General features: G+C 51.8%; 50 protein-coding genes and 4 tRNA genes (2 of these 54 cut by a window edge). 13 read left to right on the forward strand and 41 right to left on the reverse strand.

The window, feature by feature from the left end:
* A protein-coding gene (locus ACSV5M_RS13770; RefSeq protein ID WP_439176815.1) for a hemolysin family protein crosses the window boundary here: on the reverse strand, window positions 1-592 show its 5' portion. It extends 728 nt beyond the left edge of the window; 592 of the gene's 1,320 nt are visible here — the first part of the coding sequence; it begins with the start codon at window positions 590-592; the stop codon falls past the left edge of the window.
* A gap of 328 nt (window positions 593-920) precedes the next feature.
* On the opposite strand from ACSV5M_RS13770, the gene ACSV5M_RS13775 reads away from it, so the two are divergent.
* The 3 genes from ACSV5M_RS13775 (at window position 921) to ACSV5M_RS13785 (ending at window position 3,948) form a co-directional block, all read left to right on the forward strand.
* On the forward strand, window positions 921-1,106 hold the full coding sequence (locus ACSV5M_RS13775) for a hypothetical protein (protein ID WP_439176816.1): 186 nt from the start codon (window positions 921-923) through the stop codon (window positions 1,104-1,106).
* 208 nt (window positions 1,107-1,314) lie between these two features.
* Entirely contained in the window at window positions 1,315-1,998 is a 684-nt protein-coding gene (locus tag ACSV5M_RS13780) for a transglutaminase-like cysteine peptidase (RefSeq protein WP_439176817.1), read from the forward strand.
* A gap of 30 nt (window positions 1,999-2,028) precedes the next feature.
* Window positions 2,029-3,948, forward strand: a complete 1,920-nt coding sequence (locus ACSV5M_RS13785; protein WP_439176818.1) for a bifunctional diguanylate cyclase/phosphodiesterase — start codon at window positions 2,029-2,031, stop codon at window positions 3,946-3,948.
* A 13-nt stretch (window positions 3,949-3,961) separates the two neighbouring features.
* Here the strand turns inward: ACSV5M_RS13785 and ACSV5M_RS13790 are convergent, their stop codons facing one another.
* The 13 genes from ACSV5M_RS13790 to ACSV5M_RS13850 form a co-directional block, all read right to left on the reverse strand.
* Window positions 3,962-4,291, reverse strand: coding sequence for a hypothetical protein (locus ACSV5M_RS13790; protein ID WP_439176819.1), 330 nt, complete (start codon window positions 4,289-4,291; stop codon window positions 3,962-3,964).
* 57 nt (window positions 4,292-4,348) lie between these two features.
* Window positions 4,349-8,764 carry a retention module-containing protein gene (locus tag ACSV5M_RS13795; protein WP_439176820.1) on the reverse strand — a complete coding sequence of 1,472 codons (4,416 nt, stop codon included), beginning with the start codon at window positions 8,762-8,764 and terminating at the stop codon, window positions 4,349-4,351.
* Between the two features lie 161 nt (window positions 8,765-8,925).
* Complete coding sequence (locus ACSV5M_RS13800; protein WP_439176821.1) at window positions 8,926-9,519, reverse strand: LuxR C-terminal-related transcriptional regulator; 594 nt, start codon at window positions 9,517-9,519, stop codon at window positions 8,926-8,928.
* Window positions 9,516-10,928, reverse strand: coding sequence for an HlyD family type I secretion periplasmic adaptor subunit (locus ACSV5M_RS13805; protein WP_439176822.1), 1,413 nt, complete (start codon window positions 10,926-10,928; stop codon window positions 9,516-9,518). Before ACSV5M_RS13805 ends, ACSV5M_RS13800 begins: the two co-directional genes overlap by 4 nt.
* The gene (locus ACSV5M_RS13810) at window positions 10,928-13,081 is read right to left on the reverse strand and encodes a type I secretion system permease/ATPase (RefSeq protein ID WP_439176823.1); all 2,154 of its coding nucleotides are present in this window, start codon (window positions 13,079-13,081) and stop codon (window positions 10,928-10,930) included. The genes ACSV5M_RS13805 and ACSV5M_RS13810 overlap by 1 nt, the downstream gene beginning before the upstream one ends.
* A gap of 28 nt (window positions 13,082-13,109) precedes the next feature.
* The gene (locus ACSV5M_RS13815; protein WP_439176824.1) at window positions 13,110-14,906 is read right to left on the reverse strand and encodes a TolC family outer membrane protein; all 1,797 of its coding nucleotides are present in this window, start codon (window positions 14,904-14,906) and stop codon (window positions 13,110-13,112) included.
* Window positions 14,907-15,271: 365 nt separating this feature from the next.
* Window positions 15,272-16,765 carry a hypothetical protein gene (locus ACSV5M_RS13820; protein WP_439176825.1) on the reverse strand — a complete coding sequence of 498 codons (1,494 nt, stop codon included), beginning with the start codon at window positions 16,763-16,765 and terminating at the stop codon, window positions 15,272-15,274.
* A gap of 85 nt (window positions 16,766-16,850) precedes the next feature.
* Window positions 16,851-17,642 (reverse strand): putative RNA methyltransferase, encoded by a 792-nt coding sequence (locus ACSV5M_RS13825; RefSeq protein WP_439176826.1) that lies wholly within the window; start codon window positions 17,640-17,642, stop codon window positions 16,851-16,853.
* A 115-nt stretch (window positions 17,643-17,757) separates the two neighbouring features.
* Window positions 17,758-18,558: a PhoH family protein gene (locus ACSV5M_RS13830; protein ID WP_439176827.1), complete on the reverse strand. Its 801-nt coding sequence runs from the start codon at window positions 18,556-18,558 to the stop codon at window positions 17,758-17,760.
* Window positions 18,559-18,969: 411 nt separating this feature from the next.
* Complete coding sequence (locus tag ACSV5M_RS13835; RefSeq protein ID WP_439176876.1) at window positions 18,970-20,364, reverse strand: DEAD/DEAH box helicase; 1,395 nt, start codon at window positions 20,362-20,364, stop codon at window positions 18,970-18,972.
* 109 nt (window positions 20,365-20,473) lie between these two features.
* Complete coding sequence (locus ACSV5M_RS13840) at window positions 20,474-21,784, reverse strand: sodium ion-translocating decarboxylase subunit beta (protein ID WP_439176828.1); 1,311 nt, start codon at window positions 21,782-21,784, stop codon at window positions 20,474-20,476.
* A 21-nt stretch (window positions 21,785-21,805) separates the two neighbouring features.
* Complete coding sequence (gene oadA / locus ACSV5M_RS13845) at window positions 21,806-23,590, reverse strand: sodium-extruding oxaloacetate decarboxylase subunit alpha (RefSeq protein ID WP_439176829.1); 1,785 nt, start codon at window positions 23,588-23,590, stop codon at window positions 21,806-21,808.
* 70 nt (window positions 23,591-23,660) lie between these two features.
* Window positions 23,661-23,909, reverse strand: coding sequence for an OadG family protein (locus ACSV5M_RS13850; protein WP_439176830.1), 249 nt, complete (start codon window positions 23,907-23,909; stop codon window positions 23,661-23,663).
* A 402-nt stretch (window positions 23,910-24,311) separates the two neighbouring features.
* On the opposite strand from ACSV5M_RS13850, the gene ACSV5M_RS13855 reads away from it, so the two are divergent.
* The gene (locus tag ACSV5M_RS13855; protein WP_439176831.1) at window positions 24,312-25,313 is read left to right on the forward strand and encodes a tRNA dihydrouridine synthase; all 1,002 of its coding nucleotides are present in this window, start codon (window positions 24,312-24,314) and stop codon (window positions 25,311-25,313) included.
* Between the two features lie 389 nt (window positions 25,314-25,702).
* On the opposite strand, the gene ACSV5M_RS13860 is transcribed toward ACSV5M_RS13855, so the two are convergent.
* From ACSV5M_RS13860 to ACSV5M_RS13870, 3 genes are all read right to left on the reverse strand, one after another.
* Window positions 25,703-25,779: transfer RNA gene (locus tag ACSV5M_RS13860), tRNA-Arg, on the reverse strand.
* Window positions 25,780-25,980: 201 nt separating this feature from the next.
* A tRNA-Ser gene (locus ACSV5M_RS13865) sits at window positions 25,981-26,068 on the reverse strand.
* Between the two features lie 86 nt (window positions 26,069-26,154).
* A complete protein-coding gene (locus tag ACSV5M_RS13870) occupies window positions 26,155-26,718 on the reverse strand; it encodes a nitroreductase family protein (protein ID WP_439176832.1) in 564 nt (187 codons plus the stop codon).
* 155 nt (window positions 26,719-26,873) lie between these two features.
* Between ACSV5M_RS13870 and ACSV5M_RS13875 the strand changes: the two genes are divergently transcribed.
* Window positions 26,874-28,127: a hypothetical protein gene (locus tag ACSV5M_RS13875; RefSeq protein WP_439176833.1), complete on the forward strand. Its 1,254-nt coding sequence runs from the start codon at window positions 26,874-26,876 to the stop codon at window positions 28,125-28,127.
* A gap of 191 nt (window positions 28,128-28,318) precedes the next feature.
* On the forward strand, window positions 28,319-29,680 hold the full coding sequence (locus tag ACSV5M_RS13880; RefSeq protein WP_439176834.1) for an adenylate/guanylate cyclase domain-containing protein: 1,362 nt from the start codon (window positions 28,319-28,321) through the stop codon (window positions 29,678-29,680).
* A gap of 9 nt (window positions 29,681-29,689) precedes the next feature.
* On the opposite strand, the gene queF is transcribed toward ACSV5M_RS13880, so the two are convergent.
* The 3 genes from queF to ACSV5M_RS13895 are packed head-to-tail and all read right to left on the reverse strand — an operon-like array spanning window position 29,690 to window position 32,246.
* Window positions 29,690-30,517: an NADPH-dependent 7-cyano-7-deazaguanine reductase QueF gene (gene queF / locus ACSV5M_RS13885; protein ID WP_439176835.1), complete on the reverse strand. Its 828-nt coding sequence runs from the start codon at window positions 30,515-30,517 to the stop codon at window positions 29,690-29,692.
* A gap of 20 nt (window positions 30,518-30,537) precedes the next feature.
* Window positions 30,538-31,311: an ABC transporter permease gene (locus tag ACSV5M_RS13890; RefSeq protein ID WP_439176836.1), complete on the reverse strand. Its 774-nt coding sequence runs from the start codon at window positions 31,309-31,311 to the stop codon at window positions 30,538-30,540.
* Window positions 31,312-31,313: 2 nt separating this feature from the next.
* Entirely contained in the window at window positions 31,314-32,246 is a 933-nt protein-coding gene (locus ACSV5M_RS13895) for an ABC transporter ATP-binding protein (protein ID WP_439176837.1), read from the reverse strand.
* A 60-nt stretch (window positions 32,247-32,306) separates the two neighbouring features.
* Here ACSV5M_RS13895 and ACSV5M_RS13900 point away from each other — a divergent pair, with 60 nt between their 5' ends.
* On the forward strand, window positions 32,307-32,714 hold the full coding sequence (locus tag ACSV5M_RS13900) for a PA2817 family protein (RefSeq protein WP_439176838.1): 408 nt from the start codon (window positions 32,307-32,309) through the stop codon (window positions 32,712-32,714).
* A gap of 137 nt (window positions 32,715-32,851) precedes the next feature.
* On the opposite strand, the gene ACSV5M_RS13905 is transcribed toward ACSV5M_RS13900, so the two are convergent.
* A tRNA-Gly gene (locus tag ACSV5M_RS13905) sits at window positions 32,852-32,927 on the reverse strand.
* Window positions 32,928-32,967: 40 nt separating this feature from the next.
* Window positions 32,968-33,043 (reverse strand) — tRNA-Glu (locus tag ACSV5M_RS13910).
* A 213-nt stretch (window positions 33,044-33,256) separates the two neighbouring features.
* On the opposite strand from ACSV5M_RS13910, the gene ACSV5M_RS13915 reads away from it, so the two are divergent.
* On the forward strand, window positions 33,257-34,060 hold the full coding sequence (locus ACSV5M_RS13915) for a hypothetical protein (protein ID WP_439176839.1): 804 nt from the start codon (window positions 33,257-33,259) through the stop codon (window positions 34,058-34,060).
* A 26-nt stretch (window positions 34,061-34,086) separates the two neighbouring features.
* On the opposite strand, the gene msrB is transcribed toward ACSV5M_RS13915, so the two are convergent.
* Window positions 34,087-34,497: a peptide-methionine (R)-S-oxide reductase MsrB gene (msrB, locus tag ACSV5M_RS13920; protein WP_439176840.1), complete on the reverse strand. Its 411-nt coding sequence runs from the start codon at window positions 34,495-34,497 to the stop codon at window positions 34,087-34,089.
* Between the two features lie 78 nt (window positions 34,498-34,575).
* On the opposite strand from msrB, the gene ACSV5M_RS13925 reads away from it, so the two are divergent.
* The gene (locus tag ACSV5M_RS13925) at window positions 34,576-35,790 is read left to right on the forward strand and encodes a pyridoxal phosphate-dependent aminotransferase (RefSeq protein ID WP_439176841.1); all 1,215 of its coding nucleotides are present in this window, start codon (window positions 34,576-34,578) and stop codon (window positions 35,788-35,790) included.
* An 84-nt stretch (window positions 35,791-35,874) separates the two neighbouring features.
* Complete coding sequence (locus ACSV5M_RS13930) at window positions 35,875-36,324, forward strand: hypothetical protein (RefSeq protein ID WP_439176842.1); 450 nt, start codon at window positions 35,875-35,877, stop codon at window positions 36,322-36,324.
* Window positions 36,325-36,354: 30 nt separating this feature from the next.
* Here the strand turns inward: ACSV5M_RS13930 and ACSV5M_RS13935 are convergent, their stop codons facing one another.
* From ACSV5M_RS13935 to ACSV5M_RS13945, 3 genes are read right to left on the reverse strand one after another with little or no spacing between them, the layout of a single operon-like run.
* Complete coding sequence (locus ACSV5M_RS13935; protein WP_439176843.1) at window positions 36,355-37,314, reverse strand: class I SAM-dependent methyltransferase; 960 nt, start codon at window positions 37,312-37,314, stop codon at window positions 36,355-36,357.
* 5 nt (window positions 37,315-37,319) lie between these two features.
* A complete protein-coding gene (locus ACSV5M_RS13940) occupies window positions 37,320-38,474 on the reverse strand; it encodes an ATP-NAD kinase family protein (RefSeq protein WP_439176844.1) in 1,155 nt (384 codons plus the stop codon).
* Window positions 38,475-38,501: 27 nt separating this feature from the next.
* Window positions 38,502-39,623: a 4-phosphoerythronate dehydrogenase gene (locus ACSV5M_RS13945; protein WP_439176845.1), complete on the reverse strand. Its 1,122-nt coding sequence runs from the start codon at window positions 39,621-39,623 to the stop codon at window positions 38,502-38,504.
* A gap of 255 nt (window positions 39,624-39,878) precedes the next feature.
* Here ACSV5M_RS13945 and ACSV5M_RS13950 point away from each other — a divergent pair, with 255 nt between their 5' ends.
* Complete coding sequence (locus ACSV5M_RS13950) at window positions 39,879-40,577, forward strand: hypothetical protein (RefSeq protein WP_439176846.1); 699 nt, start codon at window positions 39,879-39,881, stop codon at window positions 40,575-40,577.
* Window positions 40,578-40,778: 201 nt separating this feature from the next.
* Here ACSV5M_RS13950 and tusA read toward each other — a convergent pair whose 3' ends face one another.
* Entirely contained in the window at window positions 40,779-41,012 is a 234-nt protein-coding gene (gene tusA / locus ACSV5M_RS13955; protein WP_439176847.1) for a sulfurtransferase TusA, read from the reverse strand.
* A 192-nt stretch (window positions 41,013-41,204) separates the two neighbouring features.
* Here tusA and ACSV5M_RS13960 point away from each other — a divergent pair, with 192 nt between their 5' ends.
* Window positions 41,205-41,558: a hypothetical protein gene (locus ACSV5M_RS13960; protein WP_439176848.1), complete on the forward strand. Its 354-nt coding sequence runs from the start codon at window positions 41,205-41,207 to the stop codon at window positions 41,556-41,558.
* 52 nt (window positions 41,559-41,610) lie between these two features.
* On the opposite strand, the gene rlmM is transcribed toward ACSV5M_RS13960, so the two are convergent.
* The 3 genes from rlmM to ACSV5M_RS13975 are packed head-to-tail and all read right to left on the reverse strand — an operon-like array spanning window position 41,611 to window position 43,536.
* Complete coding sequence (gene rlmM / locus ACSV5M_RS13965; protein ID WP_439176849.1) at window positions 41,611-42,663, reverse strand: 23S rRNA (cytidine(2498)-2'-O)-methyltransferase RlmM; 1,053 nt, start codon at window positions 42,661-42,663, stop codon at window positions 41,611-41,613.
* Window positions 42,660-43,310 carry an alpha/beta family hydrolase gene (locus tag ACSV5M_RS13970; RefSeq protein ID WP_439176850.1) on the reverse strand — a complete coding sequence of 217 codons (651 nt, stop codon included), beginning with the start codon at window positions 43,308-43,310 and terminating at the stop codon, window positions 42,660-42,662. Before ACSV5M_RS13970 ends, rlmM begins: the two co-directional genes overlap by 4 nt.
* Window positions 43,303-43,536: a YheU family protein gene (locus ACSV5M_RS13975; protein WP_439176851.1), complete on the reverse strand. Its 234-nt coding sequence runs from the start codon at window positions 43,534-43,536 to the stop codon at window positions 43,303-43,305. Before ACSV5M_RS13975 ends, ACSV5M_RS13970 begins: the two co-directional genes overlap by 8 nt.
* Before the next feature lie 120 nt (window positions 43,537-43,656).
* Between ACSV5M_RS13975 and ACSV5M_RS13980 the strand changes: the two genes are divergently transcribed.
* Window positions 43,657-44,196, forward strand: coding sequence for a glycine cleavage system protein R (locus tag ACSV5M_RS13980; RefSeq protein WP_439176852.1), 540 nt, complete (start codon window positions 43,657-43,659; stop codon window positions 44,194-44,196).
* Window positions 44,197-44,439: 243 nt separating this feature from the next.
* Here the strand turns inward: ACSV5M_RS13980 and ACSV5M_RS13985 are convergent, their stop codons facing one another.
* From ACSV5M_RS13985 to ACSV5M_RS14035, 11 genes are all read right to left on the reverse strand, one after another.
* Entirely contained in the window at window positions 44,440-44,835 is a 396-nt protein-coding gene (locus ACSV5M_RS13985) for a DUF2721 domain-containing protein (RefSeq protein WP_439176853.1), read from the reverse strand.
* 63 nt (window positions 44,836-44,898) lie between these two features.
* On the reverse strand, window positions 44,899-50,439 hold the full coding sequence (locus tag ACSV5M_RS13990; protein WP_439176854.1) for a DUF6701 domain-containing protein: 5,541 nt from the start codon (window positions 50,437-50,439) through the stop codon (window positions 44,899-44,901).
* 43 nt (window positions 50,440-50,482) lie between these two features.
* The gene (locus ACSV5M_RS13995; protein ID WP_439176855.1) at window positions 50,483-50,947 is read right to left on the reverse strand and encodes a pilus assembly PilX N-terminal domain-containing protein; all 465 of its coding nucleotides are present in this window, start codon (window positions 50,945-50,947) and stop codon (window positions 50,483-50,485) included.
* Entirely contained in the window at window positions 50,937-51,716 is a 780-nt protein-coding gene (locus ACSV5M_RS14000) for a PulJ/GspJ family protein (protein WP_439176856.1), read from the reverse strand. The genes ACSV5M_RS13995 and ACSV5M_RS14000 overlap by 11 nt, the downstream gene beginning before the upstream one ends.
* On the reverse strand, window positions 51,716-52,186 hold the full coding sequence (locus ACSV5M_RS14005) for a type IV pilus modification PilV family protein (protein WP_439176857.1): 471 nt from the start codon (window positions 52,184-52,186) through the stop codon (window positions 51,716-51,718). The genes ACSV5M_RS14000 and ACSV5M_RS14005 overlap by 1 nt, the downstream gene beginning before the upstream one ends.
* Window positions 52,173-52,592, reverse strand: coding sequence for a prepilin-type N-terminal cleavage/methylation domain-containing protein (locus tag ACSV5M_RS14010; RefSeq protein ID WP_439176858.1), 420 nt, complete (start codon window positions 52,590-52,592; stop codon window positions 52,173-52,175). The genes ACSV5M_RS14005 and ACSV5M_RS14010 overlap by 14 nt, the downstream gene beginning before the upstream one ends.
* A 10-nt stretch (window positions 52,593-52,602) precedes the next feature.
* The gene (locus tag ACSV5M_RS14015) at window positions 52,603-52,998 is read right to left on the reverse strand and encodes a pilin (protein ID WP_439176859.1); all 396 of its coding nucleotides are present in this window, start codon (window positions 52,996-52,998) and stop codon (window positions 52,603-52,605) included.
* Window positions 52,999-53,197: 199 nt separating this feature from the next.
* Complete coding sequence (locus ACSV5M_RS14020) at window positions 53,198-53,737, reverse strand: pilus assembly FimT family protein (RefSeq protein WP_439176860.1); 540 nt, start codon at window positions 53,735-53,737, stop codon at window positions 53,198-53,200.
* A gap of 4 nt (window positions 53,738-53,741) precedes the next feature.
* On the reverse strand, window positions 53,742-54,965 hold the full coding sequence (locus ACSV5M_RS14025) for a type II secretion system F family protein (protein WP_439176861.1): 1,224 nt from the start codon (window positions 54,963-54,965) through the stop codon (window positions 53,742-53,744).
* Between the two features lie 68 nt (window positions 54,966-55,033).
* Window positions 55,034-56,749: a GspE/PulE family protein gene (locus tag ACSV5M_RS14030; protein WP_439176862.1), complete on the reverse strand. Its 1,716-nt coding sequence runs from the start codon at window positions 56,747-56,749 to the stop codon at window positions 55,034-55,036.
* 15 nt (window positions 56,750-56,764) lie between these two features.
* A protein-coding gene (locus ACSV5M_RS14035; RefSeq protein ID WP_439176863.1) for a hypothetical protein crosses the window boundary here: on the reverse strand, window positions 56,765-57,671 show its 3' portion. Its footprint extends 533 nt past the window's final position; the window shows 907 of its 1,440 coding nt (coding positions 534-1,440); the start codon falls outside the window, past its right edge; its stop codon occupies window positions 56,765-56,767.

Genomic DNA, 57,671 nt, shown 5'->3' on the forward strand with positions numbered 1-57,671 from the left:
TGTGTTCGCTTTGTTCAATCACGCCCGAGACAGAGCCTTCTTTGAGAATCGCATGGATATCTTCTTCGGTGACGGCAGCGTCGCCGGTATCCTTAAAACCGAGTATCCGCATCAACCAGTGAGTCGAGACCGACAAGAACATCACGAAGGGTCTGGTACCGGTAGCCAGAAATGCCATCGGGCGTGCAATCAGGCAAGCGATACGTTCCGCGCTGATCTGGCCGATACGCTTGGGCACCAGTTCACCCACGATGATGGAAAGGTAAGTAACCACCACCACTACCAGGATTGTCGATGTGATACTGCTGCTTTTAGCCTCCATGCCCAGCTCCTGCAGCCAGAGGGCAAAAGGCTCGGCCAGCAAGGCTTCCCCGAAGATACCGTTCATAAGACCGATAGAGGTAATGCCGATTTGCACAGTAGAGAGGAATTGGGTGGGGTCCTCGGCCAATTTCAGAGCCGCTTTGGCTGAGGCACTGCCTTTGGCACTCAACGCGGCGAGACGGGATTTGCGCGCAGTAACGATGGCAATTTCTGACATGGCAAACACGCCATTCAGCAGGATAAGACCAGCGAGAACCAGGAATTCCATAAAAATGTTGTATAGCCCAAGGAGTCGGCAATCCTATCAGCAAAACCACCCCTTTTGTCAAAAATGAGACCGCGGCTCGCAATATCGAACGGAAACCCGGCATAGCCCTTGCGGAGGACTTGCGTGCTAAATCCGCAGGCTTTAGACTCAGCCAAGGTTCCACGCCAAGTGCACCTCGCAACGACTGCAAGAGGCCCCCAGGCCATCCGGTTGACGGAACGACATTGAGTAGCTAAATACGCACCCACAAACCAGGGTTTGTGCAGGAAAACACCCTTGGAGGTGAATTTCAACGGTGCCAGATAAATACAATAAAAGGCGAATCATTGTGAATAACAAACCTATCGATCTTAAAAGTGTGCTTTTCACCCTCAGCCAGCTGCAATCCACGCTGGAAGTACTCTCCCAACGGGTTCAACCAGCTCCTCAGGGCGCTTACGACATAGGGACGTCATCCGTGTTATCTGCGGAAAATTCACGGGATTATTCACCGCAGGAAAAAAAACATTCCTGAGGGACTTCTGCTGATGTGATTCATTCACGTGACGACGGGATGTCGATATCAACTTCGCCTGCAAGAAACAGGCAAAGTCGATAGAGCTTGTCTATAATTCGGCGAAACTCGACGGCCCGAATTATGTTCACACTATGCGGATGATCCAGCTCCCCCTCCAGAATTTGTTACGGTCGGATGACAATCCGGCCGTTGATGGAGCGGATCATTGAAGTCCGTCGCTCTTCTTACTCCCCTGCGCGCTGTACTGATATTGTCGTTATTGATGATCAGCATCGCCGGCGCAAGCTTCGCGTTCAATGAAAAGTCCCTGGCTGAGCAAATGTTTAACCGTTACGGTGATGATGGTCGCTCGCTATTTAATGCCTGGCGCGCGCTCATTAACCAGGGAGTGAATCTGACCGAACAGGAAAAACTTAATCGGGTAAATGATTTTTTCAATCGGTCTATTGCATTTCGCACTGACCTGCAACAATGGCAACAGCAGGATTATTGGGCCACTCCCCTTGAAACACTCGGTGTAGGTGCAGCTGATTGCGAGGATTACACCATTGCCAAATACATCACGCTGTTAAAACTGGGCGTGCCCGGTGAAAAGTTACGCCTGATTTATGTGAAGGCGCAAATCGGGGGCCCTCACAGCACATTCTTTCAAGCGCATATGGTGCTGGGTTTTTACCCTACTCCGCATGCTGAGCCTCTGATACTTGATAATCTGATAACAACGATTGAACCGGCCGGCAAACGCCCGGACCTGCGTCCCGTATTCAGTTTCAATGACGTTGGCCTGTGGATTGGCCGCAACCGGGAATCGCGAGCCGATCCCGGCGCACGTTTGTCGCGCTGGCGCGATGTGTTAACGCGTATGCGCACTGAGGGATTCCACCCCTGATGTCTCGCACACATTTTTTTGGAGAGGTGTATGTCACTGATTAAACAACTATGGCTGGGAATTCTCGCCATTTTATTGCTGGCGCTGGGTGGCAGTTTTGTTATCAGTGCGCTGTCGGCCAAAACCTATCTGGAAACACAACTGCATTTAAAGAATATTGATAATGCCACTGTGTTGGCACTATCCATGACACAGATGGAAAAAGACCCGGTCACGCTGGAGCTGCTTATCGCTGCGCAATTCGATTCAGGACACTATCAACGTATCGCCCTGGTCGATCCCGACAATAACCTGATTATCGAACGCCGCTTTAATAACACGGTTGATGGTGGCCTTGACAGTGATATTACACCGGCAGTGCCTGAGTGGTTCACACAGTTGATTTCACTCAAGGCATCACCGGGCATCGCACAAGTACAAGATGGATGGCAACAATACGGCACGCTGATTGTTGAAAGTCATCCGGGGTTTGCCTGGCAGGCACTGTGGGATGGCACGCTGGATTTGCTGCAATGGTTTTTAGTCGCCGCCTTGATTAGCAGCCTGATCGGCACGGTCATCCTGAAATATATTTCTCGTCCGCTGGACCTGGTTGTACAGCAGGCAGAAGCCATTGGCGAGCGGCGCTTTATCACCTCAGCAGAACCACGCACTGCTGAATTCCGCCGCCTGGTACGCGCCATGAACAGCCTGTCTGCCAATGTAAAGATCCTGCTGGAAAAAGAAACACGTCAACTGCAAAGCCTGCAACGGGAATCACAACAAGATCCGCTGACCGGGCTGGCTAATCGGGCGCATTTTTTAAACCTGCTGGATAGTCAGCTAACTCGTGAAGATGCCGACAATTACGGTATTTTGGTCATCACGCGTGTAATTGGACTGGCTGCACTGAATCATCAAATAGGGCGTGCCCGCGTCGACCAATTGTTATGCGCGCTTGCCGAGTCTTTACAGGCATTCTCTCAACATTTTGCTCAAGGCTATGTGGGCCGCTTGAACGGCAGCGACTTTATTTTACTTATCCCCGGCCATCTCAATGCGGAAAAAATAGCGAATGATATTGCGCAGCAGTTAGCAGCCCTGATCAACCACTCGCAGCACACGGCTAACTTGCCGGTTGCTGCCTGCAACTACATAACTAATGAAAGCCGTGCAGCGTTGATGAATAAGCTGGACGGCGCCCTGGCCCAGGCTGAACTCAAAGGTAGTCACGCGGTGGTAACCCTGCAACAGGGAAGCATTTCCCGTCATCCCAATGTCAATGAATGGCGCGATGCGATTGTGCAAGCGCTGGCGGCCGGACAACTGGAGTTGGCAAGTTTTCCGGTCAGACAAGCCGATGGCTCTATTGTGCATTTCGAAGCACCTATGCGCCTCCAACTTGATGGCCAATTGCAGCCGGCAGGTTACTTTGCGCATTGGGCTAGCCGTTCAGGTTTGATGCCGCGTATTGACCTGGCCGTTATCGGTATTGCATTGCGTCAACTCAAACATATGCAATTACCCCTGGCTGTCAATGTTTCTGCGGAGTCACTTTGCGATGCCGATTTCCGCGTGCAGCTGATTGAACTGCTGCGCGATCAAGCTGAGCAGGCCAAGGATTTGTGGATCGATTTTGCAGAGACCTGTGCATTACGACACGCGGCTGAATTTCGCGCATTCAATGCATCTTTACGCGCGCTCGGTTGCAAAGTTGGTCTGGAACATGTCGGTGCTGAGTTCAGTCACATTCGTGAATTGCAGGATTTGGGGATTGATTACATCAAAATCGATAGCGCTATCGTACGCAATATTCACGAGAACAGCGGCAACCAACACTTTTTACGCAACCTGAACAAAATCGGCCATTCATTGGGTTGTATGATGATTGCTGAAGGAGTGGTACATGAACAGGAAAAAATTATGCTCTTTACGCTAGACGTAGATGCGGTTACCGGACCAGGTGTGTAGCCCGCATCAAAAATTAAAGCCCAAGGTCATCGCCGTCATCCAATACATCCACCGCTTTGGTTTGACTGCGCCAGTGCCGCCGTGAAAGCAATTTTTGTTGTGCTGCATCGGGTAGGTCGGTAAAGCGAATAACGTTACGCTCAATCAGTAATCCCACCAGGTCTTCCAACACCCTCGCCATATCCAGGTCAGATTTTTCCAACAAACGTTGATGATCTGATGCAGAGTATTGCATAAACTGATGTAGATCTTCTGCATCATCCGCAAGGAATTCATCAATGCCCTGCTCTTTCATCTTGCTGATGGCAATAATCTCTCCCGCCGGATTGCGTTTAACAAACATGGCTATCTCCGGTAAATGATGGTCGTTTTATAGCGAGCTAAGTTAATCAACACCTAATTAATCGACCAGCAAATTATTTGCATTTTGTAACTGTGCAATAATCTCAGCGTTAGTACCACTCAGGCTAACGCCCTCCAAAACAATAATCTGGTCAGTCACACCTGCATCATAGCCCGCATCCGCATAGCCGCCCGTGCTGCTGACGTGAATCCGGGTATTACTGCCATCATTTTCGAAATGTAAGTAATTCGTTAGCGGGTTGCTTTCCTCGCCTTGCAACAAATCCGCCAAGCTCAATACATCGCCCTGGGCGAAATTAACATCGCCGATTTTATCCACGGCAGGAGCACCGGGCGTACCTGCATCGCCGAGGCTCCAGGCAAACGTATCCGCACCTAATCCGCCCAATAAATAATCATTACCGGCGCCGCCGATGAGGGTGTCATTGCCATTCAGGGCATAGATAGCATCCGCGTCCCCAGAACCAGTTATCACATTATCGGTTGGTGTGCCCACTATGTTATTAAAGTCGTTGGATAATACTTCAAAATTCAAGATGCTTGTGGCACTGGCACTATCAGTGTTATCCGTTGCGGTTGCTATCACGGTCAGGCTGAAGTTGCCTGTATAATCCGTCGGCGGAATTACCTGAATATTATCTATTCCCCAACCTGTCACATCGACTGAATCCAAACCTGATGTAGCGGTAAAAACGTTAACTCCATCAGTCAGCACAACGCCATCCGGCACAGTGGAGATGGTCACATTCATCGTCTCTCCCGGCGCACCAACCGAAGCAGAAATATTCATTAAAAAATAGGTATATTGATTTGTTTCGGCAGGATAGTAACCTCCATCCCCATTAGGCACATAGGAATCAGTTGTAATACTTTCGGAGAGATAACTCACATCGGGATAGAGATAGAAATTTTCTGTGCTTAAGGCAACAGGGGCATTCCCGTCAACCGATAGGCCCAAATTCAGATTACCTGCTTCATTGCCATTGTAAGCAACAACTTCAAACGAATAATAACCAGATACCGCAACAGGGAATTCAAGTGCTGCACCAGACCAGTTCCCCTCGCGAACCTCGTCATTGATCGGCCCCCATTGATCAAAGCCGGCGTTATAAACTATGTTGCCACCGATTTTTACCAGCAGCGTATCGTCCCGACTGCCCGTTAATTGATAACTATGCCCCGCCTCCAAATAGACATAGCCGGTGTATTGATAAGCGTCATCAACGCCTACTGTAGGCAAGTAAACATCTGAAACGATATTTTCGGATGTAGGTACCGCAGCTTCCACTGCGACTTCAACCAATTCAGGATTGGTCGCAGTACTGGCATCAACATTCGCAACATTGTCATAAAATCTTTGCATGAGCCCAACACTGGCAGGCACAGGTAAAACGTTATCGCCACTTATTTGAATAGCGTTTGCAGATAATATTGGCGTATCCGCAACAGGTAATACATCTACAGTTATTGCACTCGTGACACTACCGCCATTTCCATCGGTCACCGTAACGATAAAACTATCACTACCATTGTAATTAGCGTTTGGCGTGTAGGTGAAGGTGCCGGTGTCGGGATCGATATTTACGGTGCCATTGGCCGCCGCAGTAGTGACGGTATAACTGAGGTTGTCGCTATCGATATCGGTCGCACTGATTTGACCCGTTACCGCAACATCTTCATCAGTGGTCAGCGCAAGATCTGATGCGACTGGCGCATCATTTTCAGAAACAACTGTTAATGATGCGGTATTGGGTATATTGACTGTGCCGTCTGAGACTCCAAAAGCAAAACTGACCTCACCATTCCAATCAGCGGCGGGTGTAAAGGTCCAGGTACCATCACCATTATCAATCAAACTGCCACTGCCGGTCGTGAGGGATAAATTAATCGCCGTTAATGCATCACCATCCAGATCACTTGCACCAGCCAACAAATCAGTTTGCGTAATAACGATGCTGCCGTCTTCGTTGATGTCTGCCAAGGTCACAGGTGTAACAACCGGCGCATCGTTTACTGACGTGACACCAATGGTGACGGTACTCGTCGTTGTACCGCCATTGCCATCACTAATGGTGACGATAAAGCTGTCGGACCCGTTGTAATGGGCATCAGGTGTATAAGTAAATTCACCGGTTGACGGGTTTAATATCAGCACGCCGTTTTGCGGTGAAGTGGTGACGGTGTAGCTCAATGTATCGCCATCAACATCCGTCGGACTGATTTGACCCGTTACGGCAACATCTTCATCAGTGGTCAGTGCAAGATCTGATGCGACCGGTGCATCATTTTCAGAAACAACCTTTAATGATGCGGTGTTGGGTATATTGACTGTGCCGTCTGAGACTTCGAAGGCAAAACTGACATCACCATTCCAATCAGCAATGGGTGTAAAGGTCCAGGTGCCGTCACCGTTATCAATCAAACTGCCGTTGCCGGTGGTTAGGGATAAATTAATCGCTGTTAATGCATCACCATCCAGATCACTTGCACCAGCCAACAAATCGGCTTGCGTAATAACGATGCTGCCGTCTTCGTTGATGTCTGCCAAGGTCACAGGCGCAACAACCGGCGCATCGTTTACCGGCATGACGCCGATGGTGACGGTACTGGTCGTTGTACCGCCATTGCCATCGCTGATGGTGACGATAAAACTGTCGGAACCGTTGTGATGGGAGTCAGGTGTATAAGTAAATTCACCGGTTGATGGATTCAATACCACGACACCGTTTTGCGGCGCTGTGGTGGTAGTAAAATTCAATGTATCGCCATCAACATCAGTCGCACTGATTTGACCCGTTACGGCAACATCTTCATCAGTTGTCAGTGCAAGATCTGACGCGACCGGTGCATCATTTTCAGAAACAACAGTTAATGATGCGGCGTTAGAAATATTGACTGTGCCGTCTGAGACTTCAAAGGCAAAACCCACATCACCATTCCAATCAGTGGCGGGTGTGAAAGTCCAGGTACCGTCACCGTTATCGATCAGCCTGCCACTACCGGTTGTCAGGGATAAATTAATTGCAGTCAGCGCATCACCATCCAGATCACTTGTACCAGCCAACAAATCAGTTTGCGTAATAACGATGCTGCCGTCTTCGTTGATGTCTGCCAAGGTCACAGGTGCAACAACCGGTGCATCGTTTACCGGCGTGACGCCGATGGTGACGGTACTGGTCGTTGTACCGCCATTGCCATCGCTGATGGTGACGATAAAGCTGTCGGAACCGTTGTGATGGGAATTAGGCGTATAAGTAAATTCACCAGTTGACGGGTTTAATACCAACACGCCGTTTTGCGGCGCTGTGGTGGTAGTAAAACTCAATGTGTCGTCATCGACATCCGTCGCACTGATTTGACCCGTCACCGCAACATCTTCATCAGTTGTCAGTGCAAGATCTGATGCGACCGGCGCATCGTTTACCGGTGCAACATTAACGGCGACCCTACTGGTAACACTGCCACCCTGGCCATCGGAAATCACCACGACAAAACTGTCAGCGCCATTAAAATTGGCAGCCGGGGTGTAAACAAAATCACCCGTTACCGGATCAAGAGTGACGCTGCCGTTAGCGGGTGCAGTGCCCAAGGTATACCCCAAGGTATCACCATCCACGTCAGTGGCCAGCACCTGCCCTGCAACGGCGGCATCTTCATCGGTGCTCAGGTTCACATCAGCCGTAACAGGAAGATCATTGACCGGCACCACTGTGACATTGATTGTACTGGTGGTGCTGTTGCCACGCGCATCGGTGACGGTAACAACAAAGTTATCGGCACCGTGGTAGTTGGCAGCAGGTAGGTAAACAAATTGACCGATGGTGGTATCCAGCACCACCGAGCCGTACGTGGGGTGGGTCGTGATCTGATACGTCAGCGCATCGCCATCAGCGTCCGTTGCCAGGATACGTCCGATGATAGCTGTATCTTCGTCGCCTTGAACATTAAGGTCAGCGGTTACCGGCGGATAATTGATACTGCGGGCTTCCTGTTGCGCCGGCGCTGTTGGCAACGGCAGCGTATCGGTAAATTCAAAGCGATGTAGTTCAGGCGTATCGATTGCCAAGCGGGCCAGTTGCACAAAGCTGATGCCACCCCCACCGGCACCGCCAGCCAAACCTGCCGCCGTATCTTCCATTTCCTCCAGAAGATCACCACCCTGCTCCAGGATTGCCAAAGCTTGCCGAACCGACTCATCTTCCACCGCCGCTTCATCGGCGCCAGCGGCCAGTTCATCCCACAAGTCACGCCCCATGGCCACTTCCTGATTCCCCGCGATAGCCACGGGAATACCATCACCAAAGTCCAGTTCTACACTGGCACCTTCAGCGGTCACTATCACTTCATCGGCATTTACCAGGCTACCGGCTTGAAGCGGGCGCAGACTACCGTCCGGAGATTTGGCCCAGACTTGTCCCTGGGTATAAGTGACTGTGGCGACGGCATTGCTCATAAGGTGCTCCGCAAACGGGTATGGGGTTGAGTGCCCAAGTCAGGGATGGGCATAATGGAGCGCACTTTATGTTGAAGTGAACGTCAGTGATATTGGACTGAAGGACAATATAAGGAACAGAAAAACATGGAGCCTGAGAAGGAGGCAGTAGAAGCCGGTATTTATGCCTGGCCCGCCAGCACCAGCACCAGGTGCAGTCGGTCGCGCACCCCCAGTTTTTCGAAAGCCGCACTCAAGTGCGCTTTCACCGTGCGTTCCGTAATGGATAAATCACGGGCAACCTCTTTGTTGGATTTACCCGCGGCCACGGCATCAGCCACAGCTCTTTCGCGCGGCGTCAGGTCTTGTAAACGCGGTTCGGACAGGGGTTCAGGCAAACGCTTCGCACTGCCGAGGACCAGCTGCCGCATCAAGTCAGCCCCCAGCCATAACCCCTTGTGTCGTACCACCTGGCTCACCTGTTCAAGTACGGCCGGCGTTGCCAGGTAATGCAGATAACCGCAGGCTCCTGCGGCCAACACCTTTTGTGCCTCAGCCAGATTCTCCTGCCGCGTCAGGGCAACGACCGGCGCTTCCAATGCCACACAGGTGTACAAATCCCGGTCATGATCCGGTTCCAGCAACAACCAGACAAGATCAGCAGAGGATACGCGGGGCAATTCGGCGCACGAGCAACACCATTGCGCATCAGGGAAGGCCTGTTGCCAGCGCGGCGAACGAACCGCTGCGGGGCTGATAAAGAAGTGGCGTGTCATCGTTCCGTCAGGGCGTTCTGTTGTGCACGCAGCACCGGCTTTAACAAGTAGGCAAGCACGGTCTTTTTGCCGGTGAGGATGTCAACCTGGGTTGTCATGCCCGGCATGATCGGCAAGGCCGGATCAAACCCTGCACGGTCCGTGCGCACGCGTACCAGATAAAAGGTGTTATCGCGTTCATCGGTTATCGTATCGGCGCTGATATGTTCCAATGTGCCCGTTAACCCCCCGTAGACCACAAAGTCGTAGGCGGTAAATTTCACGATGGCCGGCTGCCCCGGCCGTAAGAAAGCGATATCTTTGGGCGCTACCTTGGCCTCAATCAATAATTGATCATCCAGAGGGATAATCTCCAACACCTGATTACCCGGCTGTACCACGCCGCCCACGGTATTAACCAACAAGCGTTGTACTGTGCCTCTCACCGGTGAGCGTATCTCGGCATATTTGATGCGGTCAGCCAAGCCCCGACTGCCCTCCTCCAGACTGGCCAGTTTGCCCATAACCTCCGATAACTCGTTGCGCCACTTGTTGTTGATGGTCAATTCAACCTCGCGCAGCTTGCCTGCCGCTTCCGCCACTGCCGCTTCCGAGCGCGCCAGTTGGGCCAGCGCCTGCTTGCGCGCTCCATCGGCATTGGATACATCACCTTCGAGACGCAATATCTCAACTTCCGAGATGGCACCACTGGCAAGCAGGGGTCTGGTGACCTGCAATTCCTGCCGCGCCAGCTCATGAGCGCGGGTGGTCTGTGTCACCTTGGCCTGGATTTCCTTGTATTCCTCTTCCCGTTGCACCTGTTGATCCCGGGCGATACGGAGCTGCTCGGCTCGCTCCAGTAAACTCGTTTCAAACAGGCGCTGTTCGTAAGCTGCTACATCCGGAGCCTCGCTCATAACATCCGACGGCAAGACAAAAGCTGCCCCACTGGTAAGGGCCTTCAGGCGTTCCGCCTTGGCTTGCAGGGAAAGGTACTGGGCGCGGCTCTCGCGAAAACTGGAGATAAAACGCGTGGGGTCGATACGCAGCAACAAATCCCCCGCCTCGACCACCTGGCCTTCGTGTACCAGAATCTCGTCCACCACGCCGCCGTCAAATGACTGGATAACCTGGAGTTGGCGCGATGGAATAACCCGCCCCTCGCCCCGGGCAACTTCATCCACACTGGCGAATGCGGCCCATACCAGCAACAGCAACAACACCAGCGCCATGACATAGAGCAAAGCCCGCGCGCGCAAGGGTTCCTGTTGCAGCCGGGCCCAGTCGGCCTCGGTAACCCAATCTTTGGAGTCATTGAGCGGGGTGAGCCAACGGGCATAGAGGCGCTCGATAACACGACTGGCCGGACCACCGGCTTTTTCCAACCAGCGTCCCAGGCGTGCAAACCAGCCCTGTTCTTTCGTGGCCATCAGGAAGCCCTCCCGATACGCCCCTGGCGCAAGGCTTCAACGACCTGCTCTTTAGGGCCATCAGCCACAATCTTGCCGGCATCAATTACGATAATCCGATCCACCAGTTCCAGCAGCGACGTACGGTGGGTCACCACCACCAGGGTCTTACCATGGGCATAGTCACGCATGTGGTGCTTGAAGGCTTCTTCGCTGGAGTGGTCCATGGCACCGGTGGGTTCGTCGAACAACAAGATGGCCGGATCATTCAGCAGCGCCCGGGCGATGGCGACGCTTTGCCGTTGGCCTCCGGACAATAACTCTCCGCGCTCACCGACCGGCATCGCCAGACCGGCGGGATGGGTCTGCACAAATTCGGCCAACCCGCTCAGGCGCACAGCGTTCAATACCTGCTCATCATCCGCCTGGGGAGCGCCCATCGCGATGTTGTCACGCAACGAGCCGAAGAATAAGTTCACATCCTGGGAGACATACCCCATATTGCGGCGCAGCTCCGCCGGATCGAGTTGCCGGGCATCAATCCCATCAATCAGTACCGCACCTTGGGACGGCGAATACAAACCGGCGATTAATTTTTCCAGCGTGGTCTTACCGGAACCGTTGCGGCCCAGGATAGCCACATGCTCGCCGGGATTAATCCTGAACGACACACCGCGCAGCACTTCCCGCTCATCCTGCGGATAACGAAATCCCACGTCCCTGAATTCAATACCACCCTGCAAGCGCGGGCGGCTGATCCAGTGCCCGCCCTGCGGGCGTTCCACCGGTTTTTCCATAACCGTGTCGAGCGTTTTCAGCGCGGTAGCTGCCTGGTGGTATTGCATCAACAGGGCTGCCGTCTGACCAACCGGTGCCATCACCCGGGACGACAGCATATAAGCCGCAATCAGGGCGCCCTGGGTGAGCTGAGCATCAATGATGAGATAAACGCCGACGATGATTATGGCCACCGCTACCGCTTGTTGAATCCACAGGGTACCCGCCGTGACCGAGCCAGAGAGCATGCGCATCTTGACCGAACTGCGCGACAGCAGCAGGGTGGTTTTCTCCCATAGCGATTGCATCCGCCCTTCGGCGCCGAGGGTCTTCAGCGTCTCCAGGCCAACCAGGCTTTCCACCAGTACCGCATTACGCTGCGCGCTTGCCTGCATATTCTGCTCGGACAGTTGGTGGAGTTTGTGCTGTACCCCGGCGGTGTAGAGCAATACCAGTGCGATACCCACCAGCACCGGGATCACCAACGGCCAGGAAATGAGGCCCATGACCAAGGTAAAGAGCAGCACGAAGGGTAAGTCGATAAACCCCACCACAGTGGCCGATCCGATAAAGCTGCGCACCGCTTCAAAAGCCTGTAAACCGGAGGCGAAGGAACCGACCGATACCGGTCGCTCGCTCATCTTCATGCCCAGCACCCGCTCCATGATGCTCGCCGACAAGGTAATATCGGTGCGGCTGGCGGCCAGATCGATAAACCAGCCGCGCATCATGCGCAGCGCTGCGTCGGCACACATCACCAACACCATGCCCGCGGCCAGCATCCACAGGGTATCGGTAGCGTGGTTGGGTACGACGCGGTCGTACACGTTCATGACGAACAGCGGCATCGCCACGGCAAACAGGTTGATCAGGAAAGCGGCCAGTAACACATCACGGTATAGCCCGCGATGCCGACGAACAACGCTCCAGAACCAGTGGCCGTCGGTCTGCTTGTCGATGGGTGTCGTACGTGCATCGAGGCGCTCCTCGGGCCGGAGGTAGATGGCATGGCCACTGTAACGCGACATGAGCTCATCCAGCTCCAGCCATACGTTGGCTTCGCCCAGCTCAGGAAACACCACCTGGGCACGCTGATCCTTGAGTGCCAACAACAGACAGGTGTCCTGGTTATCCAGCAAGAGAATAACGGGAAAGAGTGCCGGGTTAAGGCGCGGGAGCTCCCGCGCAACCAGTCGGCTGGTCAAACCGGCCCGCTGAGCGGCACGGGATAAGAATGCCGGTGTTAATTGCCCGTCCGAGAGCGGCAAACCGGCCAGCAGGGTGTCGCGGCTGGTATCGATACCGTGGGCTCGCGCCACCAGCAGCAGGGCTTCCAGCAGTGCTCCGCCTGGCTGTGTGGCCTCAATCTGGATAGGCTGACTCACCAATGTGGTCATACTGACTCCGCCAAGGTCGCCACGATAATCAGGGCGCGCGGCTGACGGTGACTTCCACGCGCCGATTCTTCGCGCGTCCGGCTTCGGTCAGGTTGTCGGCGACCGGGCGTGCAGCGCCAAAGCCTTCTACCTGAATAGTGGCAGTCTCCAGGCCATTCAGCACCAGATAATTGCGCACGCTTTCTGCCCGTGCTTTGGAAAGCGGAATATTGATCATGTCACTGCCGGTGTTGTCCGTATGGCCTTCGATGCGAATCTCCATCACCTTGGGGGTTTGCTTGATGTGCTGCAGCAGCTGATCCAGCCGCTGAGCGGCGCCGGGGCTCAAGTCAGAACGGCCGGTGGCAAATAAGGCATCGTTACTGATGGGCGTCATTTCAGAGATCAGGTCAGCGCGGCTCATCGCTACCGGGGCGTCTGTCGGGCACGCGGAATCAGCATCCACCTGAACCGGATCGGCATCGACCTGATCAAGCATCGTCAAACCATCGCGCACGATACCGAGGGCCGGCAACAATTTGCCCATGGCCGCCAAGGTCCGGGCACGCGCCAGGGCATTGTCGCTCAGGGCGTTCACATAGGCGCGGCTAGCCTGGAAGTATTCGTTTTCGGCGTCGAGCAAATCGAGCAAGGTTCGCTGGCCAATATTGAATTGCTCGCTGTAGGCAATGCGCACCTTGTCACTGGAGCGACGGTGCTGATCCAGCGAAATCAGCTGTTCAGTGATCCGTCGGGAATCGTTGTAAGCGATCTGGGTGGTTTGGCGGAGGTTGATGCAGGCCTGGTCGCGCAGATCCTTGGCCTGGTTTACCTGTTCGAGCGACCGCCGCACCGCTGCACGATTGGCGCCACCGCTGTAGAGGTTATAGGTGATAGCCAGTTCAATAGCGCCCTCTTCCCCATAGCGATCCGGATCAAAACGATCATCAAAACCGTTGGTGTTGCGGCCAATGTTCTGGCGGGCCCGGAGTTCCGCCTTGGGGTAGTAGCCCGAACGTTCGACCTTGACAGCGGCCTGGGCCGCAGCGATGTTCTTGATGGCGGCGTGAAAACCCGGATTACCTTGATAGGCCAACGTCAAAGCTTCTTGCACACTGGGTGGCAACACGTGGTTTTCCAGTTGGGTAGGAGCCAGCGCCTGCGCCGGCAATTGGCCGACGATGCGCAGGTAACGGGCCGTGACATCGTGGAGGTTTGAGGCCTCTGTCAACAGATTGGATTCCGCCAGTGCGAGACGCCCGGCCACCTGCTCCAGGTCAACGCGGCGGCCGACGCCAGAGGTTACCCGCTCTTCAATCTGGGCCAACACCTCACGGTGCTTGGCATAGTTATCCCGCGCAAGGGTCACCAATTGGCGTTGACGTTGCACATCTTCATAGGCGCTGACGGCTTCGAGGGCAATATTCTCCACGCTGTCCAGCAGTTCGAAGTAGCGCACGAGACGCGCACTATCAAACCGATTCACCTGACTGCTGGTGCGAAAGCCATCAAACAACATCTGGCTCAGGGAAATGCCGGCCTGCCCGCTATCGTAGCTCCCCCGACCGTCGTAATCCCGGTTTGCCTTACCGGCGGAGGCCGTCAGGTCCACCGAGGGTAGATAACCGCCACGCGCCACGCTGACATCCTCGGCGGCGGCGCGGAACGCGTGCCAGTTCGCCTGCACTTCGGGATGGGTCTCAATCGCTTGCAAGGCTACTTGTCGAACCGTTGTCGCCTCTAGTGCCTGGGCTGCCGTCGCGCACCATAGCGTTACGCTGGCGACTACCGCCAAAATCTTGCGTACATAATGGCCGGGATAACGGCGGGTGTGCATGTCATTCATCCACTTGTTCCTGTTGTGCTGATATTGCTGGAAATGCCGAACTCCCGCCCGAAGCGCATCAGGCTTGGAGATTAAGGGCATAAGGGAAAATGGCGATCAGGTGTTGCTCGGGTCCAACCCGTCTCTGTCGTCCTGGAGGAATTGCTTAACAAACAATCATGTCGCTTAAAATCACATCAAATTGGCGCATGATGATACATGATATTCCACGCAGTTAACAATATTAGTTATTTCTGCCATATCAGATATAACCAGTTCAATTGAAAAAGCTACCTTCACTTGATTTACGGCAGGGAATTGAATAAGGAAATTGACGCCAAAGCAATTACACAATATTACTTTGGCGCCAATCGATAAGGCGGGAATCAGATTTTTCGCAGAACCACTCTATATGGCTGCTCAAAGTCACTGACAGGTAGATTGTCCGGTTTACAGCGTTCGCGAATCCGCCAGGCATTGACGGACAACTCAATCTCACCCGATGCCAAACGGCTGAAACTCACCGTCATAAAGTGTTCCCGCGTACGGGCCTTGGGATAGGCCGACATCAGGAAACCGGGTTTGCTTTTCACCTGGAAGGATTTGTCATAGCGGACTTTGGCCGGCACCCACTCTGGAATGCGGATCACGCGGGGGTCCGGGAAGAAATCCGGGCTGGATTTTGCTTCGGCAGTGGCGATGCCATTCAAACCGGTCAGGTTGGACATGGGCGATGAAACGACCTCGATCAAACGACCGCCATTGTTCCCCAAGGTCACACTGGCGATACGACCGAAATGTACATCTCCCGACAACACCACAATGTCGTTACCGGTGTGAGCGAGGGCCTGCAGCAGTTCGCGGTATTGACGGGAAAAGCTCAGCAGGTTGCGCTCGCATTTATCTTCTTCATCGATCAGCAACTGTGGAATCACCAGTACACCGGGTGACCTTAGGGAACGTGCCCAGGCAACCAACTGCGCAAAACCTTCCTGGGTGATGAACTGGTGCTTGCTACGGTGGGAGCGCAAGTCAGCAAAGCAGAAAGATAAGTCGTTGCCGATGGAAAAGGTGTCTACCAGTGGCGAGCGCTGGATGTTTTTCACCCCATCGCTGGCAGAAGCCGTCCAGGTGCTCCTGACTCGCGCCAGCTTTAACGCCAGTAACGCGGGAATCAGGCCGTCATAGAAGGGATAGTCATTCCAGTATTCGTGATCATCCGGCAGCATCCAGGTGCCACCACAACCGAAGATACTACCCAACGCCTGCCAGTGCAGCGCGTAATCATCAGCAATTCGCTGGCGGATTTCGGTATTTAGTAACGACAGGGAATCGAAGCCGATATCCAGGTATACCTGATCGCCGGCCAATACCGTGATATCCGGCCGCGCCTCATCTGGCCCCCGTTCGTAGAGCGCGCGATAGGCTGCCGCTGCCTGTCCGCCATCGCGATGATTGTAGAAACAGCTACCCAAACCGACGGTAAAGGGCTTACACCCTTGGGCGGGAATAGAGGTGGGTAGCGTATCGAAACAGCCAGAGCGTAAGGCTTGCCAGGCTTCCTCAATCACACAGGGAACTGCTTCAATACGCCGGGAAAAAACCACCCGGTAGCGGGTTGCGGGCTCAAGGTTGTCAAAGCGGCAAAGCACGTAGAAACGTTGATTAACCTTGCGGAAGGGGCGCTGCCAATCTTCTTTTACAATCGAATGGACGCGCACCGAGCCGTCCGGCAAAAGGAGTTCAACCTGCGCCCGCAGGGGCATTTTTAATGTAGGAAATAATGTGCCCACCCAGACCTCTGCGCTGGTGGCAGTGACCCGATGGATCACCAACATCCATTGGCCGGTCTTGGTGTTGTAATCTGCTATGGCTGTCATAAAGCCTCCCTGTTATTCCCTGATACCTAACAATGGCTAGACTGCCCCGTTTTTGCGGTGAGCGCAAGTAGGGTGTGGGCAGAATTCAAACCCGGCGATACAGGCTAATCCTGAACTCCGCTTGATCCTGCCAACCGGTCGCCGCCATTTCCGCAAGCGACTCTGTTAAACGCCAGGCAAAGGGCGTCATCTGCAACAAGGCTTCCGTAAGAGAACCGGCTGGAGTGATCAGCTCGAACCTGAGTTGCTGGGTCTCCTGCAAAATAAATCCCTCAGGTGCCTGAGGCTCGGGGTGCGGACGAATATCCTGATACAGCTGTTGCCGCAGGCGCAGCAAATGATTTGGCCCCGGTGTCACGATGATCAGCCGTCCATCTTTTTTCAACAGGCGAGCCAACTCACTGTCCTTGCTGGGTGCATAAATTCGAGTAATGACGTCCATGCTGTGATCAGCAATAGGCAAGGCATAGCTGGAAGCGACCGCGTAGAACTCGCGCCGCCCTTTCGCTGCCAGGCGCACACCGTCTTTAGCAATGTCGATACCGTAGACTTGCGCAGATGCATCCAGTGCTGAGGCCAAATGCCGGGTGAAATAACCTTCGCCACAACCGATATCCAGTAGATGTTGCGTAGACGCGGGAAGGTGATGCTTCAAGGCGCCGACCAAGGGCGAAAAAAAATTGGCGTTAAGAAACTGCCGCCGGGCCTGGAGTTGTAACTTTGCATCACCCGGTTGACGAGAATTTTTATGGTGTACCGGTAAAAGATGAAAATAGCCTTCCCGTGCACGATCAAACTGATGACGACGACTACACGCCAGGCCGTGGGAATTTTCAATCAGGGGCTCGCGACATAGCGGACAAATAAAACACAACATGGGCAATGAAAATCGAGGTAATGAAAAAAACGCAGCATGCCCATTGGTGCAAGGGAATACAAGAGAGGTATAAAAAAACGCGCTGCGATAAGCGCAGCGCGTAGGAGGCGTTTACTCAGTCCATCAATTCGTAGCGATCAATAATGTCGCGCACCAGACCGCTGCGCACAATATCGTCCCGCTCAAACTCGTGGACATAGACATTAGGTAAATTACCCAGGCGCCGTACCGCATCCGCCAGACCGTTAGGACCCCGGATGTCGCTCTGCTGCACGTCACCGTTGATGACGACTTTACAGTCTTCTCCGATGCGCGTCAGGAACATCTTCATTTGCGCCAGACTGGTATTTTGCGCTTCATCCAGGATGACGAAGGTTTTGCTGTTGAAGGTTTTACCGCGCATAAATGCCAGCGGCGCTGCGACGATACGGCCATGGCGTAAACAATAATCCACCGTGCCGGCACCGAGGCGCTCGTTGAGGATATCGCGGAAAGCATCGATATAAACCGAAAACTTCTGATCCAGATCACCCGGCAGAAAGCCGAGGTTTTCCCCCGATTCCACCGCGGGTCGCGTCAGGATAATCCGCTCAATTCGCCCTGACTCCAATGCTTCTGCCGCCAATGCGCCCGCGCAATAACTTTTACCGGTACCGGCAGGGCCGATGCCAAAGGTCAGAGCGTGGTTTTGAATGGCGGTGATATATTGTTGTTGAGCGTGATTTTTAGCGCGGAGCGGTTGGGGAGAGCGAGGGGGAGAGTAAGCGGTTTCGACTTGCTGGGAGCGGGATTTAATTTCGACAATGTTGTCGTCGTCTCGCTGCTTTCGTGATGACTTGTGTTTCGAGCTTCGGTAGCTATTGTCTTCGGTGAACATATGGTGGTTATTGCGTCTAGCGTGAGATCTTTTCGCCATGGGTTAAAATCCCCTTCAGGTTCAAAGTTAACATTCGGCGGATTCACTCAGAAGCTTCGCTTGAACAATATCTTTAAAAGCTTCTGGTACAAACGCCCTGCTGCTCTGTTTTACGCAAACTGCTACACAAACTACACAGATTCCAGCGGCCTCGCCCACACCCCTTTTTACGTGATGAGTAATCTATCGCCACCGATTCGCATGGGCAACTTGTACCGTTTCACCATGACAAACCTGTGACACCTGTCAAACAAATCTTTCAGATTTGTTGTTTGTCGGTGGCATTCTTTTTAGCCACCTTGTCTTGATACTATGCCCAAATTTATAAGTGGTCAATGTGCAATACAAAAATATTTTTAATGACGGACAGCAAAAGATTGAGCGTTCAATCACAACCCTGAAACAAGGGAACTAGTCTTCGTCACCCAGGTCCGGAAGATTCGTTTGCTTGCGCCGCAAGGGTGCAAAGCCATCGCCGAGGTTTTTTGCCGGGGGTGTTGCCCCATCAGATTGTATTGCGGGAGCACTGGGCGCGCGACGTTTACCAATGTTTTTCTTATCCCGCTCGCGCACTTTAACTTTGTTGACAGCCGAGGTTTTTGTCTCTGTCGGCTTCTTCTTTTTCGTTCCCGATGCCTTGCCGGAGGCCTTCACTTTTTTTGGCCCAGTGTAACTGGCCACCAAACCGGGAACGCTGATTCGTTCAAAACTGGTTTTTAAATAACGTTCGATACTGCTCATAAGATTCCATTCATTCGCCGCAATCAGCGAGACGGCCCGACCGCTTTTTTCGGCTCGACCGGTACGACCGATACGGTGCGTATAATCGTCACCACTTTGCGCCATATCCACATTGATAACCAGATCTACACCCTCGACATCCAGGCCTCTTGCGGCAACATCGGTGGCCACCAGAATACGGGTGTGCCCCTGACGAAAGATATCCAGCGAACGCTTGCGCTGGTCTTGTGTCATATCCCCGTGCAACGCACTGATGCTGTATTTGTTATAACGCAGCAGTCCATCCAACTGCGCCGCTTTTACCTTGGTATTGGTAAACACAATCGCTTTGTCGTAGGTTGAGCGCGCCAATAAGGCGAGCAACACTTTTTCTTTGTGCTTGTCATCATCGGCCAGGATAATTTGTTGCTGGATGCGGTTGTCGGGCTCTTCTATCGCAATTTCTTCGGCGGGTTGTTCCTGCATGATCTGTTTGATCAGATGACGCAAACCGCGTTGCTCAAGCGTGGCAGAAAACAGCAACGTCTGGCGTTGCGCGCAACAGATCTCCGCAATCGCTAATACATCTTCACTCAACCCCATATCCAGCATGCGATCAGCTTCGTCCAGGATCAACATTTCCAGGCCCGAAAAATCGGTCGATTTATGCCGAATGTGCTCTACCAGACGGCCCGGTGTGGCTACCACAATCTCAGGGTTTTTACGCAACAGAGCTTTCTGGTATTTCAATTCATCACCACCGGTGACCATTGCCACCTTAATACTGGTAAAGCGACACAACTGCTGGGTGGTTTTTACGATTTGTCGAGCCAGTTCACGCGTTGGACTGAGAATCAGGACGCGGGTACTGACAGGATTCAACGGCGGCGCGGTTAATATTTTCTGCAATGCCGGCAAGAGAAACGCAATGGTTTTACCGCTGCCCGTCTTGGCACTGACCAGTAGATTTTTATTACTCACTATTTCCGGAATGGCTTTTTCCTGCACCGGCGTGGCTTGCACTAACGCCAGACTCTCCAGTGCCTTGAGCAGTTGAGGATGGTTAATTGATGTAGCGAAGGGCATATTTTCCACAGGTAAATCCTCAGCAGCGTGCAGTATTCAAATTAAAGCGGAGAAACAAAAAAGCTCTTCCCGCGGCACGGAAAGAGCTTTCGCGGCATCATCCTGGCGATCAGCCCATGGCAGAGACCATGGAAATCATAACACCGGCGGCCACGGCTGACCCGATGACACCGGCCACATTGGGACCCATGGCATGCATCAGCAAATAATTGTGCGGGTCAGTTTCCAGGCCAACCTTATTAGAGACCCGTGCCGCCATGGGCACAGCCGAGACACCGGCGGAACCAATTAACGGGTTGATCTTGTTTTTTGACAACAGGTTCATAAATTTAGCCACCAACACGCCCATGGCCGTGCCGATAGCAAAGGCCAACATACCCAATACGAGAATGCCCAGGGTTTTGGGGTCGAGGAATTTATCAGCTGCCAACTTTGAACCCACTGCCAGACCGAGGAAAATCGTGGTGATGTTGATCAGCGCATTTTGCGCCGTTTCACTCAGGCGCGTTACCACTCCACATTCGCGCAGCAAATTACCAAAACAGAACATCCCCAGGAGAGCCGCCGCGCTCGGCAGGAACAGCGCCACCAGAACCAGTAGCACGAGCGGAAATAGAATCTTTTCGCGCTTGGAAACCTCGCGCAATTGCTGCATCTTGATCTGGCGGTCGGCCTTGGTGGTCAAGGCGCGCATAATCGGCGGTTGGATCAACGGCACCAACGCCATATAAGAGTAGGCAGCGACGGCAATCGCGCCCAACAAATCCGGTGCCAGGATACTGGCGACGTAAATCGCAGTCGGCCCATCTGCACCGCCGATGATACCAATGGCCGCCGCGTCAGCGATGGAAAAATCCATCAAGCCCATACTGGATAAACCTACCGCGCCCAGCACCGTCGCAAAGATCCCGAACTGTGCCGCCGCCCCCAGGAACAAGGTCTTGGGATTTGCCAGCAGCGGACCGAAATCAGTCATGGCACCTACGCCCATAAAGATAATCAGCGGCGCTACGCCGCTGGCAATGGCGACTTTGTAGAAGACATATAACATGCCGTCACTGAAACCATAATCAGTCGCTATCCGGTGAACCTGCACCTGCACCGCTGTCGAGGCGTTCTTATACAGCTCCGCCAACTCTGTTGCCGTCGCGTCATGTGCAACGCCGAGGGCTTGAGCGAACGCGTGGTATACATCGGTATGGCCAAAGGCAAGTGCACTTTCAAACGCAGTCAGGGATAAGCCGGCACCGGGGATATTAGAGAGGATACAGCCAAAGCCTATGGGTACCAGCAATAACGGCTCAAAGCCTTTACGAATAGCAAAAAATAACAACAGGAACCCCACCAGTAACATAATGAACTGGCCGGATTGCAAATGATGAATGCCCGAGTCTTGCCAAAGGCGGATAAAGTTTTCCATAGTCGTCTTCCGTCTCCGCAATCAGGCGATGGTAAGTAACACATCGCCCACCGCGACGCTGTCACCCACCTGGATATCGACTGCCACAACGGTCCCGGCCTTGAAGGTGCTGATTTCCGTTTCCATCTTCATTGCTTCAAGTACACACAGGGTGTCACCAACCTGAACTTTTTGACCGGGTTTGACCAGCACCTTACAGATGATGCCCCCCAGCGGTGCCACGATGGATTCACCACCGCTCACGGTAACATCGCCGTGACTTTCGGGCGCCGCCGCGCCGTTCAGCGGCACCAGACCGGTGATATCCCCACCCGCGGACACCGTCACGGTATAGCTTCGACCTTCTACTGAAACGGTGTAAATTTCCTCACCTTGTTCCGTAGTTACCACCGCGGCGCTGTCCTGTCCGGGCACTGGCTCGAAAGCAGCAGGATTATGACGGTTCTGGAGGAATTTCAGGCCCACCTGGGGAAAGAGTGCGTAAGTCAGCACGTCGTCAACCAATGCATCGCCTTGGGCGAGGCTGATATCTTTTTCCGCAGCCAACTCCTTGAGGGTACGGGTCAGTTTATCCATCTCAGGTTCCAGCAGGTCTGCCGGACGACAAGTAATTGGCGCCGCACCGTTCAGCACGCGCTGCTGCAATTCCGTATTTACTGGCGCTGGCGTTGCACCGTACTCACCTTTAAGCACCCCTTCTGTCTCTTTACTGATGTTCTTGTAGCGTTCGCCGCACAAGACATTCAAGACCGCCTGGGTACCTACAATTTGCGAGGTCGGTGTCACCAGCGGAATAAAACCCAGGTCTTCCCGAACGCGCGGGATCTCTGCCAGGACTTCATCAAAACGGTCCTGGGCATTCTGTTCGCGCAGTTGGCTTTCCATATTGGTCAACATGCCACCCGGCACCTGGGCCACCAGAATGCGCGAATCCACACCGCGCAAGGCACCTTCGAATTTCGCGTATTTCTTGCGGACTTCGCGAAAATAGGCCGCGATATCCTCGAGCTTCTGGATATCCAGTCCGGTATCACGCTCGGTTTCCTGCAAGATAGCTACCACTGATTCGGTCGGGCTGTGACCGTAGGTCATGGACATGGATGAGATAGAGGTATCAACATTATCGACGCCAGCCTCGACACATTTAACAATGGTTGATGTGGACAGGCCGGTGGTGGCATGGCAATGGAGGTGAATGGGAATCTGGCAGGTTTCTTTTAACCGCTTGACCAGTTCAAAACCAGTATAGGGCTTCAGCAGACCGGCCATATCTTTAATACAAATGGAATCCGCCCCCATGTCTTCGATGCGCTTGCCCTGCTCTACCCATAAATCGACATTATGGACCGGGCTCAGTGTGTAAGAGATGGTCCCCTGAGCATGTTTGCCATGTTTTTTGACCGCTTTCAACGCAGTTTCGATGTTGCGCATATCGTTCATCGCATCGAATACACGAAAGACATCCACACCATTGTGTGCTGCGCGCTCGACAAACTTGTCCACCACATCGTCGGCGTAGTGGCGATAACCAAGGATATTCTGACCGCGCAGCAACATCTGCATCGGCGTGCGCGGCATCACTTTTTTCAGCTCGCGAATGCGATGCCAGGGATCTTCGCCCAAATAGCGAATGCAGGCATCGAAGGTTGCACCACCCCAGGTTTCCAATGACCAATAGCCCATCTCGTCCAGCTTGGCGGCAATAGGCAACATATCGTCCAACCGCATACGCGTAGCAAACAGAGATTGATGTGCATCGCGCAAGACAACTTCAGTGATACCCAAGGGCTTTTTAACATCGCTCATGGTGCTTACCTTTCTATTCGTTTTCTTATTTGTTTATGCGCACGGTGGCGCTAGTGCATAAGGATGATTGTTAACGGCGGTTCGCCCGGTGCTGATCCAGGGCAGATTTAATAACTGCCAACAATCGCGCATCAACTCCGTCCTGGTCGGATTCGACCATCCTGACCTGTGCCGCCTGAACATCGGGCTCGGCGAAATAACGCTGGACCACGCGCGACATCAACGTCGTGAAAACAACCAGGATAGCGAGAAATATCACCACAGTACCCATGCCATAAAGCATGAGATCAACACCCTGCTGCATCAATGAATCCTGCATCTGACTGCCCCTTGTTTCTGTATCTGCAATACAAAGTTGCAGAGATTGAGACCCGACATGGCGGGAATTTATCTGAATTATTCATGAATCCTGCCGCGATTGCGTTAATAACAATCACTCCCGGCAGGCGAGCGGGGCGACAATGTAGCTTGATTACCCCACCTCCGCAACCAAACCCCGTGCGTTTCATCGGTTTTTGTTCCCTCGCAATCATAAGAGCACAACCCGTTTTTTGTTATTCTTCAATGATTTACGCAAACTTTCAGCTCAGACCCCGGCTTTCCCGCTGCGCCCGGCGATTATTTATCAGCCAACTACCTGTACACCCACCCAATCCAGCGTAGAATGCGCACACTTCGCTCCGGCGATTTAGATATAGACGCAACGAGATTCATCTACCCCATGAGAATTATGCTGGCCCCGATGGAGGGCGTCGTCGACCACCACGTAAGAGACCTGCTCACACGCATCGGTGGTCTGGATGGCTGTGTCACAGAATTTGTCCGCGTGACCGAGCAGGTACTGCCGTATAAGGTATTTTTCCGTTTTGCGCCAGAGATCGAGCATCACTGCTTAACCCCGAGCGGCATTCCGGTAAAGCTGCAACTATTGGGTGGCAAGCCGGAGCCAATGGCGATCAACGCCATAGAGGCTGTACGCGCCGGCGCCAAATCGATTGACCTCAACTTCGGCTGCCCGGCCAAAACCGTTAACAAGAGCGATGGTGGCGCCTGCCTCTTGCGCCAGCCGGATCGGGTATATCGCATCGTCAAAGCGGTACGCGATGCGGTTCCAGCGGAGATTCCCGTCTCCGCGAAAATCCGCCTGGGCTACGATGATCGCAACAGCTATCTGGATAATGCACTCGCTGTTGCCGATGCAGGCGCCAATGAGCTGACCGTCCATGCCCGCTCCAAAGCAGATGGCTATAAGCCGCCGGCCTATTGGGAATATATCGCCGACATACGCCAACACCTGGCTATACCGGTAGTTGCAAATGGAGAGATCTGGAATCTGGCGGATTACCATCGCTGTCGCGAACAATCCGGCTGCGACGATGTGATGCTGGGGCGTGGGCTGCTCGCGTGCCCGGACCTGGCCCGGCGCATCATGGCAGACTTACAGGGCGAAGAGTATCGCCCTCTTTCCTGGGGCGACATATGCAGTTTGCTGTACGATTATTACCAACAAACCAGACCCCGCTACCTGGAAAAAAACTGCGGTAACCGGATCAAGCAATGGCTCATGTACCTGCGTCTGCAATACCCTCAAGCGGAAGCATTTTTTGAGCGCATAAAACGGGAGCGGGAGCCTGCTGCCATCGAACAAGCCTTTGCTGAAGTGTTGCCCAAAAATCATCAAGCGAAACAGCAGCATCTGGCGATGGATACCGAAGCGCTTTGAAATCTTCCGGCAGCTAACAATAGATCGTGCAACTAGAACCAAAAACCGTCCGCGCGTTTCCCTTCTATATTTAAAAATCCCGTCATCTTACCCCTGCTGATGACCCGATGATTCAATACCATCAACTGCAATAAAGGAAACATTCGCATACTCCACATCAACTACTCAACGAAGGGATGTCAGCACAATGTAACAGGCATAAAAAAAGCCCACCCCTGACGGGATGAGCTTTTATTATCGTTATCGCGCTGAATAAGCAAATTGTAATGATTTAACGCGGTATTGTCTGCCAGAAAGTAGAAGATTTTTTCTACTTTATTTTTTACCCCGATTTTTTACCCCAAAAATAAAAAAAGGCCTAGCTGTGTCAGCTAAGCCTTTGTTTTGTATGGCGCACTCGGGAGGATTCGAACCTCCGACCGCTCGGTTCGTAGCCGAGTACTCTATCCAGCTGAGCTACGAGTGCGTTGTTTGGAGGCGCGTATATTAGTGATCCGATTTAGGGGAGTCAAGCTTTTCATCATTAAAGAGAGGAAAACTTTTCTTATCTTTTTCAATCACTTCCACAACCTGCGACTTATTGAACAAGATGGGCAAACATTAATCACTTCACGCCCTGCTCCGTTCGCATAAATGAAAAAGCCCGGACTAGCCGGGCTTTTTAATATGGCGGTGAGGGAGGGAGTCGAACCCTCGATACCTTGCGATATACACACTTTCCAGGCGTGCTCCTTCGGCCACTCGGACACCTCACCGTAAACACTTTACGTGCTCGTTACCGCCCCATCCGGGGTTTCTCGAAGGGGCGCTAATGTACACAAGTGATTTATTAAACGCAATCTTATTGCGCGGGCCAGTTGGCAAAAAATTCGCTGGTCGGACGCGGATGCGCTTTACCTAAAGGACTGGTCGGTGTGCCCATATAAAGGTAGCCGATGATATGTTCGTTCTCCCGCAAACCCAGCCCACGCTTAACCTCGGGATGGTATGCCATGGCACCGGTTTTCCATATGGCACCAAGACCCAGTGCATAGGCGGCGGTAATCATGTTCTGTGCCGCTGCGCCTGCCGAGATGAGCTGTTCAATCTCCGGCACCTTGGGATTGATGTGGCAGGAAGCAATTACCACGATAATCATCGGCGCCCGATGCGGCATTTTGCGATAGGAATCCTGCACCTCTGGCAGAAGGCCCGGATCATCGCACAGGGCGGCCGCACAAAAAAGCTCGCCCAATGCAGTTAACCCCTCTGCTTCCACGACCAAAAAACGCCATGGACGCATCTGACCATGATCAGCAGCGCGCAACGCGGCTTTACATATCGCTTCGCGCTGCTCTGCATTCGGTGCAGGTGCGGTCAGCTTACTGACAGAAACACGCTGATGAAGTGCGTCCAACGCATTCATATTGACCCCCTCAACTGAAAAAACGCCGATTGTAGCAGCACATCTGGAAGTATCCAGCGACTCGCATATAAGAGAAGGCTGTACCATACTCAATGACACGAACGAAAGGCTTATATTCATGCCAAGGCGTCGGTCAAAGACTATCGAGAATACCCATGCAGGTATCTAATTACATTCTTATAGCGGCTCTGGAGGTCTACCTTCTGCTTACGCTGTTATGCGTATTTCTTTTGTTTTATGTCCGCAACCAAAGGAAGCTGGTCAACCGCCAACAGCAAAAGCTGCGCGAGTTATTAAACAGCCAGCCCAAACCAGCACCGCCCCCCCTTCAACAACCGATAACAGACAGCCACACTTACCGCGAATACATTTCCCGGCAGCTGGACATCACGCGAAACCAGTATCAGCAGATCGCCGGGGACAATCAGATTACGCTGGAGCAATCACCGGAGGCGCCAGCGATGCAAAAAGTCCTGGCCCTGCGGCATCATTTTCTGATGGCAGAGGAGTCGGCAGTTACCTTTGACGGTAACAAACCGTTGGTACGCTGGGATTATCTGGAACAACAATTATCCAGCCTATTAACCCGCCAGACAGATACGCAAGGGCTGGAAACAGAATTGGCAAATAGCAAGAAACGGATCGAGAACCTGGAAAAATTCAAACAGTTGTTTTTTGACCTTGAACGGCAATGGCAAGAAGCCCAGGAAAAAGCACAGGGCTATCATCAACAGCTATCCGACATGGTCGAGAGCGTTGAAGATAAAGCATATTTCAACGATTTACTCGATCGCTACCACAACACCTATAACGATGTACATCAAAGCATGATGACCGGCCGCCAGGCACTCGAAAAAAATCCTGCCGTGCTTTACACAAATGCTCATACTCACCGACCGGATTCCAGCATCGCCAATGAAATTATAAAATTGCGCAATGTCGCCGTTGATCAACACCGGATTATCAACCAATTGCAACGCAAATTAGAGGACGCCAAAACAGCAGAAGAAAAAGAAGTGGCGATCCAGGATCTGCAACAACAGTTACAGCGGCAAATTCGCTTTGTGCAGGAAGCCGAAACCTGCGTGAAGCTGATAGAAGACGAACTGAAAAATTCCCAGGAAAAATTACATCACCATGAACAGCTACTGGAAAAAACGCAATTCGCAGAAGAAGAAAATCAACGTATGAGAGAGCTGTTACACAATTTTGCTTTTGAGAGTAAAACCTTGATGACCAGCATTATTGAACTGGAACAAGAGAACGACAAATTGAAACGTGCCTTGTCGGAAAATGCCAGTGCGCAGGCGGTAGAAGCACTGAAAAGCCTCCAGGCTGATCATTTGATCCTGCAAACCCAATACGCAGAGCTGGAAGAGAAATACCTACAATTAAGACTAAAAGGCTAGAGACCAGGTTGAATGCTATGCCACGAACAGGATTTAGCGCTCTCCGGCAATAGACTTTTGTCGTAAAAAAACGTTTAATACCAAGCCTTTACATAAATTTGTTGAGGAACAATCTTTGCATTAGGGACGGCTATTTATCGGCGGCATAAACTTAAGGTTTTTTATAACAAATGAACAGCAAGACTCCTCCTATGAATGCCCACACCGAGTCACCCTTACAGCAATATTATTTCCGTGCGCTTATTTGTTTTGCAGCAGCGGGCACCCTGGCATCTCATACCAATTGGGAAAATATCAATCTTCTATATGTGGTTGTTATTGTTCTTTTGCTGATTTACCCCTATGCCACCTACCACTTCACCCATAAACGCCCTCCGGAATTCACCGTCAGCTTGCTGCGCTGGCTATCCTATGTCGATGCCGGCCTGATTGGCCTGGTGTTGAGCTTGATTAACTTCAGTATTTTGCCCTGCGTCCTGTTCCTGACCATTATCCAGTTCAATGCCCTACTCAACGGGGGGATTCGGCGCTGGATGGAAGACAACGCTGCCTTCGCGGCCGGTGTTCTGGTCAGCCTGTTGTTACACAAGCCGCAACTGATACTCAGTACCAGTGTTCAAATCAGCGCGGCTAGCCTGATCGGCATTGTCTGTTATTTTCTCGTTCATGCTGTGTATATGCACCAACGGTTTCGCAAGCTGGTCATGAGTCAGAAACAACTGGAAAACGAACAAAAGTGGCACAAGATTCGCGCCTACAAACTCTCCCGTTATCTACCGCCCACCGTCTGGAAGGCCATCAATCAAGGCCGCGATGAAACACTCCAGGCCGAACGAAAAAAAATCAGTGTATTTTTTTCAGACATCAAGGATTTCAGTCAACTTTCAGAAGAGATGGAAGCTGAAGCACTTACCGACCTGCTCAACCATTATCTGACTGAAATGTCCAAGATAGTGACCCACTACGGCGGCACCATCGATAAGTTTATGGGCGATGCCATCATGGTGTTGTATGGCGATAGCAATAGCCAGGGGATTAAAGCGGATTGCCTGCGCTGCGTGTCCATGGCAATCGCGATGAAGAAGAAAATGAAGTCATTGCAACTGGAATGGTTTAACCAGGGCATAAAAAAACCGTTGCAGATTCGTATGGGCATCAATACCGGTTTCTGCACGGTAGGCACCTTCGGTACCTCCAGCCACCTCGACTACACGGTGCTGGGTACCCAGGTGAATCTGGCCAGCCGTCTTGAATCCGCAGCCGATCCGGATGAAATCCTGATCTCCCATGAAACCTGGTCGTTAGTGAAAGACTCAATCATGTGTCGTGACAAAGGTGAGATTCAGGTAAAAGGGTTTGCCCTGCCAGTCAAGGTGTACCAGGTTGTGGATTTCCGTAAGGAGCTGGGCAAAAACCAAAGCTATTTTGAGGAGCGCGCAGAAGGATTCTCCATGTACCTGGACCTCGACAAAATCCGCAATTACGACAAAGAAAAAGTGATCGACTCCCTCGAAAAAGCCGCAGATCGCCTGCGCGACAAAGTCATTGTCTAACAGCTGGACCTACTGCCGAACCAGGCGTACCGACGCCGGCAGCTCGGTTGGCTCAGTGGTACGGAACGGATTGATATCCAAGCCGCCCCGCCGCGTATAGCGTGCGTATACGCTCAAGCGTTGCGGCTGGCAACGCGCCACGATATCCACAAACATCCGCTCGACACAGTGCTCATGAAAGTCCTGATGCTCGCGAAATGAAACGATATAGCGCAGCAAACCTTCGTGATCAATCTGTGCGCCAGTATAACGAACCTGCACACTCGCCCAATCCGGTTGACCCGTGACCGGACAATTACTCTTTAATAAATGGCTGACCAGTGTCTCGCTGACATGAGTCTCCGTATGAACATGCAATAAATCCGGTGAAGGGTGATAGGTGTCGATGGTTACCGGCAGGTCATCAAGGCAAAGGCCATCCAATGAACTTACATCGCACACGACGCCTTCCGAAAGCGGCTTGAGAGACACCCTAACGGTATCTCCTACCGCTGCAGATAAATCTTTTTCCAGCAGAGCACAGACTTCTTTAACACCCGGGAAACGCGTCTGATTAAAGGAGTTTAAATACAACTTAAACGACTTGGATTCCACGATCGCATGGCTGGTACAGGGAATCCCAAACTCAGCAATAGCAACTATCGGTTTGCCACGCTCATCCAACCAGGAAAGCTCATAACCCGTCCACAAATCCAATCCATAAAACGGTAGCGTGTCATTACTGAGTAACAAGGACTCACGTGAAGCCGCGCGTGGAATAGGAAATAACAATTCGGGGGTATAAACAGAAACATACTGCGTCTGTTGGCCCAAGGGACTGTTGGAAACATGACTCATAGCAGCAAATCCAAAATTGATTACGCGCGCAAGCGCTTACCTACACGCAGCAAATGCAAACCAACCATAAACAAAATAGCCAGACAGATGAGCAAGCCAGCAAATGCAGCAACCACGTTGATATCCGAAACACCTAACATGCCATAACGAAATGCATTAACCATGTACAGGATCGGATTCAACTGCGATACGCCCTGCCAGAACTCAGGCAACAAATGAATGGAATAAAATACTCCACCCAGATAGGTTAAAGGCGTGAGCACAAAGGTGGGTATGATGGAAATATCATCAAAACTGTTGGCGTAAACAGCATTAATAAAGCCGGCCAATGAAAACAGCATGGACGTCAATACAACAATAGCAATTGTAACCGTCCAGCTATGCACATGAAGATCAGTAAATGCCAGGGACAACAATGTCACCAACACCCCGACTGCCAAGCCACGAGCCACACCACCCATACAATAGCCAAGTAAAATAATATAATTAGGCGTGGGCGACACCAAAATTTCTTCGACACTGCGCTGAAATTTAGCACTAAAAAATGATGACACCACATTGGAATAGGAATTGGTCAGCACAGACATCATGATCAAACCCGGCGCAACAAATTGGATATAGCTGAAACCATCCATCTCACCGATACGGCTGCCGATCAATTTACCAAAGATCACAAAATACAGCGCCATGGTAATAGCCGGTGGCAATAAGGTTTGTACCCAGATACGGGTAAAGCGTTTAATTTCCTTACGTAAAATAGTGCGGAAGGCGATCCACTGTTGACTAAGCTCCATGTTTAGTTTCCCCCCGCTTTTTTGTTATTGCTCACCATGGACACAAATAACTCCTCCAGGCGATTTGCCTTGTTACGCATACTGATAATGCTGATACCCAGCTGCGAAAGCTGGTCGAACAGTTGATTCAACGACTGCCCTTTTTCAATTTCAACTTCGAACGAGTGCTCATCCAGACGGCGCACCTGATAACCCTGCACAGCAGGTGCCTGTTCGATAACGGCCTGAGTATCAAAGATAAAAACTTCTTTATTTAATTGCTGTAGCAGATTGCGCACGCTGGTATTTTGGACAATCGTGCCATGATCAATGATTGCCACATTACGGCAAAGGCTTTCTGCCTCTTCCAGATAATGTGTCGTTAGAATAATGGTGGTTCCTGCCGCATTGATCTCCCGCAAAAAATCCCACATGGAACGGCGCAATTCGATATCAACGCCGGCAGTGGGCTCATCAAGGATCAGCAACCGGGGCTCGTGCACCAGCGCGCGGGCAATCATCAGCCGCCGCTTCATGCCGCCAGATAACATGCGCGCCGGGGTTTGTCGCTTATCCCACAAGCTTAACTGCCGTAAGTACTTTTCAGTTTGCGCTTTTGCCTGGCTGCGCGGCAAACCGTAGTAACCGGCCTGCTGGAGAACAATGTCCTCCACCTTTTCAAACATACTGAAGTTAAATTCCTGGGGAACCACACCCAGGAACTTCTTGGCTGCCGAAAAATCAGCATCGATATCTTTACCAAAAATTTCCACTTGCCCGGACGTCTTACGCACCAGCGAACTGATGATGCCAATGGTTGTGGATTTACCGGCGCCATTCGGGCCCAGCATGGCAAAAAAATCACCGGGCGCCACATCCAGCGAGATGCCTTTTAGCGCCTCAAATTTGTTGTCATAGGTCTTGCGAAGATTTCTAATCGAAAGCGCAGCTGTCATAATAGCCTCATCACATTACTACCCTCGTACCTTGTGCTGAATCAACCCGTCAGGCCCGCCATGTCAGATACAACATCACCCGAACAAGATTACCAACTATACCACCTGCAACTCTTGCAGGCGTTTATTGAACAGATTGAACAACAACCACCTTTTAACGCCGACGATTGCAGCGAAGATGATCAGCAATTCCTGTCGGATATAAAGTTACTACATCAAAACACTGACCAGGAATTTCTCCATACCGGCCAGTTGTTACTGTGCCGCGTGGTAACGGCTTACCCACACCTGATGCCACTACTCTACCGCGACTTACTCTGGTTTTTTGGCGGCGACTGCCTGCATTTTATGCCGGATGAAGAAATAGCCCGTTACCAGCAGCTTGATGAATTGCGCCACGAGGCCATGCGCACAGGAAAAGATTTTTCTTACCGCGACGAACGCGCAAATTGCTTCGGCCTGCATTGAACGGAGCCTTTGCAATTGCAGGGGTGGAAATTCTAGCAGAGTTTTGCATCCCCACATTCACCGCTATCCGATAGCAAATCGAGAGGCAACGAAGCGACCAAAAAACGAAGTAAGGGAGAATATAAAAGAGGAGAAACTGGAGCGGGAAACGAGACTCGAACTCGCGACCCCGACCTTGGCAAGGTCGTGCTCTACCAACTGAGCTATTCCCGCTTAATCGATTGCTCTGCCTGAGCTGAAACTTTCCTGAAATTGGCGTCCCCTAGGGGAGTCGAACCCCTGTTACCGCCGTGAAAGGGCGATGTCCTAGGCCACTAGACGAAGGGGACCCAGAAACCTTCTGTCATCGACGACGTCAGAAGTGGGGCGCATTCTAAGTAGGGAAGGATGCACTGTCAACACTTTTACTTCTTTTTTTATAACTGTGGAAACAAGCACTTAGCGAGCCAAGACGCAACTTTTCGACATAAGGGAGAGTCGTGCTTTGGTGCTATACTTTGAGATGTACGTCATATTTTAAAGCTTGATAAGCAGCCGGCCCTATGTCCATTTATATCGTTTCATCCATTATCCTACTCCTGGTGCTTCTGGCTGCCTATGCACTTATCTCGCAAGCTATTGAAAGGAGGCGGGTTCATCGCCAGCGCCTGCTGACTGCACTGAAAGTGCGGCAGCGCAATTTCCGTCACATGCTTACCGGTTTCCCACCTCACTTTCTCAGTGGCGACCTTATGACCGTCGTCTACCGCGCATTGATTGATACCTGTGAGCAGCTGCACAAATTAGAGCCCAGTGACGCTACCCATGCAGCGGATTTGCAGTTACTCAGCGATCAACTTAACGCGATCAAACAATCTACTAACACGCAGCGAGTGCGGTTGGAGAATCCCGAACAAATCAAGGAAGTCCGCCAGCATTTACAGGAACTGTACCGCTTCGTCGCCCAACAAGAGGCGCTGAAAGCACTGACCAAGGTTCAGGCCGCAGCGTTTATGGATCAGATCAAACGCCTGGCGCTGCAAAGTTCGGTTGATGGCCACGTCGCACAAGCCAAAAAGGCACAGCAGTTGGGTAAGCCTCGCCTGGCGATCCACTATTACGGCCTTGCGCGCAAGCTCTTACTTCCCGAAAACGCAAACCACGCCTACGATAAACAGATTGCGCAACTCTCCGGTTTGATTACCAAACTCGAGCAACATGCTACACACCCGGCAACGGCCGAGGCCGACGGAGAAGGAACAGAATCCGCGGCAGAAGACACGAACAAAACCTCGACATCGCTGAATAAAGAATGGGATAAATTCGGAGACGAGGACGAGTGGAAGAAAAAACAACTGTACGACTAATGATTGCGCGACCTTGCATAACAAGGTCACTCTTTTTTATTTGCATCGCCTTGCAAGAGAATTGACGCCGAGTTGATGCAATAACGCAGTCCTGTTGGCGCAGGGCCATCGGGGAAAACGTGCCCCAAATGACAACCACAGCGCCGGCACAACACTTCAGTCCGACGCATGCCGTGGCTTGCATCAAACTCTTCCTGAATCTTCCCGTCCTCGATGGGCGCATAGAAACTGGGCCAACCACATCCTGCATCAAACTTTGTACCCGACTCAAATAAGGGCTCTCCACAACAACGGCAGCGGTACACACCGTCAGTGAAGACATTCCAGTATTCCCCGGTAAACGGCGGCTCCGTTCCCTTGAGTCGACAAACGCGATATTGCTCTGGTGTTAAGTGCTCACGCCAGTGAGCGTCGTCATAATTTTCTTTACTGGACATAACGATTTCCTTGACACAGTAGCCTGCGAACCATGATGATTTAACGCTTATTTCTGCATAAAAGGCATATTACTGCAAATGAGCAATATTAAGAAATCCGATAAGCTTAACGGTGTTTGCTATGACATCCGTGGCCCGGTTCTGGAACACGCTTACCGCCTTGAAGAAGAAGGCCATCGCATCCTCAAACTGAATATCGGCAACCCTGCCCCCTTCGGCTTTGCCGCGCCCGATGAAATTATCCAGGACGTTATCTATAACCTGCCCAACGCAGAAGGTTATACCGCCTCGCGCGGCCTCTTTGCCGCGCGCAAAGCCATTATGCAAGAGTGCCAGCGGCTGCAAATCCCCGGCGTGGAAATAGAAGATATTTTCCTGGGTAATGGTGCCAGCGAGCTTATCGTGATGGCAATGCAGGCATTATTAAATAATAGTGACGAAATTCTGGTGCCCGCACCTGATTATCCACTCTGGACAGCGGCAGTAAACCTTGCCGGCGGAAAGGCCCGCCATTACCTGTGCGACGAAGAGTCCGGCTGGTTCCCGGATATTGCCGATATTGAAAGCAAGATCTCTGACAAGACACGCGGGATCGTGGTCATTAACCCCAACAACCCAACCGGCTCCGTTTACAACAAAGATGTGCTGGAACACATTGTTGAGCTGGCGCGCCGCCATAACCTCATTATTTTTGCGGACGAAATCTACAGCAAAATTTTGTATGACGACGCGGAGTTTCACCCCATGGGACGCTTGGCCCAGGATGTACTTTGCGTCAGCTTTAACGGTTTGTCGAAAGCCTATCGCCTGGCCGGCTTTCGTTCAGGCTGGATGGTCATCAGCGGCGCAAAACACCGGGCAAAAAGTTACATCGAAGGACTGGAGATGCTGGCATCCATGCGCCTGTGCGCCAATGTGCCCGCCATGTTCGCCGTCCAAACCGCGCTGGGAGGTTATCAAAGCATCAATGAGCTAATCGTGCCCGGGGGCCGCCTGCGTGACCAACGCGATGCAGCGATGACCGCGATTGAAAAAATCCCGGGACTTTCGTGCGTCAAGCCACGTGGTGCCATGTATTTGTTTCCCAAACTTGATCTTGATATGTACAAGATCAAGGATGATGAACAGATGGTGCTCGATTTCCTGATCCAGGAAAAAATTCTGTTGGTACAAGGCACCGCATTTAACTGGCCCACCAACGATCATTTCCGCATTGTGTTTTTGCCGCGCGAAGATGATCTCACCAAGGCAATTCACCGTTTTGGTGAATTCCTGCAACGTTATTCGCAATAGTTCGGTTATCGGCTAAATTCCAACGGGCGCTCCTGCTGGAATTTGCCTGTTGCCAACTCCACTAGCCCTTTTCAAGGAACATCCATGGCAGATATTCACATCGCTGATTTCTATAAAGATGTTGCGCGAATATTTGCCCAGCTCTACCTCAGCTTCCCGCGCAAGATAACGCTTTTTGTAGAAGATATTTCAGGCCCGGATTCGCCCGACGAATTCGGTTTGCATTGTGCGCGTTTCCAATCCTGTTTCAGCACCATGATTTGGCTGGCAGAGAATGGGTATATTCACTATGAAAGCACGATTCGTCAGGAAGCTCTGGATCAGGTAACGCTCACCCACAAGGGGTTTACCGTACTTTATTCGCGCATGGCGATGGAAGAGCTCTCCGGCATAGCCACAGATGCAGATAAAGAGTTACAACCTCCATCGATACAAGATACCTATACCAGTTGTATCTACCTGGTGCGACAGGCGTTGAAGAGTGGTTCATCCCATGCACTTGAACAGGTAGTTCAGGCTTTGCTGCACAAATAGCTGTTTCGCAACACTCTCGCTTTCTCCTGCTCACGCATCCATAGCCGGCAAACGAAACACTAACAATTTCAACTGCTGCTCCGGATTGATATCAGGAAAGTCAGCAGAGGGAACAAGGCGCTCTTTGAATACACACGCTGGGCATTCGCTGCGAAAGACATCCAGCAGAAAGTCGGCCGGTAATTCCGGCGCGTTCAAACACGCCAACACCAGCCCACCCTGCGGCATCAATTCCGGCAGCCGACGCACCAGGCGCGCGTAATCTTTTTGCACTACAAAACTGCCCGGCTGATAAGAAGGTGGGTCAAAAATAACGATGTCATAAGGGCCGCGTTTCTTGATCCGCCCCCAGGACTTCAGAATATTTTCTGCTAAAAATTCACTGGATTTCTTATTGAGCTGGTTGAGCATGTGATTATCACGCCCAATTTGCAGTGCCCGGCTGCTCATATCAACGTTGACGACCTTCTCTGCACCGGCAGCAATCGCCACCACAGAAAATGCACAGGTATACGCAAATAAATTTAGCACCCGCTTGCATGCTGCCTGCTGCTCCAGCCACTGCCGCCCCGGCTCCATATCCAAAAAGAAGCCCGTATTTTGTTGTTGCCCGGGATGCAATACAAATTGCAAACCAGCGCGGCGCGCATACACTTTTTCAGGCAACTCACCCCAAATAACGTCGGAAGGAGCGCCGGAAACATACCGATGCTGAACCAGCACAGCCTGAATATGAGGCGCAAATAAGGGCTCTGCTTCGCGCAGAAAATCATCCAGCCACTGCGCTGGCGGCTCGTGATAACACGTCAGCAACAGTAATGGCTGAAAGAAATCGATGCATAAAAACTCCAGACCTGCGACGGTTTTTCCGCGGCCATGGAACAAGCGGAAGCTATCAACCAGTGCGGGGCTTTCTCCATATTGGGCATTAGATACGGATGGCAGAAACTGTTGTTGTAAGGCGTGAAGACGATCCAGGACAGGTTGCATAACACTCACAGGGCAGATGCTGAATCTGCAGCTTGATCAGGAAAACCGACCGGATACATAATCCGCTCGCGGTAACCGGTAATAACCGGTAGATAACCGGCAAAGGCTTTATCCAATGCCGGATCATGGCTGTCAACCAACAAAGGCCGCCCTTGCAAGGCAAGGATTTTTTCGCGGGTGGCGATCACCTGGATATTTTCCTTGCCGACTCGTTGCAGGATATCCGGCGTCAGCTGTTGGTTACCGCGCCCGATGATATGCCCTTGCCCACCGATGGCGGTGATGATAATCCGCACATGACCGGCATGCAGGTTTATCGCTTCACGAATTTCCTGCGCTGTCACATCGGTGGCGATCAATTGTTGATTGCACAACAAGTCCACACCCAGAAGGCTTCCTTGCAGATTTAATTGTTGCAGCAAGACATGCGTCGTTGACCCAGGCCCGATGATATACAAGGTATCATCCACTAACTGCTCAATCACCTCGCTGGCGACATCAATCTGGGCCAACTCATCGACCTGAGCACCGCTATGTTTAACCTGTTGCAAAAATTGCGGCGCTTCCGGCACCAGCAGCGTGCCGTAAAAACGCGCACGCACCTGACCCGCACGAAAGGCGTCTTCATCAATATCTTTCACATCCTGTTCGGCAATGGGTACCAGTTTGCCTTCCAGCAGCAACTGCACAATCTGGCCCGCACTTTCCGGCGTAATGGCGTAAACCCCGGAATGCATCTTTACCCCCGAGGGGACACCTAATACCGCCTGGCGCGTGCCTACCGCATCGGCAATATTGCGTGCGGTTCCGTCGCCGCCAGCAAATAAAATCAGATCGACGCCCTGCTCCATCAACACACGCGCGGCCTCACAGGTATCAAACGCTGTTGTGACGGGAGCTGTGGGAGTGCCGACACAGGTATAGGTGAAATCCAACGCCGCTGCGCAGGTTTCCCCCATGTCGCCGGCATAGCAAAAGAGGTGTAAGTGCTCGCGCCAGGGCAATAAAACCTGCAAGGCGCGGCTCATTCTTTCCATCGCACGCGGTTCTGCGCCACGCTGCAATGCCTCAGCGACGGTATCCGCGCCGTCACTGCCTTTGAGGCCTACCGTGCCGCCAAGGCCCGCGTAAGGATTGACAATGATACCCAATCGAAACATAGGAAAATTTTTACACAAGGAATGAGGTTATCGACATTGAAAGCCGAGCGTGCTTAACCAGGTTTCAGCATTTGAACCCTCAACACGATAATTGTGGAACTCGCGGCGCATCGGGTAATGCTTACGCAGCAAATCAAAGCCTGTGGCGAAATTGGCCGAACCGGCCAGGGATTGAGCGGATAATTCGCGCAACCGATGATCGTCCGCCGCGATGTCATAAACGCGCGGAATAAGCGCTTTAACAGCGCTCCAGGCATCCGGCGCTGTGGCCGTCAATGCATTATCGGCAAGGGGCTGCACCAGGTCAGAGACTGTTTTCCGGGGCTCCATCGCCAGATGGCGACACAGCGCCTGATAAATCATCTCCGTGCCTTTTAGCTTCCCGTCATAGCTGTAACCTGCAATATGCGGCGTTCCCAGGGCGACACGGGCCAACAGCGGCTGGGAAATTTCCGGCTCCGGTTCCCAGACATCCAGCACAACTTGTAAATCCCTGTCGGTGTGCAGGTGTTTTAACAGCGCCTGGTTATCGATGACCGGACCACGGCCACAGTTCAATAGCACCGCTCCGGGCTTGAGCTGTTCCAATTCACGCGCACCAATCAGATGAAAGCTGGGATGTGGGCCGCCAGTGGTCAGTGGCGTATGCATACTGATGATGTCGCACGCTAACACCGCTTCAAGACTCGCCAAATCTGCATTTTGCTCCGCTGTCAAAAAGGGGTCATAGCAGTAGCATTCAACACCTTGGGCGCGCAGACGACGATGCAGCAGCCCGCCTACATTCCCACAGCCGATAATCCCTACCTTGCGCGACAACCAATTGATATCCAGGTGGCAGAGCGCCGCGTAAACATATTCAACCACCGAATTGGCATTGCAACCGGGAGCGCTGGCGTAATGGATACCTTGCGCGACGAGGTAATCCGCATCCAGATGATCCACGCCAATCGTGCAGGTGCCGACAAAATTAACGGCACTGCCCGCCAGTAAACCGGCATTTACCTGAGTCACTGAGCGCACCAGCAGGGCATCGGCGTCGGCCACATCTTCCAGGCGCATTTGCCGGCCCGGCAGGCGCAGGATATCCCCGAGATCCTGAAAAAATGCTTCAACCAAAGGGATGTTCTCGTCTGCAACTATCTTCATCTGGAATCTCTAACTATCAAGGAGAGCAATCAAACGCAACGAGCGAATTTGTCGGCTTAGCCGCCGGGATACTGGAACCCAATGCCAGGCTGCAGCTCTAACGGAGGCGAGTTAGTCTCAATAACGATTTTTTATATCACGAACTGTTGTGCTTTGGTTCGTTAGCATATACTTTATGTAGTGATGGGTCAGCAAAACCATCATTTCCCGGGAGTCAGCGTTTCGTGCCTCTCGCCTCAGCCAGGGGGTGTTATTATGAAGACCTCAGACACAGGCCACAACATGAATAATGTCGTGGATATCTTCACCGGTAAATCCTTCTCTGCACTCCACGAAGAGCGTTTTATTCGTCTGGCTCCCGAGCTTGACGGGCTCGAAATGCTCTACTCAAACGACACCAGCTCCGACAAACTCTTCAGTCTCAAAATCCTCTGCTGGGGATTGCGGGCCAATGGAGAAGTCGTTGGATTGGTGCCATGGCTAAATGACATAGTTCCCTGCCCCGATATTTGTGATCCCTTGAACGGACACTGGGAGGGTTATTATGACCAGGGTATCGATGAGGTCTTTTTCGAGGCTCCGATCCACAAGATAGTTGAGCTGGAAACAGCGGCCGAATATTACGAACTGCAGTGCGAAAATGACGATGATATTGTGCAGGAGCTGCCCGATACCATCGGCACCCACGCCGTACTGGCCAGTCCGGGCAATAATCGGTTGTCATTGGTTGAAGTTGTCAGCTGGCGCTTGCTGAATGATGGCAGTATCTACGGCATGCTGACTGACCAGGCCAAGGTGATCAGCACACCGGTATTACCGGGTGATGATTGTCTGTATCCGGCCCAGGCAAGTGATAATTTCCGTTATTTTTTCCAGCATCAGATCGCCAACAAGATCAAAGCGGAAGACCCGGAAGCACTGGCCGCCATATCCATGCTGGTTGATGGCGTCTGATTAAAGACTGACCAAAAACCATCCACAGCCGCATCGTCATATGACGGATGCGGCTGGATTGATTTTCCGCCGCAATAATCCAAATCCTTTTTAAAACAACATTTCCCAACGCATGGACTACATGCGTAACGTCACAATTTTTAGCGCTACTTGTAAAAAAATGTACAACCAGATTCTGTTGATTAAATAACCACACCTTCGCTAGCGCTTACAAATGTAAAACACATAGTGCTTGTCCCGCTGTTCCTGTTCCAGCAATTCATGGCCCAGAAAATGGCAAAACTTCGGTATATCCCGCGTAGTTGAAGGGTCTGTGGCAATTACTTCTATGACATCCCCCACCGCCGCATCACGCATGGTTTTATGTAACAGCATGACCGGCTCCGGGCACAGCAAGCCGGACGCATCCAAAAATTTATCGATTTCTCGTTTCATAGTCTCACTTCGTCTATGAACAGGCGGGCAAATCACTTGCCGATTGCTACACTTGATTTAGGATAATTGCACGACATGAGGTTGAGCCAATGCGGATTCGTTGCGTCAGGCATAGCCAACAAATAAACAACCGCCGGGGAACCCTGTTCGATGTCTCGGAACACACACCTTATGTATCACCAACCACCCGACATGTTCAGCCGCCAGGTACTGGAACTTACTTTTCGGTTATTACGCAATAATAACCCGCAGCTTGCTTTTGCGTTGAAAAAAACTATTGATACGGTTCATTTTGCACCACCGGAAGCTACCATAGGAAGCCACACGGGGGAAATGCATTTAAATACCGAGGTGGTCAATCTATTAGGTGCGGAAACTGTTGGTAAAATTGTGGCCGCACTGACGGATATCGGTAAGCATGCCGTCGCTAAAAAAGATTTACCGCCTCAGCATATCAAAATTCTGCGCGGACTGATTGAAGACTGGGCAGTACTTGCCGAGTGGATCTTGCAACACGCCACGTCAGAAAAAAGCGCCTTTCATTGATGGTTTGACAATGTACTCAAACCATCTACGTTCAATCATCCCTCGTTAAACATCAATAAATCCGCAGGTGCCCCGTCACCTCTTCGCGATCATGGTACAACTGCTTAAATTGAATCTCCAACTTTAATCCGAGCGCCCGCAGGTCATCAGTGATGCGGCGTTCGCACTTTTTGACTTCAACATAGCGCTGCTTCATCGGTAACTTGAGATTGAAGATCGCCTCGCGACAATAACCTTTAGAAGCCCACTTGCAAATCAAACTGGTAACCCGCGCAGGCTTATCCACAATATCGCACACCAGCCAGTCCACCGCTTTTTTGGGCTCATACACAAAGCCATCAAGCCGCTGATGTTTCACCTGGCCAGAATCCATCAGCGCTTGATCCATAGGACCGTTGTCCACGGCATCAACAAACATACCGCGCTGCACCAGTTGCCAGGTCCAGCCACCGGGCGCTGCACCCAGGTCCACCGCGCGCATACTGTGCGCGAGACGTTGATCCCATTCAGCAGCAGGGATGAAGTGATGCCAGGCTTCTTCCAGTTTTAATGTGGCACGACTGGGGGCCGATTTCGGCAAGCGCAAACGGGGAATACCCATCGACCAGGCCGAACTGTTATTGAGCGGACTTACACCGAGATAGGCTTCTGTTCCGCTGATAAATACCAGATGCAAACGCCACGGGCTTTTCTCGTCCAGTAATTTTTTGGTTTGCAACGCTTTGGTAAACGGCGCAAGAAACTTTTTGCTCAAGGTCGACAGTTCTTTTCCTTCATTGGTGTCCACCGTTTCAATGATCAGTTCGCGCACTGATGGTAAATCACTCGCCGCTGCCAACAACGGCGTTACACGATCCGTTACCGGTAAGTGCGTCAGCGCCGGGCCACTCACAAACCACTGTCGAATAAAAATCAACTGCCGAAAACGAATTGTTTCGATCAACTGCCGAGCCGCTGTGGGTTCATGGGTAATAAACAATACATAGGCGCTACCGTCTTTGGTTTTACTGTAACCATAAATACCCGACTCGCCGGCAATATCTGTTATTTCGGCAGCGCATTCTTTCTCGAAACCGGGCCGGCAATGTAAAAATAAATGATTCACACAAGACTCTTTTTGGTGAGGGAATGAATAAAATCGAGGGTTAGATCGCTGGCCTGTTCCCAATGTTGCGCCTGGGTATAACCAGATTTAACGCGGGGTTTAAAATCGTGGTCGCCGTCAGGCAGCCATTGTATCTGTATACCAGCCGGTAGCGCATAGCCACTGACTTCCTGGGCGTTGCCCAAGGGATCACGGGTGCCCTGAACTATCAGGGTCGGCGTGGTCAGTCTTTGCAAATGTTCAGTGCGCAAATTCTCCGGTTTGCCGGGCGGATGGAAAGGGTATCCCAGGCACACCAGCCCATCCACCTCCAATTCGTCGGCAACCATGCTTGCCATACGTCCACCCAGCGACTTACCGCCAATCAACAAGGGTCGGTCAGAGGCTAACGTGTGGCACTGTTCCGCCAAAACCTGCCGCCAGGTGTCCAGCAAGATGTCGGTTCTGTTGGGCGGGGATTTTTTACCGCTTTTACGCCGTTCAGCCATGTAAGGAAACTCAAAGCGCACCACTTCACAGCCTCTCTGGCACAGCAGTGTGCTTATCGTTTCCATAAAATCGCTATCCATTGGCGCACCGGCACCGTGGGCCAGGAACAGCGTCGCCAGCGGTGTTTGGGTGGGCATATTCCTGATGATGTTATGCATCGTCGGACAGCGATTGTGCGTCGCGACGCGTTAATAAACTGACGGTCTCGCTGGCGCTATCAAAGACAATCACCACATCGCCTTTTTTTATCTGGCGCTGCACCTGCTCAACTTTGGTTGCCAGCGGCACTTCATCCCATCCGTAGTCGGTTCCCTCGCGGGTAATAAACTCTTCTATCAAACCTTGCAATGCATCGGCTGACAGGGATTGGGGTGGAATAATCACGGGTTTTCTCCTGGACGCCGGTTTGGGGTCGCCATGTTAATTCTGTGTTTGCCGCCATGGTTTTTCAGATGCATTCGGCGGGGTTATACTCAGGGCATCATTAACAATAAGGATTAACCTGTGAATACCCCAGCAACTACCTACCTTGTATTGACCGTCATCAGTGATGACAAACCCGGCGTGGTCGAGCTGTTAGCCCACACGATCAGCCAGCATCACGGCAACTGGTTGGAAAGCCGCATGGCGCATCTGGCTGGCAAGTTTGCCGGTATCCTGCAAGTGGCAGTTGCCGCTGAGCATCAGGAAAGCCTGCGCGATGCCTTGCAGGGGCTATCCGGTAAAGGGTTAAAGATCATCGTCGAAAATGCTGTGGCGGCGGAAAAAACGGCGTGCCGCGAGTTTCACTTCAGCGTGGTCGGTAATGATCGTCCGGGTATTGTCTATGAGATTGCCCAGGCCTTTGCGGGGCGCAATATTAACATGGATGAACTGGAAACTTCTTATTCCAGTATGCCTTGGTCGGGTGAGCCGTTATTTGAGGCTACGGGGATTATTGAGGTGCCGGAGAGTGTGGATATGGATGCGCTTCATGATCAGTTGGATTTGATTGCGGATGAGCTGGCGGTGGATATTCGCCTGGAGGCGCCGCCGGTTCATTGATGGTTGATTTAGTTTGAGGGTACTGAACACGTTTTCCATAAGAGAACTTGGTTTCGAAAACGCGGTAACAAGCTGGCAGGAAAGCCAACTTGCACAGCGAAGCTGCCCGTAGGGTGAGCCACAAGGATGTGGCGAATGAATCGTCCATGCAGCTCCCTCACGTCGTCCTTGACGTGAGGGTTTCGAAACCAAGTTCTCTTATGGAAAACTCATAATCTGCCAATCGGCAGCATAAGACCTGCTTTAATGCTTCTCGTCAAATTTTTCTAACTCAATGTTGATCGCGTTAGTTGAAATATTTACTTCATAGAACGAAAACAACAAAGACACCACCAACAAAATCAGGCTTACCGCAAAAAGGAACTGGCCGAGCAAATAAAATTGAAGCAACAGGGCGAACATGGAGAGTGTGCAGAACACAAATGACATAACACCGCTCGCTTGCATCAGCCGAATAATCTGCAAACGTTTACGTAAGCCAACAATTTGCCGGCGTACAATTTCCTTGGAGGGCGAGCCTTCTGATGCGCTTAACTGGCGAATAACGTTCGTCAGGGTGACGAAGCGATTGGTGTAAGCCAACAACAATAAAGAAATGGCGGGAAACAGGAGGCTGGGCGTGGTGATGGTCATCTCCATAGTGTTACCTCGACTAATGAATGACGAAAATTACATTAATCCATACTACGCCAGCCAACCGTATTAACGGAAGTCTTCTCGCCAGTAAATAATTCGATCATGACCGCGGTAGTTGGAGAAGCGTATCTCAACACGCGGCAAGAAGGGATCTGTGTAATTGGTGTCCTGGTTCCAGTCGTATTGAAGATGGGGCAAGCCGGACAGGTCAATCAGAATGGGATAGGTAACTTGCGCACCCGGTGCGCCGTATTGAATGCCAGCACGTCCATTCTGGAACGCGATGGCTGTGGTGGTAAGGCCGTCGCCGACCACATTAGCAGGATCGGGATCAGCAAAATTAAACACAGACGTTGCGCCGTTGCGCGTTACGTTGATGGTATCGCTTGCTGCATTAATGCTGCTGGAGGAATCGATAAAATTCACGCTTGTTAGCGGCAGTTGCGTGCAGTTATCCGCATTATTTAATACAAAATTATTGCCATTCCAGAATTCGGTTTGCCAGAACATGGGCAAGGGTGAATTTTCTGATCCAAATGCATCTCTGATATGCATACGACCATAAACAAATGCCAGTGAATCACCAAGTTGGAGGGCATCGCAATTATTTTCGCTCTCACAGTCTCCCAAGGTAGCGGCGTTCATATTCAGACCGGTCAATTGTCGGTTATCAAGCGTATCCTCAAAACTGAGCCCCAATTGCACGTTCATATAGGGCCCGTCTGGTGCGCCGGTTGGCTGGCGAATTAATGTAAACATCGTTGTCGGATTGTTGGTATCAAAATCCATGACGCCATTGGTCCAGGTACTGGTTGAAGTCATCACGCGTTCGCTGAGGTTAGTTTGATTGCCGTGTTCGGCGTGGTACACACTCTCTGCTGTGCCTGAATAAATCTCCGAGTGATAATTAGTGGTTACGCTACCACCCACCGCGCGCGCTTCTACTCGATAGATTAAGTTGATTTCTTGGTTCATGTAGCTAAAAGAATCACAACTATTTTTAGCTTCAGCAAATCCGAGATTAAAGTGGTCGGGATAAAAGCGCCCAACAGGCCCACTGGGCATCAGCTCTACCAAATCGCCCGCCCCTAAATAATCATCATCAGCAAGTTCCGCTTGCAAGCGAATCGTGCCCACTTCGTTCCAGGAGACAGTGGTATTTCGCATGGTACCTGCCGGTGTAATAGAATTAAAACTGCCTGCGCCTATCAGGTCACTGGTCACACCGCCCGTTGGATAAATCAAATCAGCAATATTCAAAGTCACATCGTTACGTTCAGATGAGGCTTCATTGCCAAAATTCGGTGTGCGTGCGCCGACAGAATTACGTGCCTCTACCTCGACGGTAAAATTCTCACCCGCCGCAACAAATCCATTGCCGGTGCTTGCGGTACCAGGGTTATTAACACCTTGGCCGTCCCTTACCGCACTGACAGCGAGCGTGTGAGGTTTCACTACAAAGGTATTACTGCTACCGGCCAGGATAAAGGGTGGATCATTACCCTCGGCTGCTATTGGCAATCTCGCATGCAGGCGAATCATACCGACATCGCTGTAGTTCAAAGGAATTGACGCTGTGCCGGTGTTATCAAAATTAAGTGAGACGCTGGAATAATTCGTAACGTTGCCGGATGGAGAAGCTAATGAATTGGCTGCAATCACGTTGCCACCTACGGAAAAGGTTTGGCCAGCAACACAAGTCGATGGGTTAACACATTCAAAACCCATCTGCACCGTCCGGGTTCCAGCAACGCGCGCTTCGCAAGCGCCGGTATCTGTGTTGGTTTGCACCGCACGAATAATCGGTGCCCCATTCGCCGTGCCGGCAACCTGATTTTGCAGAGGAATTAAACTGCCGTTTCCATAAAAACGTAACCCTACATCACTGAAGACAATATTGGGATCAGCCGTTGCAATTTCTGTGGATGTCCCATCACTCACGTTGATATTTAGTGTCGCAGGTGTCAGTTGCTGCAAGTATTTAATAAATGACGTTTCTGTACCACTAAAGACATAACTATTTCCTCCCACCCACACACCCGTAGCGGGGACTGTTGCCAGCACTGCTGTTGTGCCGGCGATTGGCGTGATCGGACTATTATTCGCATCATATGCTGTTATTGTAATTGGCTCCGCCTCGCAAGTGACCCCCGTGCCACTATGAGAGATACCGTAATAACTCACCGTCGGCGCCGCAGGGCAATAATATAAACCGGCCCCCACTGCCGGTGTCGGTCCGCGCGGAATTGCAACAAACGTGCTACTCCCGGGCACACGCCAACGCAAGCGGATTTCCGCATCAATCAAGCGTTCATAGAACTCCATTCGAATTGGATAGACTTGCCCTGCAACCAGATATACATTGCCGCTGGTGTGATCCGTTGCGCTATGGTCATTCCACTGATCTATTAATAATTGTTCATTGACCCACAGACGCACGCCATCATCAGAACGAGTCTGGAATTGATAATTCCCGGTTGTGGTTACCCGCAAGCGCCCTCCCCAGCGAATGGAAAACTGATCCGCATTTACGCCGGTAACACCCGGCGCTGACTGATTCCAGATGAAATCAATCGGACCATCCACGCGCGTGCCAGCGGGCGTTCCGGTCATGTTTATATTGTTAAAGTATTCGCCCGGGATGCCACCACTGGGTTCAACACCGGAACAGATTTGCGTTGTAGCACAATGATAAAGCCCTGCCCCCAATGACGGTGAAGGACCAGCGGGAATGGGCACATAGGAACCCGCGCCCGGCGTGAGCCAGCGCAACCGAATTAACGCCTGACCACCGTTCTCATAAAATTCCAGACGAATGCTGTAGGTTTGACCGGCAACCAATGCAACGTTGCTACTGTCATTAGTTGTATTGGAATGATCTGTCCAATTATTAATAACCAGGACATCGTTTACCCATAAACGCACACCGTCGTCCGATGCGGTTTGAAAGCGATAATTACCACTCTGGGTAATGCGCAGCAAACCATCCCAGCGAACCGAAAATTGATCGGCATTTACGCCGGCTACACCGGGGCTTCCGCCCACCCAATCAAAATTGATCGGCCCATCGATGCGACTGCCAACTGCCGTACCCGATAATGACGTGTTATTAAAATATTGCCCGATTACACCACTAACCAAGGTAGTACATACGGGTACTGACAACCCCGGTTCAGCGATGGCAAATTGCCCGAATGCTGTGATAGTGCTTCCCTGTGTACTGGTGGCGGAGCGTGAATTAACGGTGACATCATTCCATGTACCGCCGGTGTATCGCTGAATTTCAAAGTTCTGTGGCGTGGCACCTGCATCAATATCGCCAGCCAGATAATTGAAGACCACACTCATATCTACCATGGTGACGCCTTCACTGGCGATACTCCACCAACGATTCACTGAACGGGCGGCATCAAGGTTTGCACTACCAATTTGTGGGTGGTCCCCATTGGATTGGCTGATATTAACCACTATAAAACCGGCTGAGGTAACGCTGGGAATCGTTATCGTCAGTGGTCGATAGGCTGTTAAATCCCCAATATCAAATGTGCGCGAACGATAACCTGGCTGCACATATAGCCCCAGATTGCCAGCCACCCATCCATTACCCCGACTGACACCTGACCAATCACCCGTTTGAGCCACACGCAGCACATTCGCATTTGTAATCAGCGGCCCATTGGTCAGGATGAGCTGGTCCTGGATAGTGACATCATTGTTGATGGATAAACCCGCTGTATTATTTAATTCCATTCGGCCAAAGGTGGTTGTACCGGTAATTTGTTGCAAACTATTGCCATTGAATAAATGCAAACCGACACCCGGTGTAAAGGTGCCGCTGTTGGTGAAATTTGCACGGTACTGCAAATTCGCCGTCGCGTTATAGATGTTGTTGTTGATGAAGTTATTTACGTGTTGATTCTGAGCCGATGCGTTAGTCGTTCCATTATTAATAAACTCACCCTGGTAAATAACCGCAGCAGAATTTTGAAAGGTCACACCAGCTGCAACCTGTGTCGTTCCGGTAATGGTCGGCACACTCCAGGAGGTTTGATTCTTTGTGCCGCTACCGGCCAATACCAGATTGTGGTAATTGATCTCGCTCACGCCTAACATCACCGTTTGTGTGCCGGTGCCATCGTAAGTGAAGGTGCTGCTGGTGCCGGGAATTATCCGTGCCCCACTGCTCAGCGTAAGATTACCGGAAAGAAAAATATTGGCCGCACCGGTTGCCTGAATAAAATTAGACTCGGCATTGGATGAAAAACTTAAATTGCCGTTCATGTCCAGCGTACCGCTGGTCAGGTTAATCTGAGACGTTCGATTGCTGTTGCCGCCGCCACTTAATGTAACTGTCCCAGCCACCGTTGCACTACCCGCACCGATATTCCAGATTTTTGATGCATTCGTGCTTGTCGAACCATTCACAGAAACACCGCCGGTTCCCACCGTCAATTCAATGCCGGTGTTGTGATTTAAATTGACATTGGAACCACCGGTTTCCAGCACCACAGATTTTGCCGCTGCGGCAGCGGTCAAGGTCACTGTGCGCCCATTACAAATAATCACATCGTCTGCTGCCGTTGGCACAGCCGCACCACTGGTACCGCTGCAACTGGTTGCACTCCAGGTGCCCGTCGCATTCCAATTGCCATTATTCACCGCATACCGAGTGCCTCCCGGCGTGTAACGTATAATGACAATCCCGGAGCCACCAGTACCACCATTAAATTGCGAACCGGAGCCCTGGCCTCCTGAAGCACCACCACCGCCACCGCCCGTGTTTGCTGTTCCGTTGCCGCCAGCACCTCTTGAGCCCGGCGCAGAACCACCGCCCCCGGCGCCACCCGCACCACCTGCACCAGCAGGAGAACTACCAAAGAAACCACCACCACGACCGCCGCCGCCATAAGTAACAGCACTACCCGTTATGCTATTGTTGACCCCTGCACCGCCCGTACCGCCGGTATTACCCGAGCCGTTACCACCCGCAGCGCCCGCGCCGCCACCGCCACCCGCTGCTGCCGTATTTGTTTGACCACCAGCGCCATTGCCACCACTGTTCCCTTGCCCCCCGGTACCACTCGCGCCGTTATTTCCCAAACGGCCGCCACCACCGGAACCACCACTTGTTGCGGCAAGACCGACGGACGCGCCACCACCACCACCAGCCGAGGTAATCGTAGAAAAAGAGGAAACACCGCCATTACCACCCGCTCTTGATTCACCAATACCCGCAACACCACCGGTACCAACTTGCGTGGTGTAAGTGGTGAATGGCGTAACGGTTAATGTACCGCTACGTACGCCGCCAGCGCCGCCGCCGCCAGCACCGCCTACACTTTCGTTACCTGACGTGCTGATAATGCCACCACCGCCGCCACCGCCACCGACCACCAGGTATTGCACAGAGGTGATACCTTCCGGCGCAGTAAAACTTCCGGAACCGGATGTAAACGTCAACACCACATCGCCGCCGGTCGTGGTTGTGGAACAGTTGGTGCATTGTGCAATGACTGGTGTCGGCAACCAGACAAAACACAAGGCCATTAACATCGCAAATAATGCAATGCACTGACGCTGTTTTGTTCGGATAGGTTGCCGGCTCATCGGTAATCCCGTTTATTTATCATTTTCTGCAAATATTGTTGCGCTATTCCTGATCCATAAAAGAACCAACTTTCACGGTTCGCGATGCACTCATCAGACCGGAACCGCAGGTGCCAGTACTGGTGATGGTGTAGTAACTTGATGTATCACTCGCACCACAACTTGCGCAAGTGCAGCTTGCCTGAACGGTGCAACCATTCAGACCGGCAACACCGTTAAATGACGTATCAATGGATAACCCGGTACAACGTCCGTTAATTGCTATGCGGTTGGATGCATCGGGAAAAAATAATACTTGCATGGCTTCCTGCGCACCGCTTTCCGCCGCGTAAAATGCCTGGATGCTCACCAACTCCTGCGCGCCGGATAATGTGGTTTGAACCGTGGTTCGCCAGAGTGCGATGGCAAAAAAGCTCATCACTACTACGATAAAGATGGCCAGCGGAATTAAAAAACCGCGTTGCGATTTTTGTCCGGCACAGATGACACGGCGGCGGTCAGGGTACATTTCTGATCATAACCTCCTGCGTCAAATTCACCCGCTCCGGGCCGCTGGCAAACGCGAGATTAATTGTCACCAGGGCATTACGGTTTTCACTACCCCCAGATAACGCAAAGGGTGGGAGCGTCCCTACGGCGAAAACATTTTCCGCCATCAATTCAAAACTTTGTGTCACATCAACTGCGATGTTTGTTTCCGATTGGTTGGGATAAAAACGTAACTGTGCCCCCACCAGGCAGAAGGCTTGCGGGTTGTTAAGTACATAAAAACGACGGTTGATAGAGTTACGTTGCCACTGTTTGGCTGCTGATAAGGTCAAGCTACTCGCACCCGTGCCGTCAAGCAACGCCAGCGAGACGGGGTTGGCAGCATAAAGTTCTGCCGAAGACAGCGCACCAATACTTACCCATTGCGCTAAGCCATACTCCACATCAAAGGGAGAAACAGCAATGGTTGAAGAGGCAGCGGCGCCATTAGCCGAATCCGGTACCGGTGTCAGATAATTTCCACCCGCGGCAATGGGCATAAATTTAATGCACTGATCACCTGCGCTGGTAACCAGACTGTAAGGCAAGGCAATCCGCAATTGGCGAGTCATCTGCTCGATGGCTTGTCGCCCGGTATTAACCAATAAAGCGCGTGTGCGGGTGGTTTCATAATTCTGTGTTGAACTGACAACAAACTGGCTACCGATCACCGCCACAATAGAAAGGATGACCACAACCGTAATCAATTCGATCAGGGTAAAGCCCCGTTGTTGGTTAGCGTCGCGCATCAGAAATTGTACCGATAAGCGGCAAGGGTCAGCGTTTGGCCATCCGGTGCAGAGACGGTAACCGTGATGCGTTTTCGGCTGGTTTCGGTGGTGACGGTGACCTGGCGTTGGTAATTGGGAAAAGGCGTGTCGGTGGCGTTGTGAAAATCATCGACATCATCCATGTTGGCATCCGGTGTATTGGTACAACTCGAGGTAGACTGCGTGCTGTCGCAGGCAGGAATACCGCCGCTCGGTGTTGCCGCGTCATATTTCAGCGCGATAATTTCATCGAGTTTTGATTGTGCAGCTTCCACCAGGCGTACGCGAATAATGGGATCAACACTGTTGCTGCTGGATTGTATGTACACAGCCAGTAAGGCAGTCAGGGCGATGCTGACTACCACAATAAATACGATCAGCTCAATCAGGCTCACACCTTGATGCGGGCGCCTGCCCAGGAATGTATGGCGGCGGTTAATAATGGGCATAGCCGCTGGCCTCAACAGTAATCGTGGCGGATACACCGTCGCGACTTACAGTGATACTTCCCGGTGTGGTTTTTCCCAATTTATCGTAGCTATAGGTTGATGGTACGGCAGTTACGCTGACACCGGATGGCAAGGTGAGCGGATAGGCATCGCTGTGGATGCGAATGGGGTTACCGTTTTCGGTCACGTTTATCGTATTGGCGGTAATGGACAACTGAATATTATCTCGCGCCATGGCGGTTTGTTGGGCGAAAAACAAAGCCGCGATGATGTCATCGCGGCTTGTTTGTAAATTACTATTTATGCTTAACCCAACACGAGAAAATAAGAAAACTGAAATAATACCGACCACAATAATAACCGCGACCAGTTCAATTAAAGTAAACCCTTTCTCTGATGTTGTCATATGACACAGATTAAATTGTCGCTATTCCTTGGAAGACACCTATATCTCCCGACGATGTCTGAGTTACTGTGCAATCAGCCGTTGAACCTAAACCACCCGCAATGGCAGCAGCTGTAATCGTGTAGCCATCTGGCACCCCACCTACCATAAGGTTTTCGATATCACTACAATTGTCCACATCTTCAGATGGTGGATTAGCAGGCAAACCTGCGCTCTCTGCTACAGCAGCTGCATAGTTAAGAGCCATCGCACTATTCATTCCGCCAACGACACCATCTAACGCGGCGGCTTCGGCAGCCTCCGACAAATCAATAAACCGTGGCAATGCCGTAGCCGCCAGGATACCCAAAATCACGATGACCGCGATCAATTCAATCAAGGTAAAACCGGATTGTTGTTTCTTCATAACCAGACTCCAGACAAAAAGATTATTGTAAAAAAACCAAACATGTTATTGCGACTAACGCACTACCTTTAGCCCAATACGTCCCAACCATCCTTGTCTGATATTGAGCACCGCACCCGCCGCAATATCAGAAAATTGACACTCACTTACCTACTAATATAGACCACTTCAATAAGTATGCCAGCGTCGCCCAAACCAATCACAAACTCGACACTTGCTTCGCGGCCGGTGTCGTTACCGACACCTGTCCGGTGCGCTGATCGTAGTCAAAAAAATGGCTGCCGCGCGGTTCTGCTACCAGTTCATAACGACACACGCCCTGGTGTGGGCTGCTGATGTGGTAACGTCGCTGGCCCCACTCAGAAGCACCCTCTACCGTCGCCTGTTGCGGATTTTGCAACAAACTATCCCACAGTTGCCGACAGAAAACCGGCGCTTTTCCCGGCTCGTTTTTTTCTGCCACAGGTTCGGTAGACATCGGCCACCCCTGGTCACTCATATAAATCAATTGCCCATCAATCTCGACAAAAAATTGCTCCGGGTTTACCCGATTGATCAACCAATTAGCGCGTGCCATTGCCACACCGGCAGTAAAATGGTTCGCCAATAGTTCAAACCCCATGCGCCGCCCTTCGCGCGCCATGTCCAGATAGCGCACCACTGCAAACAACAGGACAATGCCAATGGCGCTGACCGTAATCAGCCATTCGAACCGGCTCCAACCCTGTTGACGATTCATATCGTCACGCCTTCTGGATGTTGTACATATCCCACATGGGCAGGAAGATACCCAGCGCGAGCACCGTGACAAATCCCGCCATGATGATAATCATGACCGGCTCGATTCGATCGCTGAGTCGTTTCACATCGTAAGCCACTTCGCGCTCGTAAAAGGCCGCAACCTCTTCGAGCAGCGTGTCGACCTGCCCGCTCTCTTCACCGACAGACACCATCTGCAACACCAGCGGTGTAAACATGCCACTGGCCTGATGCGTTTGAAATAAACCTTCACCCCGTTCGATACCGGCGCGAATCGCGCGCACTTTATCGCCCAAGTAGGGATTGTCGATAGCGCGCGCCGATAACTCCAATGCATTACTGATTGGTAATCCTGCCTTCATCATCAAACCAAAAGCGCGCGCGTAACGCGCCATGGACGCGCGTTCGATGATGTCACCGACAATCCAGAAACGCAGCTTCTTTTTGCCCCACTGGCGGCTGCCTTCCGGTGTCTGGATATAGCTGTAGAGCATGGCTCCGCCAATAACGATGATGACCAACATATATAGCCAGTAACTGACAAAAAAATCCGATACCCCGACAAGTATCCGCGTCGGCAAGGGCAACTGCGCACCAAACTTTTCAAACATACCCGCAAATGCCGGAATCACTTTGACATTAATAACACCGATGGCAATCGCCAGTGCAATCAACACAAAACTCGGATAACGCAAGGCGCTCTTGATGCTTTTAATCGTCTCCAGATCCCGCTCCATATATTCACTCAATTGATGGAACGCAAGATCCAGCCGGCCACTCCCCTCGCCTACACTCACCATGCTGACAAACAATTGGTTGAACACCTTGGGGTGATAACGCATGGCGGTTGATAACTCCACGCCAGACTCCAGGCGTTCGATAATATCCTGCAAAATTTTCTGGAACGTCGGATTGCGCAACGAAGCCGATAAACCCCGCAAGCCTTTTACCAATGGAATGCCCGCTTTGGTGATGGTGTACATTTGCCGGCAGAACATGATCAGCTCCACCGTTTCCACACGCCGGCTTTGGGTTAACTCCTGCCAGTATTGCGCAAAATCCTGCTGTGCTTTCTGTTCTTCCAGAGCAATAGGCGTGACACCGCGACTGAGCAACTGAGTTGCGGCGGCGTCCGGGCTGGAAGCGTCTACCTGGCCATTGACCGGTTGACCTTCTGCATTGCGTCCTCGGAAAGCGTAGATTGTCATAATGTGTTTTTTTCAACTCTTTTTGTTGGATTACGCTGCGCTAATTCGACCTACGATTGGGTAGTGTTTTAAATGGCTTCTTCGACCTGGGCGGTGATGCCCATGACTTCGTCGAGGGTGGTTAACCCTTTTACGGCGTATTCCAAAGCGACCAGACTGAGTGACTGAAAGTATGGGCTCTCAGTCGCCGCGCGGGTAAACGCATTGATGTTGTTTTCACGCAAGGCTTCGGCCATAGGTTGATTCAATTCCAGCATTTCAAAGACACCGATCCGCCCGCGATAACCGGTGTTGTGGCAATGGGGACAACCGGCGCCGTGCTTAAAGGTTACAGCGGAAAAATCCTTGCCTTTACCGACGGTTTTAATCAATTGCAGATCATTGGCATCGGGCGTGTAATCCTGAATGCAACTGGTGCAGATCTTGCGCACCAGACGTTGCGCCACAATGGCTTTTAATGCGGTGGCAACCAGATAACCGTCGACACCGATATCTATCAAACGTAAGGCGGAGGTCACCGCATCGTTGGTGTGCAAGGTGGACAACACCATGTGGCCAGTCATGGCCGCGCGCAAGGCAATCTCGGCAGATTCCGCATCGCGGATTTCTCCCACCAGCAAAATATCCGGGTCTTGTCGCAAGGTCGCGCGCAATACATTACCGAAGGTTAAACCGATTTTTTCATGCAACTGGACCTGATTAATGCGCGGCAACCGATATTCCACCGGGTCTTCCACGGTAATGATTTTTTTCTCCGGCTTGTTCAGTTCGGACAAGGCACCGTAAAGCGTAGTGGTTTTTCCACTACCGGTCGGACCGGTGACCAACACCAAACCGTGTGGCCGCGTAATGACACGGCGAAAACGTTCCATCAAACTCGCGGGCATCCCCACTTTATTCAACGCCAGCACACCGTCGGTATGATCCAGCAAGCGCATCACCACCGATTCACCAAATTGCACCGGCATGGTGGACATACGCACATCAATGTTGCGGTTTTTTACCTTGAGATTAAAACGACCGTCCTGAGGCAAACGCTTTTCGGAGATATCAAGTCCAGCCATTAACTTCAGGCGTACCACCAGCGCCGATGCAATGCGCTTTTCATTCATCACCTGCTCAAGTAATACGCCGTCAATCCGGTTGCGGATGCGCAGGACTTTTTCATCCGGCTCAATGTGAATATCCGAGGCTTTGGTGTTGATCGCCTCTTCAAATATCTTTTGCAACAACTTGACGACGGGCGCATCGCTGTCGGCCGCTTCGGTCACAAAATCCGCCAGATCGACGGCGGCCTCTTGCAACTCTTCATCCAACTCGCCGGCCAGGGTAGCAATTTCGCTGGCGCGGGTGTAGGCAATATCCAATACATCCAGCAATTCGGATTCACGTACAACAGCAGGCTTCAACGGCTTTTTAAGAATGCGCTGTAATTCATCGAGACAGAATAGATCGGTTGGGTCCGCCATGCCGAGCAACAGGCCATCAAAATCTTCACGCAGCACAACAACGCGGTAACGCCGCGCACTGGTTTCAGGTAATGACTGCACCAACGCGCGATCAAAACGAAATTGTTTCAACTCCACAAACGGAATATTCAGCTGGGCCGACAACAGGTTCAGCAACGCATTTTCTTCGACATAACCCAATTCAACCAGCGTATTGCCCAGCTTGCGGCCACTGAGCTTCTGCTCTTGCAACGCGTGTTGCAGTTGCGCCTCGGAAATCATGTTTTTCTCGACCAGCAAGTCGCCGATACGAATTCGTTTTGCCATGGTAGTCATGGTGTTGGGCACCTGTTAATGCGATAAAGCAGCAATGCGCTGCGCAACATAATCTTTTACCTGGGGCTGGGCGTTCTGCAAGCCGATGCGCCGATAGGCTTCCAGCGCACTGGCATGCTGCTGCAAGGCATCCAGGGCCAACGCCAACCCCAGCCAATAGGCCGGCTTTTCACCAAAATTATCCAGCAGACGACGATAATGGTTGGCCGACTCCTGATAACGCGCCGCTTTATGGTAGAGCGCAGCAAGCAACGCGTGATAACTTTCATCTTGCTCGGCTTGCTCACGCTTTTTTTCCAATACAGCCAGTGCAGCAGCATGCTGCCCCTGCGCGGTTAATAATTGGGCGGTCAGTCGCGTGTGATCCGTTACCGATAAATAATCATTCGCCTCTTGCAGCAGTAAACGCGCCGCTTCGTTATTGCGCTGCTGAATATACAAATCGAACAAGCGCACGACAGACTTTCTCGGCTGCTGATGTTGGGCAACAAATTGCTGAAGCGCCAGCACGGCGGCGTCATCGTTCCCCTGAGCAATCAGGGCATCGGCCTGGATAACCATCTGTTGGTCTTGCCAGGCCGGGTTGGGCTGGATATCGATATCGCTGCTGCGGATTTCAGCCTCTGCCACTGGCAATGCCTCAACGGAAACCGACGCGCGTTCTTCCACGCTTTCTTTTTCTTGCGCACTGGCATCAGTGCCAGTTTCAACGGCCCGGGCGGATGCCATTACTGCTGGCTGTTCCCGTAACTGTTCTCTTAGCTGAGCTATGGCCGCGTAACCCGGCGCAACAAATTCAGCGCGTTGCAACAATGTTTCCGCCCGTTGATATTCACCGCGCTGGTGTGCGTCCTGTGCCAGTGCCAGATAACGCCCGGCAATGCGCTGTAAACCTTCCACCGCCGGTTGATTACCTTGCGAC

The organism is Cellvibrio sp. ARAG 10.3 (genome assembly GCF_051846955.1).
Lineage (GTDB): Bacteria > Pseudomonadota > Gammaproteobacteria > Pseudomonadales > Cellvibrionaceae > Cellvibrio.

Bases quoted from the DNA above. Each gene is read 5' to 3' on its own strand.
- ACSV5M_RS13785 (WP_439176818.1), top strand. From the start codon at position 2,029: ATGTCACTGATTAAACAACTATGGCTGGGAATTCTCGCCATTTTATTG.
- ACSV5M_RS13790 (WP_439176819.1), bottom strand. From the start codon at position 4,291: ATGTTTGTTAAACGCAATCCGGCGGGAGAGATTATTGCCATCAGCAAG.
- ACSV5M_RS13795 (WP_439176820.1), bottom strand. From the start codon at position 8,764: ATGAGCAATGCCGTCGCCACAGTCACTTATACCCAGGGACAAGTCTGG.
- ACSV5M_RS13800 (WP_439176821.1), bottom strand. From the start codon at position 9,519: ATGACACGCCACTTCTTTATCAGCCCCGCAGCGGTTCGTTCGCCGCGC.
- ACSV5M_RS13805 (WP_439176822.1), bottom strand. From the start codon at position 10,928: ATGGCCACGAAAGAACAGGGCTGGTTTGCACGCCTGGGACGCTGGTTG.
- ACSV5M_RS13810 (WP_439176823.1), bottom strand. From the start codon at position 13,081: ATGACCACATTGGTGAGTCAGCCTATCCAGATTGAGGCCACACAGCCA.
- ACSV5M_RS13815 (WP_439176824.1), bottom strand. From the start codon at position 14,906: ATGAATGACATGCACACCCGCCGTTATCCCGGCCATTATGTACGCAAG.
- ACSV5M_RS13820 (WP_439176825.1), bottom strand. From the start codon at position 16,765: ATGACAGCCATAGCAGATTACAACACCAAGACCGGCCAATGGATGTTG.
- ACSV5M_RS13825 (WP_439176826.1), bottom strand. From the start codon at position 17,642: ATGTTGTGTTTTATTTGTCCGCTATGTCGCGAGCCCCTGATTGAAAAT.
- ACSV5M_RS13830 (WP_439176827.1), bottom strand. From the start codon at position 18,558: ATGGCGAAAAGATCTCACGCTAGACGCAATAACCACCATATGTTCACC.
- ACSV5M_RS13835 (WP_439176876.1), bottom strand. From the start codon at position 20,364: ATGCCCTTCGCTACATCAATTAACCATCCTCAACTGCTCAAGGCACTG.
- ACSV5M_RS13840 (WP_439176828.1), bottom strand. From the start codon at position 21,784: ATGGAAAACTTTATCCGCCTTTGGCAAGACTCGGGCATTCATCATTTG.
- oadA (WP_439176829.1), bottom strand. From the start codon at position 23,590: ATGAGCGATGTTAAAAAGCCCTTGGGTATCACTGAAGTTGTCTTGCGC.
- ACSV5M_RS13850 (WP_439176830.1), bottom strand. From the start codon at position 23,909: ATGCAGGATTCATTGATGCAGCAGGGTGTTGATCTCATGCTTTATGGC.
- ACSV5M_RS13855 (WP_439176831.1), top strand. From the start codon at position 24,312: ATGAGAATTATGCTGGCCCCGATGGAGGGCGTCGTCGACCACCACGTA.
- ACSV5M_RS13870 (WP_439176832.1), bottom strand. From the start codon at position 26,718: ATGAATGCGTTGGACGCACTTCATCAGCGTGTTTCTGTCAGTAAGCTG.
- ACSV5M_RS13875 (WP_439176833.1), top strand. From the start codon at position 26,874: ATGCAGGTATCTAATTACATTCTTATAGCGGCTCTGGAGGTCTACCTT.
- ACSV5M_RS13880 (WP_439176834.1), top strand. From the start codon at position 28,319: ATGAATGCCCACACCGAGTCACCCTTACAGCAATATTATTTCCGTGCG.
- queF (WP_439176835.1), bottom strand. From the start codon at position 30,517: ATGAGTCATGTTTCCAACAGTCCCTTGGGCCAACAGACGCAGTATGTT.
- ACSV5M_RS13890 (WP_439176836.1), bottom strand. From the start codon at position 31,311: ATGGAGCTTAGTCAACAGTGGATCGCCTTCCGCACTATTTTACGTAAG.
- ACSV5M_RS13895 (WP_439176837.1), bottom strand. From the start codon at position 32,246: ATGACAGCTGCGCTTTCGATTAGAAATCTTCGCAAGACCTATGACAAC.
- ACSV5M_RS13900 (WP_439176838.1), top strand. From the start codon at position 32,307: ATGTCAGATACAACATCACCCGAACAAGATTACCAACTATACCACCTG.
- ACSV5M_RS13915 (WP_439176839.1), top strand. From the start codon at position 33,257: ATGTCCATTTATATCGTTTCATCCATTATCCTACTCCTGGTGCTTCTG.
- msrB (WP_439176840.1), bottom strand. From the start codon at position 34,497: ATGTCCAGTAAAGAAAATTATGACGACGCTCACTGGCGTGAGCACTTA.
- ACSV5M_RS13925 (WP_439176841.1), top strand. From the start codon at position 34,576: ATGAGCAATATTAAGAAATCCGATAAGCTTAACGGTGTTTGCTATGAC.
- ACSV5M_RS13930 (WP_439176842.1), top strand. From the start codon at position 35,875: ATGGCAGATATTCACATCGCTGATTTCTATAAAGATGTTGCGCGAATA.
- ACSV5M_RS13935 (WP_439176843.1), bottom strand. From the start codon at position 37,314: ATGCAACCTGTCCTGGATCGTCTTCACGCCTTACAACAACAGTTTCTG.
- ACSV5M_RS13940 (WP_439176844.1), bottom strand. From the start codon at position 38,474: ATGTTTCGATTGGGTATCATTGTCAATCCTTACGCGGGCCTTGGCGGC.
- ACSV5M_RS13945 (WP_439176845.1), bottom strand. From the start codon at position 39,623: ATGAAGATAGTTGCAGACGAGAACATCCCTTTGGTTGAAGCATTTTTT.
- ACSV5M_RS13950 (WP_439176846.1), top strand. From the start codon at position 39,879: ATGAAGACCTCAGACACAGGCCACAACATGAATAATGTCGTGGATATC.
- tusA (WP_439176847.1), bottom strand. From the start codon at position 41,012: ATGAAACGAGAAATCGATAAATTTTTGGATGCGTCCGGCTTGCTGTGC.
- ACSV5M_RS13960 (WP_439176848.1), top strand. From the start codon at position 41,205: ATGTTCAGCCGCCAGGTACTGGAACTTACTTTTCGGTTATTACGCAAT.
- ACSV5M_RS13970 (WP_439176850.1), bottom strand. From the start codon at position 43,310: ATGCATAACATCATCAGGAATATGCCCACCCAAACACCGCTGGCGACG.
- ACSV5M_RS13985 (WP_439176853.1), bottom strand. From the start codon at position 44,835: ATGGAGATGACCATCACCACGCCCAGCCTCCTGTTTCCCGCCATTTCT.
- ACSV5M_RS13990 (WP_439176854.1), bottom strand. From the start codon at position 50,439: ATGAGCCGGCAACCTATCCGAACAAAACAGCGTCAGTGCATTGCATTA.
- ACSV5M_RS13995 (WP_439176855.1), bottom strand. From the start codon at position 50,947: ATGTACCCTGACCGCCGCCGTGTCATCTGTGCCGGACAAAAATCGCAA.
- ACSV5M_RS14000 (WP_439176856.1), bottom strand. From the start codon at position 51,716: ATGCGCGACGCTAACCAACAACGGGGCTTTACCCTGATCGAATTGATT.
- ACSV5M_RS14005 (WP_439176857.1), bottom strand. From the start codon at position 52,186: ATGCCCATTATTAACCGCCGCCATACATTCCTGGGCAGGCGCCCGCAT.
- ACSV5M_RS14010 (WP_439176858.1), bottom strand. From the start codon at position 52,592: ATGACAACATCAGAGAAAGGGTTTACTTTAATTGAACTGGTCGCGGTT.
- ACSV5M_RS14015 (WP_439176859.1), bottom strand. From the start codon at position 52,998: ATGAAGAAACAACAATCCGGTTTTACCTTGATTGAATTGATCGCGGTC.
- ACSV5M_RS14020 (WP_439176860.1), bottom strand. From the start codon at position 53,737: ATGAATCGTCAACAGGGTTGGAGCCGGTTCGAATGGCTGATTACGGTC.
- ACSV5M_RS14025 (WP_439176861.1), bottom strand. From the start codon at position 54,965: ATGACAATCTACGCTTTCCGAGGACGCAATGCAGAAGGTCAACCGGTC.
- ACSV5M_RS14030 (WP_439176862.1), bottom strand. From the start codon at position 56,749: ATGACTACCATGGCAAAACGAATTCGTATCGGCGACTTGCTGGTCGAG.